Here is a 46772-nt window from a genome sequence, read left to right on the forward strand (position 1 = left end):
AGGGCGCCGGCGCGCGCCTGGCGGGCCAGGAAGTACCGGCCTATGACGACACGGAAAAAACGTTTGCGGAATTGAAAGCCCGCATCACGAAAACCCTGGCGTTCCTCGACACCCTGCCATCGTCGGCCTTCGATGGCGCCGAAACGCGTGAAATCACCACCGGCAGCGGTGAAAAGACCAAGCACTGGGTCGGCAAGAATTACCTGCACCACTATGCGCTGCCGCATTTCTTCTTCCACGTGACGACGGCGTACAACATCCTGCGCCACAACGGCATTGAAATCGGCAAGAAAGACTTTATCGGCACCTTCTGACCGTTCCCACTGAGTCTTTCCCAACTGCACTAAAGGCCAACAGACAGCGGCCTGCGGGACCGGTTAAGGTTGCGGCAATCCCACTGCCGCAACCTGCCCTATGGTCCGACCCTTGACGGCCGCCATGCTGGCCCTGACGTTGGTCCTGTCACCGGCCCTGGCGTACGCCCACGACACCCCGCTTTACCTGACCGACATCTTCCGTTCCGAAACGCCGCTGTGGCTGCGCACCTTCACGGTATTGGGCGCCGGCGCCGTGATGACCACCGCGCTGGGCATGCTGATGAACCGGCGCCTGCAGCGCGAAGCGGCCGAACGGCGCGCCGCCGAAGCGGCCAATATCCGGGCGCTGGGACGCGCCGACTGCATCCAGCAACAACTGCTGGCGATGTCGGATGCGCTGCCGCTGGCCATTTTCCAGCTGGTGCTGCCGCCGCATGCCGACGGCGCTTTCAACTTCATCGGCCAGCCGGCCGAAGCCATCCTTGGCGTCAGCGTGGCCGAGCTGCAGGCCAACGCCACCAGCAGCTTGCGCCACGTGCATCCATCCGACCGCACCCTGCTGAACGAACAGCTGGATTTTGTGCGGCGGCGCGACCGCGCGGCCGGCGGGATTGTGCTGGAAGCGTCGATGCGCCTGCTGCGCAATGGCGCCACGCGCTGGATTCACATCAATGTGCATGCCGACGCGCCAGACGAACACGGCGTGGTGCTGGTCAATGGCTATTACCAGGACATCACGGCGCGCCGCCAGGAGCAAAAGCTGTTGCAGGACGTGGTCGATGAATATCCCGCGCTGGTGCTGATCAAGGATACCGAAGGGCGCCACCTGATGAGCAACCGGGCCTTCGATGCGCTCGTTGGCGCGGACGGCAAGAGCCGCTCCGACCATGACACCCTGCCGCCCGAATACGCCGAGCGGGCGCGGGCCGCCGACCTGGCCGTGCTGGCGGCGGGAACACCGCTGCATTTCGAAGAAGCCATCCCCACGCCGGATGGCTTGCGGCCCTATGACAAGGTCAAATTCCCGCTGCTCGACGATGACGGGCACCCCTATGCGCTGTGCATGATCGCGCACGATGTCTCGGCCCGCAAGGCGGCGGACCTGGCGCTGCGCCAGGCCAAGGAACTGGCGGAACAGGCCACCCGCATGAAATCGGACTTCCTGGCCAACACCAGCCATGAAATCCGCACGCCGATGAACGCCATCATCGGCATGAGCCACCTTGCCCTGGCCGGTGACGGCGGCGACAAGCTGCCGCCGCGCCAGCGCGGCTATGTGGAAAAAATCCTGCAATCGTCGAAGCACTTGCTGCGCATCCTGAACGACATCCTGGACTTTTCCCGCATCGAAGCGGGCCGCCTGCACCTGGAAACCATCCCCTTCTCCCTGTCCGCCACGCTCGATGAAGTCCTGGCGCTGGTGGGCGAGCGGGCCGGCAGCAAGGGCTTGCCATTGCGCCTGCAGGTGGCGCCCGATGTGCCGCCCTGGCTGTGCGGCGACCCGCTGCGGCTGGCGCAAGTCTTGCTGAACTATGCGTTCAACGCCGTCAAGTTCACCGAACAGGGCGCGATCGATATCGCCGTCGACGTGCAGGAACAGGGCGCGGACGACGTGTTGCTGCGGTTTGCCGTGCGCGACACCGGGATCGGCCTGACGCCGCAGCAGCAAGCGCTGCTGTTCCAATCCTTCCAGCAAGCCGATGGCTCGACCACCCGCAAATATGGCGGCACGGGGCTGGGCCTGGCTATTTCCAAGCAACTGGCGGAACTGATGCGCGGAACGGTCGGGGTGGACAGCGTGCATGGCGCGGGCAGCACGTTCTGGTTCACTTGCCGGCTGGGCGTGGCGCAGGCCGGGGATGCCGCGCCGCCGCGCGCGATGTCCGTGCCGCAGGCGCCGGCCACCTTGCGCGGCGCACGCATCCTGCTGGCCGAAGACAATGAACTGAACCAGTTGGTGGCGACCGACTTGCTGCAATTGGCGGGCGCCGAGGTCGACGTGGTGGGCAATGGCGCCGAGGCGCTGGCCGCCATCGCCGCGCGTCCCTACGACCTGGTGCTGATGGACATGCAAATGCCGGAAATGGATGGCATCAGCGCCACCCGCGCCCTGCGCGCCCGTTATGACGCCAACCGCTTGCCGGTGATTGCGATGACGGCCAACGCCATGGCCAGCGACCGCCAGCGCTGCCTGGCGGCGGGCATGAATGACTTTTTGACGAAGCCGGTCGATCCGGCAGACCTGTGGGGCAAGCTGTCGCAGTGGCTGCCGGCGCACCGCCAGCCTGGCGCCGCCGCCGCGCCGCCCCCCGACGATCCAACGGCGGGTGCGGCGCCGGCAGACATTGGCGGCGGTTTTGCACCGGCCGCGCCCGGCGCCGCATCCACACCTGCCGCCTCTGTGACTGCCGCCTCGATGCCTGCCGCCCCTGCGCCAGACGCCTCTATCCTTGCCACGGCCCTGTCAACCACCCGCGCGCCCGCCCCGGCCGCCGTGCCGTGGCCGGCCATTCCCGGCCTGGACGTGGAAGCGGCCCTGTTGCGCGCATTGGGCCGACATGATGTGTACATTAAACTGCTGCGCCGCTTTACAGGCAGCCAGCGCGCCACCGTGGAACGCCTGCGCGCGGGCCTGGAACAGGACCAGGGCCGCCCGGCTGAAATGCTGGCGCACCAGCTGTGCGGCACCGCGGCGCAGGTGGGCGCCGATGCGCTGGCCAGGGCTGCGCGCCAGCTGGAACTGGCCATCCGGCACGGCGAACCGCGCGCCATGTGGCGCGCGCGCCTGGCCGATGTGGCGGCGCTGCTGCCGGCGCAACTGGACGCCATCGATGCCGCCCTGCCGGCGCTGGAAGCCGCCACCGCGCCACGGCCGGGCTCCGCCCCCGCCACTGCGGCGGACGCCACATTTGCCACGGTATCCACCGCCGCCCAGCTCCCCGCCGTGCTGGCGCAACTGGAACGCCTGCTGGCCAGCGACGACAGCCGCGCCGAACGCGTACTGGAACAGCATGCCGCCCTGCTGCAGGCGGCGCTGCCGCAGGCCTATGCCAGGCTGGCGGCCGCCATCGACGACCTTGACCTGGAGCGCGCACTGTCGATCCTGCAGGCGCACACGCTTCTTCCACAGGACGACCCATGCTAGGAAATCCCGTCACAATGCAACAACTGCAATTTCTGGTGGTGGATGACTTGCCCGTGATGAGCAAAGTCAATGCCGACACCCTGCGCGCGCTGGGCGCGAAAAGCGTTCATGTGGCGGCCAACGGCGAAGAAGCGCTGGAGATATTGCGCCACCAACGCATCGATTTCATTTTGTCGGACTGGAATATGCCGGTCATGGACGGCTTGTCCCTGCTGCGCACCGTGCGCGGGAAGGATCAACTGGCGGCGCTGCCGTTCCTGATGATTACCGCCGAGGCGGAACGCTCGCGCATTGCCGAAGCGATTGCCTGCGGCGTCTCCGACCTGCTGGTCAAACCGTATACGGCTCAGCGCCTGCACGAAAAAATCATCACCATCCTGGCGCGCGAAGAACGTCGCAGGATGCAGCAGGCGGCCGCGGCGGACATGGCGGCGCGCGCCGCCGCCGATATGCGCGCCGCTGTCGACAGGCGCGCTGCAGTCGAGGGGCGCCTTACCGCCGACAGGCGCGCTGCCGCCACGATGTCCGGCGCGGCCCTGGCGCGCCCCCACGCTGGCGCCGCCGCAAGCGCGCCGGTACCGGCGCGCGCCCCGGACCGCCCGCCTGCCACCCCGCGCGCAGCCCTCGCCGCGGGGCTGGACAGTGTATTGCCGCCGGACGGACGTGAAGCGGTGCGCGGCACCATCCTGGCGGTGGACGACACCGCCGACAACCTGCGCCTGATTTGCCACCAGTTCGAACAACATTACCGCGTGCGCATCGCCCACAACGGCGAAAAAGCGCTGGCGATCTGCCAGTCCGACGATCCGCCCGACCTGGTGCTGCTGGACGTCATGATGCCTGGCATGAGCGGCTTCGAAGTGGCGCGGCACATGCGCGACCATCCCGCCAGCGCGGGCATTCCCGTGATTTTCGTGACCACCCTCGACAACCACGATGCGCGCCGCCATGGCTTGCAGCTGGGCGCGATGGACTTCATCAGCAAGCCGATCGACCCGGAATTGCTGGCCCTGCGCGTGCACAACTTCATGCGTCTGGTGGAAATGAACAAGCAGCGCCAGGCCGATTACGACGCCATGCTGGAAGCGGCCCGCATGCGCGAAGATATCGACCGCATGCTGCGCCACGATTTAAAAGGACCGCTGGCGGGCGTGCTGGGGCTGGCCCAATTGATGCGCGCCGATCCCGCCATGACCAAGCGCCAGGAAGACCAGGCGGCAATGATCGAGTCGTCCGTGCAGCAGGTACTGGACATCATCGCGCTGACCACCGTGGTATTTCAAATGGAAACAGGCCGTTACCAGCCGCTGCTGGAACCGGTCGAGATGGGGGACTTGCTGCACCAGGTGGCCCACCTGGCGCGCTTGGCGCATGGCCCTAAAAACCTGACGTTTTCTGTCGATACCGATGTTGCCGTGGGCGAAGAATCCCCCGTGGCGTGCGGTGAAATCACGTTATGCCACTCGGCCTTTCACAATTTGGTGAAAAACGCCGCCGAAGCCGCTCCGGCCGGCAGCACCGTCACCATCCGCCTGCACAACCGGTCGCCACTGCTGGTCACCATAGAAAACCGTGGCACGGTGCCGGAAGACATGCGCGAGCAACTGTTTACCCGCTACGCCACCAGCAAGCGCGGCGGCAGCGGCCTCGGCACCTATTCCGCCCGTCTGATGATCGAGGCGCAGGAAGGGACGATCAGTTTTGATACCAGCGACGTGGAAAACCGGACGCGGGTGTATGTGACGTTACCGCGATGGGATATGTTTGATGGGGCGTTCGGGTAGCCAGTTACCAGCTCAAAAATCAGGATCAATGGAATATTTCAGCTTAGCGGCAAAAGCTCTGTCGTTAGCAGTCATTTGGACAGTATAAGACACCACTTCGGAACATCTACTGATTGTCCATTGCTCACTTTTCGTTCCTGTCTCATCTTCCAGAAACGGCCCATCGATATCCAGAAGCTTGAATGTTGTGCATTCACTTTTCTCCTCTGGATTACTTCTAGCAAATTGATATTGCGCCGAGAATGCATCCAGCGCTGTGCGCATCAATATCTGACGCCTTTCCATAGCGGTAAATGAAGATTTTTTAAATATCTTCGGATCCGTGCTTCCCCATTGCTTCCTTATCTCTTCATCAATTCTGTCTTTTGTTATGGTGAACAAGGGCTTGGGCAAGCTATCTACTCGTTCTGCAACAGTGCTTTTAGTAGTTGAGCAGCCACTCGTCAACAGTAAGACAAGCGGAAATATCACCGCGCAAAAAGTTCCGTTCTTCATTTCTCTTCTCACAGATAAAGCCCACCGGATCGCCGGCAACACTCAAGTATTGCGCCTTGGATACCCCTGCGCCGTGATGCGCTCCCACACCACTTCCTTTTGCTCGTCCGACATAGCCACCCAGTGCGCCACCTCTATATAAGTACGGCCACAGCCGCGGCAGATTTCATCGAACGTGGTCGAGCACACGGCGACACAGGGCGTGTCGGGGCGCAGCACTGGCTTGGCGGCCGGCGTGGTGGCGTCATGCACGGCTGACGCCATGCGCTTGATTTCCAGCCCCGTCATTATTTATCCGCCTGCAAGCCCAGTTGATCCCAGCCGTCGTGGCCCAGCTTTTCCAGGGTCTCGATATTCTTGTCGAAAATCGCCTCCGCTTCCGGGAACGCTTCCACCGCGCGGTCGATACTGTCTTCGCGCAGCAAGTGCAGGGTCGGATATGGCGAACGGTTGGTGTAGTTGCTGATATCGTTTTTATCCGTATCGGCAAACTGGTAATCCGGGTGGAAACTCGCCACCTGCAGTTCACCGTCGAGCTGCATGTCTTCCAGCGCGGCATCGGCCACGTCGAGGAATTCGTTGTAATCCTCGAAATCCTGCAACACATTCGGGTGCATGATCAGGGTCGTGTCGACCTGGGCCGGATCGGTGTCGGACAGCAATTGCAGTTCATCCATCAACAGTTCCAGCAATTCCTCGGGCGTGGACGCATCGCACACCACGTAACGGATCTGGTTCTTGATGTGCACGGCCTTGGCGAACGGACACAGGTTCAAGCCAATCACCGCCTTTTCCAGCCATTTCTGGGTGGTGGCAATGATCGCGTCGTGGTCGGGAGCCTGGTTAGTCATAATGTTCCTCCTGCAATTCCTTATAAGTGGGCGCCATTGTACGCATTCCGATGGGGTTCTCCTATTTGCTGCCAATTTGCTTGCTACTCCTGCCAACTCACCTGCAATAAACACCATGATTTCTGAAATGCAACTGTCATCGGGATGACATATTTCTTGACCCAGCCGTATAAACGCCCGTACACTGCCCCCTTGATCATGGTCAGTCCGATGTTTCTTATCGACAACGCGACAAAGAATACTATGCAACGATTTAAATTGATTCTGACGGGAAGCGCGATGGCGCTGCTAAGCCTGGCGCCGGGCATTTCCCGAGCGCTCGATAGCGGCCCCGCAGCCGCTACCGCCTCCGCCGCGCTGATCTCGCAGTCCGCCTCGCAGTCCGCCCTTCTTGCAGCAAAACCCGCCCTAGCAACTCCAGCCAAGCCAGCCATCAACGAAGACGCTTTCCGCGAAACGGATGTCTGGGGCCGCATCCGCACCGGTTATGCCATTCCTGACTTGAGCAATTCGCTGGTCAGCAAGCACGTGACTTACTATAGCGCCCACCCGGAACACATGTCCCGCACCGGTGAGCGCGCGTCGCGCTACTTGTTCCACGTGGTCACCGAACTGGAAAAGCGCGGCATGCCGACCGAACTGGCGCTGCTGCCGTTTATCGAGTCCGCCTTCAATCCGCAAGCGCTATCGAGCGCCAACGCGGCCGGTTTGTGGCAATTCGTGCCGGGCACCGGGCGCGACTACAACCTCAAGCAGACCGCCTTCAAGGATGACCGCCGCAGCGTGCTGTCGTCGACCGACGCCGCGTTAAGCTACCTGCAGCGCCTGTACGATATGTTTGGCGACTGGCAACTGGCCCTGGCCGCCTATAACTGGGGCGAAGGCAACGTACAAAAAGCCATCAAGCGCAACCAGGCCGCCGGCAAAGCCATCGACTTCGAAAGCCTGGCCGAGCACATGCCGGCGGAAACCCGCAACTATGTCCCGCGCCTGCAAGCCGTGAAAAACATTGTGGCCAATCCGGCGCAATACAGCCTGCACCTGCCGCACATCGATAACCAGCCGTATTTCACGGCCATCGAAAAAACCAGCGACATCGATATGAAGGTCGCCGCGGAACTGGCGGAGCTGCCGATGGAAGAATTCAAGGCGCTCAATCCGCAATTCAACAAGCCGGTCATCACCGGCGATGAAACGCAGATTCTGTTGCCAAAGGCCAATGCTGAAAAGTTCGCCGCCAACCTGGCGCAATGGGGCCGCAACCTGTCGAGCTGGACCACCCACAAGATCACCAGCGCCCGCGAGCGCATTGAAACCCTGGCATCGAAATTCCACACCACGCCAGACGTGATCCGCCAGGCCAACAACATCCCGCAAAAAACCGTGCTCAAAGCCGGTTCCACCATCCTGGTGCCGAAGACGTCGGCTTCGCTGGATGTGGACATTGCGCCGGAAGTCGCCGACAGCGCCATGATGGCGCTGGAAGCCGACCGGGGCCAGGCCAAGGCCAGCCGCTACAAACAAGCCACCGGCGAAACCAACAGCAAGAATGCTCCGGTTTCGCTGGTCAAGGCCCGCGTCTCGCGCGATGCCGCCGGCAAGAAGAAATCCCGTAACAACTAAACTGTTACCGGCGTCTGTTATTAGCACGGACGTGCTGCCGCTTTGCCACTGAAAAGTTGCAGATGCGGCAGCCAGCCCCTACAATCTCGCACTTGCGAACCAATCAACCCTTACTGTCGTTGACGCCGCCCCGGTGTGCGTGCCATCGCAGCAGTAGTAATCGGAGTCACTATGGCATTCCTGCAAGGTAAAAAAATCCTCATCACGGGCCTCCTGTCCAACCGTTCCATCGCTTACGGTATCGCCAAGGCGTGCCACCGCGAAGGCGCCGAACTGGCCTTCACCTATGTGGGCGAACGCTTCAAGGACCGCATCACGGAATTCGCCGCTGAATTCGGCAGCAACCTGGTGTTCGATTGCGACGTGTCCAGCGATGAACAAATCGACGCGCTGTTCCGCGACCTGAACCAGAGCTGGGAATTCCTCGACGGTTTCGTGCACGCGATCGGCTTTGCGCCGCGCGAAGCGATTGCCGGTGAATTCCTCGATGGCCTGACCCGCGAAAACTACCGCATCGCCCACGACATTTCCGCCTACTCGTTCCCGGCCATGGCGAAAGCCGCGCTGCCGATGCTGCGCGAAGGTTCGTCGCTGCTGACGCTGTCGTACCTGGGCGCGGTGCGCGCGATCCCTTACTACAACACCATGGGCCTGGCCAAAGCATCGCTGGAAGCATCGGTGCGCTACCTGGCTGAAAACCTGGGTCAGAAAGGCATCCGCGCCAACGGCATTTCCGCCGGTCCGATCAAGACCCTGGCCGCTTCCGGCATCAAGGACTTCGGCAAGCTGCTGGGCTTTGCCTCGTCGCACGCCCCGCTGCGCCGCAACGTGACGATTGAAGAAGTCGGCAACACCGCCGCCTTCCTGCTGTCCGACCTGTCGTCCGGCATGACCGGCGACATCCTGTACGTCGACGGCGGCTTCTCGCACGTGATGGGCCTGAACGCCTCCGACTACCAGTAATCCCCGCTCTCGAATGGGGCCAGGTCCGTTTTACAATGGGACCTGGCCCCTTTTTATTTGACCCATGCACAACGGACTGTCTGACGAAGCGCTGATGCTCCGTTACAAGGAAGGCGATTTGCCAGCTTTCCAGGAACTGTACCGCCGCCACAGCCGCGGCTTGTACCGCTTCCTGTCGTGGCATGCGCCGCGCCGTGAATGGGCCGATGAAATCGCCCAGGACAGCTGGATCAACCTGCACCAGGCACGGCTGCACTATGAGCCACTGGCCAGCTTCCGCACGTATTTGTACCAGATCGCCCGCAACCGCTTGCTGGATCTGCTGCGCCAGCCGCAGGCGCAACTGGTCAATGACGAGACGCTGTTCGATCATTTGAACGACAGCGGCGGCGCCGCCTTGGGTGCGGCAGGTGCTGCGCTGGGCGCCGACGCCGCGCTGGAAGCGCGCCAGCGCACCCGCGCCCTGCACGCGGCCATCCACGCGCTGCCCGGCGAACAAAAGGAAGCGCTTATACTGCAACAATTCAGCGGCATGAGCCTGGACGAAATTGCTGAACTGGTGGCGGTTCCGGTGGAAACCGTGAAAAGCCGCCTGCGCTATGCGATGAAGAAACTGCGCCAGCACTATGCCGCCGACGCGGACAAGGAACCGGTATGACGGGCCAGCCCTACGACGATGACGATGCGGAATTCGACGCCTTTTTGCAAGGCAAGGGACCGCTCGCGCAGGGGTTGGCGGAATTGACGCAACCGGAGCCTTCGGCCGCGCTGGATGCGGCGATTTTGGCGCGGGTGGCGGCGGACCTGGGGCAAGGCAGCACAGCCGCAGCCAATGATGACCAAGGTCCCGCCGACTTCCAGCCACGCCGTTGGCGGGAACGGTGGCGCATGCCGGTGGCATTGGCCGCCGGGGTCACCGCGATTTCCATTGCGTTGCCGCTGTGGCAGGACGATCTGGCGCAGCAGCAAGCCATCCAGGCATCGATGCAGGAGATGCAAATCCCGGCCATGCCAGCGCCGATGGCGGAACCACACGCGCCGCCGGAAGCGGCTGCGCCAGTACCGGACAGTGCCGCGCCAGCCAAAGATGCCGCCGCTCCAGCAGCCACAGGCACTGGCCGCGCGGCGGCACGCCCGCCCGCAATCATGGCCACACCGTCCGGCCCGGCAGCCAAAGCGGAGGCCGCACGCAACGATGCTGCAGCGGAAAAGCGCAAGGCCGATGATGCCGGTGTGGAACGCAAAGCCGTGGAACGCGAACTGGCGGAGGCCCGTTCACAGCGTGCGTCGCAGGCGGCACCGGTTGCAGAAGTCGCAGCGCCAAAAATACAGGTGCCGGCCCCCACCGCAGCGCCGTCATCAGCCGCATCCCCGCCACCGCCCGCGCCAGTCCCGGCATACGCACGCACGCCGGCGCCGATCGTTGCGCCGGCACCAGTGCTACCACCACAAGCTGACTACCGCGCCGGCGCTCCCGCGCAATCGGCGCCGCCGGCGGCCATGCCCGCGCTGGCCAAACAACTGGCGGACGACGCGGCCAGCCAGCCCGTCTACCCTGCCGCCATCGTGACCCGCATCGAGCAATTGCTGAAGGAAGGCAAGCGCGATGAAGCGCTGGCGGAGTGGGACCGCTTGCGCGCAACCTATCCGGACTATCCGGTTCCGGACAAATTGCGCGAAGCACTGGGGCGCAGCCGTTAAGGCTTACTTGACTTCAAATTCCCCCACCATCACCGTACTGCCGCCCTCTTTCAGCCGCAGCGTCACCATCTCATCCCTGGCGCGCGCCATGCCAAAGCCGGTGGTCAGTTTCAGCTGCAAGGTGGTGGCGCCGGCCACCAGTTGCTGGCGGTCGCCAAAGTAATTGGCATAGACCCGGTATTTGCCCGGTTTGGCCCGGCGCAGCGAGAACTCTTCCGGCCCATAGCCACCCGTAAAATCGCGCGACAGGCGGCCGCCCAGTTGCGTGTTCTGGTTGCCGTAGTAGCACTTCTCGCCTTCCGGATCGACCACCCACAAATCCATGTCGCTGTTGTCAGCATCCCAGGTCAGCACGGCCCGCACGTCCAGCGGCAGGTTGCGCAGCAGGCGGCTGTCGATGTGGCTGGTATCCAGCCGGGAACCGGCCGGCGCGGTGGCGATAATCGCATTCATTTCCGCCAGCGCAATCAGTTCGACTTCCGCGAAACGGCCATCCCAGGGACGCAGCACCACTTCATACAAGTGCTCGATGGCTTCCTGCCGCTTGCCCGCCGCCGCATAGGCCAGACCCAGGTCACGGAACGATTGCGGCTCTTCCTCCGCCAATTGCTTTACCTGTTCAAACACGGGAATCGCCAGTTGCGGCGCGCCCGCCTGCAGCAGACGGTAACCCAGCACGCGCAGCACATGCCGGTTTTCCAGGTCCATTTCCGCCAGATTCGACAAGACCCGCAGCGCCAGGTCGCGCTTGCCCTTTTGCAGCAGCATGTCCGCCACATCGACATAAAACGCGCTGCTGCTTTCCCACGACGGTTTTTCATCGAGATAAATCGCATACAGCGCATCCGGCGCGGCCGCTTTCATGCGGGCGATATACGGCGCATTGGCATTCCATTTCTTCAGCGCGATACCGATCGAAGGCGCCTGCACCCCGTCCTTCTGCGCCATGCCCGCCTTGGCTTCGGCCATCGGCGGCATCGCCATATCGGCACGCGTATCCGCACGCATACCGGCGGCAACCGGTGCGGCGGCGGGTGCCGGTGCCTGCGGCGGCGCAGGCGGCGCGAGGCTCAGCACCGGCGCAGGCATCCGCGCATCGTCCATCTGGCGCGGATCCATGTGTTCGCGCCGCTCCTTCCGCGTCAGGGATTCATTCCGGACGCGGGCCTGCTCCGCCCGGCGCAGTTCCTGCATTTGCCGCTGGCTCAATTGCACCGCCTCCTCGTCCTTGTACAGCCAGCGTTTCTTTTGGGGCGGGTTTTCCCACCACGCGATCTTTTGCTCGAACTGGCGCATCACGGAATCGAGCTGCTTGTCGCGCCGCTGTGCGGTGCTGCGGGTACGCTGCGCACGCAGCTTGTCGAACGCCGCCAGCATTGACGGCGGCGGCGTCACGTCATGGCGCACATAATCTTCCAGCCGCTCCAGCACCAGCAGCGACGTTTGCCGGGTCGGCATGCCGAATTGCGCGCCGAGGCGGCGGATCGCGCCACGGTTGGCCTCATGATCGATATCGAGCGCCCGCAATTGATAACTGGCCCACAGCCACGCGGCCAGCGGATGCGTTGCGGCGCCGCTGTCAATGTGGACCGTCACCGGCACGGCTTTGCCTTGCCGCGCCAGCGACAGTTGCACTTGCGCGCTGGCGCGCGTCAGTTTGCCCGCGATGCGCAGCAGCCCCTGGCCCATGGCGCCGGCATCGGCCAGCAGTTCGGTGGCGCCGTCGGCGCGCAATTGCTCGATGCGGGGGCCGTCCGTCAGCAGCATCGTGGCGGCGGCATCGATCGCCTGCCCCGCCGCCACGCTGACCAGTGCGCCGCCGCTGCGTTCCGCCAGCGCGGCCAGCCGCACCGTGTCCGCCCCTGGCGAGGAATGGATGGCATACAGCCGCTGCCCGGCCGCCAGCAGCGGGAAGCGGCGCGCGCCATAATTTTGCAAGCCATCGGACACCAGCAGGTATTCCTGCACGCCGGACTCCGGCTGCCAGTCCGCCAGTGCGCTGGCGCCGTCATATTTCACGGCTTGCAATACCTTGCGCAACGCGTCCCAGTTGCCATCGCGGATGCGGAAGGTTTGTGGCGCCTCGGCGCGGTCGCGCAACAGCACCAGCTTGACGTCGCCATTGCCCAGCGCGCGGAAATAACGCTCCAGCAGCGCCAGTTCGTCATCGATGGCGCGCCGCGCGCCGGAACCGGAGGCGTCCCACAGCAGGCCGACCGTGCGCGGCAAGGGACGCGGGGTGCGCTGCGCGTTGACCGGCACTTCCGCCACAAAATACGTGTCATTGCCAAAGCGTTCGACATAGGCTTGCACGCGCTGTGCGGCGGGAATATGCACCGTCACGGCTTGCGCCGCCGGGCGGTCCAGGCGCGCCTGCCAGCCCTGCGCGGTATCAACCGCCACGTTCTCGGCGCGGCGCGCCGCCTCGCTGTCCGGCTCACCCGGGGGCTGGTTACGGACTGCGTTCCTGCCGCTGAATACCGGCGCGTCGGCCACCCCGCTGAAACGGGGCGCCGCGGCCGCCCCCTGCACGTCCACATTCAGCACGAAATCCTTGACGCCATTGGCATACGCCAGCGGCAGCCGGTAAATCCAGCCCTCGCTGTCGCGCGCCAGCGGTTCCGCCACCGTCAGTTCCACGGTACGGGTTCCTTGCGCGGGGATTGGATACACGCGCAACCGGAACTGGTTGCCTTGCGTGTGCTCGAGCAGCGCGGGGTCGACGCCGCGACGCTCTTCCATTTCAATGATTTGGCGCCCCCGGCTTTTCTCCACCGGCACCGCCGGACGCATGGCGCCATCAATATCAAGCGCAAAGCCTGTCACTTGCTGGCTGTCCGCCAGCGGGAATTGCAAATTCCCCTCCAGCACGCGGCTGTTCGGGTTAAAAAACACCATGCGCACCCGCGTCTCGGCCATGCCGCCACTGATGGCGCTGTGAATGTCGAGACGCTGCAGGCGCACGGGACGCTCCCCGCGCAAGGTCTCCATCAACGGCTGCGCCGCCAGCCATGGCGCGGCGCACAACAGTAAAAACAACGTATATATACGCAACAGGCGCATCGGGCGCGTTGACATGGCATCCTCCTTGAATCCGGACCATCCGGCACTACCATGTAACGGTGCGGGTTACAGAACGGGGTTAAATCGCTGAAAAAATTGTTTGCGCGAAAGCTACGTTTTTGATTGCCACAGGCTGGCCCATGTAACAACTTTGTAGCGTGTAAGCTTGGTGTAAGAATTTATCTATGCACTGTCTGGCGAAATGATGTATTATTCTCGCTTGTGCATTGCAACACCGCAGGCACCTGAATAATAACGAGCAGCTACGCAGCCTGGGCGCATCAACCGGATGTCGCCCGATATAAAGCCCCCCGCCCTAAGTGCCGCATATGGCACTGTCCCGGCGCAAAGCTTTTGTGCCGAAATTTCTAATACACCCGTTTAGAGTCATTTCGCTTTGGTTCGCGTTGCTATTTTGCGTATTGCTTTTGGCAAGACGCTGATTTTTACGAAAGATACTGAATGACTTTTGAAGCACTTGGCCTCCACACGTCCATCCTTAAAGCGCTGACCGATTCCGGCTACACCAAGCCGACCCCGGTACAGGAGCAGGCAGTGCCTGCCGCGATCGAAGGCAAGGACTTGCTGGTGTCCTCCCAGACCGGTTCCGGCAAGACCGCAGCCTTCATGCTGCCGTCGCTGCACCGCCTGGCTCTGGCGCACGATGAATCGGCCCCTACCGGCCGCACCCCGGCGCAAGAAGCCCAATCGGCCAAAGCCCGCGGCGAGCGCCCGCGTTTCAAGCCAGCCCAGCCAAAAATGCTGGTGCTGACGCCGACCCGCGAACTGGCCCTGCAGGTCACCACCAATACCGACAAATACTGCGCCAACCTGCGCCGTATTAAAGCCGTTGCCATCCTGGGCGGCATGCCATACCCGAAACAGATGCAACTGCTGTCGCGTAACCCGGAAATCCTGGTTGCCACGCCTGGCCGTCTGATCGACCACATGGAGTCGGGCAAGATCGACTTCTCGCAACTGCAAATCCTGGTGCTGGACGAAGCGGACCGCATGCTGGACATGGGCTTCATCGACGACATCGAAAAAATCGTCGAAGCCACCCCGGCCACCCGCCAGACCATGCTGTTCTCCGCCACGCTGGACGGCGTGGTGGGCAACATGGCGCGCCGCATCACCAAGGATCCAATGGTGATCCAGATTAACAGCGCCGCCAACAAGCATGAAAACATCACGCAGCGCGTGCACTTCGTGGACGACCTGTCCCACAAGAACCGCCTGCTGGACCATCTGCTGCGCGACGAAACGCTGGACCAGGCCGTGGTCTTCACCGCCACCAAGCGTGACGCCGACACCATCGCCGACCGCCTGAACATCGCCGGTTTCTCGGCCGCCGCACTGCATGGCGACATGCACCAGGGCGCCCGTAACCGCACGCTGGAAAGCATGCGCCGTGGCCAGGTCAAAGTACTGGTGGCGACCGACGTGGCGGCACGCGGTATCGACGTGCCAACGATCACCCACGTGTTCAACTACGACTTGCCGAAATTCGCGGAAGACTACGTGCACCGTATCGGCCGCACCGGCCGCGCCGGCCGCAACGGCCTGGCCGTGTCGCTGGTGAACCACTCGGAAAACATGAACGTGCGCCGCATCGAGCGTCTGACGAAGCAAAGCATTCCAGTGACCGTGGTGGAAGGCTACGAGCCGAAGCGCTCCGCCGCCCCGCGTCCGGCCCGTCCAGGCTGGAAACCAGGCGAAGGCCGCAAGCCGGGCCAGCGCAGCTTCAGCAAGCCGGGCGCACCGCGCGAAGGCGGCTACAACCGTGAAGGTGGTGGCTTCAACCGCGAAGGCGGCGGTCACTCCAACTTCAGCCGCGAAGGCTCGACCTTCAACCGCGAAGCCGCGTCGCCAACCCGTGAAGGTGGCTACAACCGCGAAAGCCGTTACAGCCGCGAAAGCACCCCGGCGCCACGCGAAGGCGGCTACAACCGTGATAACCGCGGCAGCCGCGAAGGCAACTTCAGCACCCGCCGCTACGGCGACCGTTAATCGGTTAGCCTAAGCTCGACGAAAGCCACCGATCAACCATCGGTGGCTTTTTTATGGCTACGCCACCAGGAACCGTGGAAGTGAAGCAGCCGGGTGCGGAACCGCCTGTATATTTGGACTTTTCTATTTTTTGCGCATATACTTGCTTACTCAAGTATATTTCAAGGATTAATCATGAATGAGTTAAGCACTGTACCTGAACCGGCCGACGATACCGCACTGGATTTTTGCCTGCGGCTGGCGCGTGCCCAGGCAGCGGTCGTGCGCCGCCTCGATGCGGCGCTGGGCGGCCATTTCGGCATCAGCTTTGGCGACTTCCAGCTGTTGCACCACCTGGCCCGTGCGCCGGGCGGCCGCCTGCGCCGGGTCGACCTGGCCGAGCGCCAGGGCTTGACGGCGTCGGGCGTCACGCGCAGCCTGCTGCCCTTGGAAAAAACAGGATTGGTGGGCCGCCAGCCCGATCCGCGCGATGCCCGCGTCGGCTACGCCGTGATTACGCCGGCCGGCCACACGACATTGGATAACGCCATGGTGACGGCGCGCGACGTGGCAGCCGACTTGCTGCGCCACGCGCCGCCGGACCAGTTGCAGGCGGTATCGGCAGTCCTGGGCCAGGTGGCCGGCGCCACCTATATCTGAGGGCAACATGAGCAAGGCTTTGCTACAAGACGCGAACTTCCGCTGGCTGACGGGCGGCGCTGTGCTGTCCGGCCTGGGCGACCAGTTCACGATGATCGCCCTGCCCTGGCTGGTCTTGAAAATGACTGGCGATCCGCTGGCGCTGGGCCTTGTGATCGCCATCATGAGCGTGCCGCGCGCCGTGTTCATGCTGATAGGCGGCGCATTGGTCGACCGCTATTCGCCGAAGTCGGTGCTGATGGTGACCAAATTTGCCAATGCCCTGGTGATCGGCACATTGGCCGTGCTGGTGCTGGGGGCGCCCGCACTGCTGACACTGCCACTGCTGTATGCACTGGCGCTGGCATTGGGGCTGGCGCAGGCATTTGCCGTCCCCGCCGGCACGTCGATCCTGCCGACGATGGTGGCGCGCGAACACTTGCAGGCCGCCAACGGCATCATGATGGGGTTGCGCCAGTTGCTGATGCTGGCCGGGCCGTTGCTGGGCGCCTTGCTGATGGTGCTCGGTGGCGACAATATCCACGCCGCCTCCCAACAGGGTCAACGCGCAGGCCACGCCAACGGCATCGGCTACGCATTCGCCTACGATTGCGCCAGCTTTTTAATTTCCGCATGGACGCTAGCCAAAGTGCGCGCACAGCCTGGCGCCCAAACCGCGCCGGCGCCGGGCCAGAGCGTATTACACGCGGTTGCGGAAGGCATGCGCACCTTGTGGCAAAACGTGGCGGTGCGTACCTGCTTTATTTACTGGTCACTGGTGGCGATCGTCGTCGGCGGCACCATGCAGGTGGCGCTGCCGCTGCTGGCCTCGCGCAACCTCGATGGCGCCGCATCGCTGGGCATCCTGATGGGTGCGCACGGGGCGGGTACCCTGGCCGGCATGGCGCTGTCGCGCACAAAGCTGCGCGCCATCACTTTCGGCGCCACCATCCTTGCCGTCGATGCACTGGTCGGCTTATTGATGTCGCCATTGGGCGCGATCACGGCCGCGTGGCAGGGCATGGTGCTACTGGGGGCCATCGGCGTGCTGGGCGGCTATATGCAGATTGCCGTTTTCACGTGGATACAGCAAAGCGTGCCGCCGCACATGCTGGGCCGCGCCATGAGCATTTTCATGTGCATCTTCATGGGCGTGGCGCCGTTGTCGGCCACGGTCATCGGCGCGCTGCTGCAGTGGATCACGCTGGCGCAATTGTTTGCCGGCGGCGGCGCCCTGTTGCTGTCGTTGGCGGCCTTTGCGTGGGTCGCAACGCCGATGCGGCATATACAGGCTCATTAGGAAGCCGCATCGGCGTTGGCAGACGACGTCAGTCCGCCCTGAAGTTCTGCCCCAGCGACATCGGCTTGTTCAGCAAGATGGTCTTGGGATCGCGGCAGATGTAGACCAGCACGACGATGGTGGCGAGGTAAGGCAGCATGGACAGGAATTCGGACGGGATTTCCAGACCGAAGCCCTGTCCATGGAATTGCAGCATCGTGACGCCGCCAAACAGATACGCCCCCAGCACCACGCCGCGCGGTTTCCAGGTGGCGAACACCACCAGCGCCAGCGCAATCCAGCCGCGCCCCGCCGTCATGCCTTCCACCCACATCGGCGTCAGCGCCATCGACATGTACGCGCCGGCCAGCCCCGCCATCGCGCCGCCAAACACCACGGCGGCATAGCGCAGCAGGATCACGTGGAAGCCGATCGCGTGCGCGCTGTGCGGCGACTCGCCCACCGCGCGGATCAGCAATCCCAGGCGGGTACGGGCCAGCATCCAGCCGATTGCCACCGCCAGTGCGATCGACGCGTACACCATGATGTCGAAGCGGAACAGCAACGGCCCGATCAGCGGGATGTCCGACAGCAAGGGGATCGGCAGCTTGGCCAGCGGCTCGACCGTCTGTCCCGCCAGCCCGCGCCCGAGGAAGGCCGACAGGCCCACGCCAAACAAGGTCAATGCCAGCCCGGTCGCCACCTGGTTGGTTTGCAGGGTCAGTACCAGGAAGGCAAACAGCAGCGCCAGCGCCATGCCGGCCAGCGCGGCCGCGCCCAATCCCAGGCCGGCGCTGCCGGTGGACAGGGTGACGGCAAAGCCCATCACCGCGCCCGTCAGCATCATCCCCTCCAGCCCCAGGTTCAACACGCCGGCCCGTTCCGCCACCAGTTCTCCCAGCGAAGCGAAGATCACGGGCGTGGCCGCGCCGGCCGTACTGGCGAGGAAGGCAATCAGGTATTCGGTATTCATGCGGCACCTCCTTGGGCAGCCACCGCCGGTGCTGGACGCATGCGCGGCTTGAAGCGGTAATGGATGAACAGGTCGGCGGCCAGCAGGTAAAACAGCAGCAGACCCTGGAACAGCCCGGTGATCGCGTTCGGCAAGCCCAGTTCGATCTGCGCCGATTCACCGCCGATGTACAGCAGCGACATCAGCAACGATGCCAGCACCACACCGAGCGGATGCAGCCGTCCCACATAAGCCACGATGATGGCGGCAAAGCCGTAGCCGGGCGACACGGAGGGCTGCAACTGCCCGATTGGACCGCACACTTCACCGACGCCGGCAATGCCCGCCAGCGCGCCGCTGATAAGGAAAGCCGCCCACACGTTGCGGCGCTCGGAAAAGCCCGCATACGCCGCCGCCATCGGCGCCATGCCCGACACCTGCATGCGGTAGCCGGCAAAGGTGCGCGCGCAAAAGAACCACGCGCCACCGGCGGCCGCCAGCGCCAGCAGCAAGGCCGCATTGGTGCGCAACCCTTCGACCAGCAGCGGCAACATGGCCGCGTCGTGGAACATCTTCGATTGCGGGAAATTGAACCCTGCGGGATCGCGCAGCGGCCCGTGCGTCAGGTAGCTGAGCAACAGGTATGCGACATACACCAGCATCAGGCTCGTTAAGATTTCACTGGTGTTGAAGCGCGTACGCAGCAGCGCGGGAATCGCCGCCCACAGCATGCCGCCCACGGCGCCGGCCAGGATCACCACCGGCAACACCCAGCCCGCGTCCACATCATCAAGATACAGCGCCACGGCGCCGGCCGTCACCGCGCCGATGGTCAATTGGCCATCGGCGCCGATGTTGGCGACGTTGGCGCGGAACCCCAGCGCCAGGCCGATGCCGCACAGGATCAGCGGCGTGGCTTTCAACAGCAATTCGCCGATGCCATACGCGGTGGTCGCGGGTTTGACGAAGTACACATAAAACGCGTGCATCGGGTCCTGTCCCAAGCCATAGAACAGGATCGAACCGGTCACCAGCATGGCCAAGGCCGCAATGAGCGGCGACGCCAGCATCATGGTTTTTGACGGCTCCGGTCGAGCTTCAAGCCTGGACATAATGTTCTCCTTCCTGCTGTGCCGCAGGGCTTGCGGTTTCCACGTGATCGAAATCGCCGCTCATCCACACGCCCACTTGGTTGATCGACGTATCCGACGTTTTCACGGCGCGCGACAGGCGGCCTTTCGCGATCACGGCAATGCGGTCGCTCATCATGAACAATTCTTCGATTTCTTCCGACAGCACCAGCACCGCGACACCCTGGTCGCGCATGTCGATGATGGCTTGCCGGATCAGCATGGCCGCGCCAATATCGACGCCCCAGGTCGGTTGCGCCAGCACCAGCACTTTCGGCGCCAGCGTGATTTCGCGCCCGACGATGAACTTTTGCAGGTTGCCCCCGGACAGGCTGGACGCGGCGGATTTCTCGCCGCCGCATTTCACGTTGAAGCGGGCAATAACGTCGCGCGCAAAGGCGGCAATGGTCTTATGCTGCACCAGGCCGTTTTTCACCATGCCGGTTTTGCCTTCGGGGACATACCCGGTCAGCAGCGCGTTATCGGCCAGCGACAAATCCGGCACCGCGCCCCGCCCCAGCCGCTCTTCCGGCACGAAGCACAAGCCGCGTTCGCGGCGCTGCGCGGGATTCAGGCCGCCCACCGCTTGCCCCAGCAGTTTTAGCGAGGCGGCATCGGCCAGCAGGCATTCGCCGGAAATCGCTTTCAACAGCTCTTGCTGGCCATTGCCGGACACGCCGGCAATGCCGACGATTTCGCCGCTGCGCAATTGCAGGGAGACGTCCTTGAGGGACGTGCCAAACGGATCGAGCGGCGTGAAATTCAGTTTATCGAGCGCCAGCCGCACGTCGCCGGCCTCGTGTGGCGTCAGGCGGCAGCTCGGCAACTCGCGGCCGATCATCAATTCCGCCAGCGAGCGCGCTGTCTCGTTGCGCGGAATCGCGGTGCCGGACACGCGGCCGCTGCGCAGCACCGTGGCCTTGTCGCACAAGGCCTGGATTTCATCGAGTTTGTGGCTGATATACAGGATGGAACAGCCTTCGCTGGCCAGCCGGCGCAGCGACTCGAACAGCTTTAATACCGCTTCCGGCGTCAGCACCGAAGTCGGTTCATCCATGATCAACAGCTTGGGATTTTGCAGCAGGCAGCGCACGATTTCCACGCGCTGCCGCTCGCCCACCGACATGCTGTGCACCAGCCGGTGCGGATCGAGCGGCAAGCCGTAGTCTTCCGACACTTGCTTGATGCGGGGCGCGAGTTTTTCCGGCGAGATTTTGTCGTCGAGCGCCAGCGCAATGTTTTGCGCCACGGTCAGGGTTTCAAACAGCGCGAAGTGCTGGAACACCATGCCGATGCCCAGCTTGCGCGCGGCCGACGGCGATGGAATGCGGACCGGATCGCCTTCCCAGAAGATGTCGCCCGCGTCGGGATGCGTGACCCCGTAAATCATTTTCATCAGCGTGCTTTTGCCCGCGCCGTTTTCACCCAGCACGGCATGGATTTCACCGGGCATGACGGTCAGGTCAACTGAATCATTGGCGACAACGGAAGGATAGATCTTGGAAATCCCGCGCAGCTTGAGCCTCGGTTCAACCAGGGGCTGCAGCGCGGAAGGATCTGCTGCTGGATTCATTGGTGGATACTCCTTGCGGCGGTTGTATACAACTGAAATACAACTGAAACAACTGAATTTCTCGCGTCTCGCTATGCCGGCATGAGCGCCAAAACGGTGCAGCCGGCCCCGTCCTGGTGCGGTCCTGCACCGATTGTATACAGTGCTTGGTAACCACCGGCGCGTGGCGCTTTCGCCACGCTTAATTCTTACTGTATACAAATTTTCGTTGAATTGCGCACTATTTCGTACACAATGAACCCATCGACTGAGCGAGTGTCTTTTTTCATCACACCCAAGTGATTACCTTCAAACGAGTGACCAACATGAGCAACGCATCCCGCATCGTCGAACCGGCCAGCGTCATTGAAATGAGCGCGGGCAGCCGCCGCAAGACAGGCGGCACGAAGGGTGGCCATGGCGGCGAAGGCGGCGCCGGTACGGGCGACAGCGCGGCCGCCGGCGGCACGGCGTCGTCCACCGTCAAACCCGCCAAGCGCGGCACCACGGCAGTGGACTTACGCATATATCGTGCCGTGGTCAATGCCGTGATGAGCCACAAGCTGCCGCCCGGCACCCACCTGGGCGAATCGGATTTCTGTGAACTGTACAAGGTCAGCCGCACCACGGTGCGCAAGGCGCTGCAACGCCTCGCGCATGACCACATCATTGAATTGCGCCCCAACCGCGGCGCAGTGATCGCGTCCCCCACCCCTGAGGAAGCGCGTGAAATCTTTGCCGCGCGGCGCGCGATCGAACGGGAAATCGTGCCGCTGGCGATCCGCAACGCCAGCATCAATGCCGCCTCGCTGCAACGCATCCATGAAGCGATGGCCGAAGAAGAAGCGGCGCGCCGCAGCGGCGACCGCGCCAACTGGATCCGCATGGGCGGCGAATTCCACCTGCTGCTGGCGGAGCTGGCCGGCAACCGGGTATTGCAGCGCTACATGGGCGAGCTGGTGTCGCGCTGCTCGCTGATCATCGCGCTGTATGAAAGTCCCGGCTCCCACATGTGTGAAAACGATGAGCACCGCCACTTGGTCGCGCTGATCGAACAAAAGAAATGCGAACAGGCTGTCGCGCTGATCGAACACCACTTGCTGGAAATCGAAGGCCGCCTGCGCCTGGGCGTGGTCACCCGCAAAGTCAAACTGGCCGATGCACTGGCCGGGCTGTAACCCGCTGTATCCCAAACGCAGGACCCGATGCGGGCCCAGGCCCGCTATTTGCTAAGCATCACAACGATAACAACTATCCTTGGAGTTCGACATGATCCAGCAATTCAGGAAAAGCACTGCCGCTGCCGCCATCCTTGCCGCCTGCATGGGCGTTGCCCACGCCGCCGACTGGAGCGACACGTCGATCAGCTACCGCTACGGCACCGATTTCGCCGAACCGTACAATCCGGTCGACATCAAGAAGAACATCGTCAACCTGAGCCACGCCAGCGGCTACAAGTACGGCACGAATTTCTTCAGCGCCGACATGCTGTTCTCCGACAAGAACGATCCCTCGTCAGCCGGTTCAAAGAATGGCGCGCATGAAGTGTATGTGCTGTATCGCCACACGCTGGACCTGGGCAAGGTCAGCGGCAGCGACTTGAAAGGCCCGGGCATCCGCGGCTGGGGCCTGACGGCGGGCTTCGACATGAACACCAAGACCGACGCCGGCTACAACTCCAAAAAACGCATGGTGGTGGCGGGCCCCACGGTGATGTTCGATGTGCCGGGCTTCCTCAACGTCAGCCTGCTGGCGCTGTGGGAAAGCAATGCGCCTTACAGCACGTTTTCCGGCACCGGCGTCAACCGCTATGACTACAAAGTGCACCCGATGCTGAACGCCGTGTGGCTGATCCCGCTGTCGAACAGCGTGCCACTGACGTTCGAAGGCTTTGCCAATTTCATCGGCAAAAAGGGCAATGACGAATTCGGCGGCAAGACCGCCCGAGAAACCAACATCGACATGCAGATCATGTACGACATGAGCAGCGTGGTGGGAGCCGGCAAGAATACCTTCAAGGTCGGCGTCGAGTACCAGTACTGGAAAAACAAGTTCGGCAACAACTCCAACGGCTTTGCCGGCTCGGGTGCTTTCGCCAAGACCCCGATGATCCGTGCCGAGTACCACTTCTGAACCGGAAAGGAAGATGATGATGAATCGCCGCAAACTGCTGACCACCTACACCCTGGCCGCACTGGCCGCCACCGTGCCTTACGCTGCAACGGTGCAGGCCGCCGAAGAACCATTGAAAGTCGGGTTTGTTTATGTAGGTCCGGTGGGCGACGCCGGCTGGACATATGCGCATGACCAGGGCCGCCTGGAAATGGAAAAACAACTGGGCGCCAAAGTCAAAAGCACGTACGTGGAAAGTGTGCCGGAAGGCGCCGACTCCGAGCGCGTGATCCGCAAGCTGGCGACCGACGGCAACAAGCTGATTTTCACGACATCGTTCGGCTACATGAACCCGACCGAAAAAGTCGCGAAAGCCTTCCCCAATATCGTGTTCCAGCATGCCACCGGTTTTAAAACCGGCAAGAACATGGGTACCTACGAAACCCGCTTGTACGAGGGTGCCTACCTGCTGGGCGTCATTGCCGGCAAGATGACGAAGTCGAATACCTTGGGCTTTGTCGCCTCGTTCCCGATTCCCGAAGTGATCCGCAACGTCAATGCCTTCACCCTCGGTGCGCAAAGCGTGAACCCGAACATCAAGACCAAGGTGATCTGGGTGAACTCGTGGTACGACCCGGCCAAGGAACGCCAGGCGGCGGAAACCATGATTGCGCAAGGCGCCGATGTGCTGAGCCAGAACACCGACTCCCCCGCCACCCTGCAAGCCGCGCAAGAGAAAGGCGTGTATGCGTTCGGCTGGGATTCGGACATGGCCAAGTTCGCGCCGAAAGCCCACCTGACGGCCGCCACCAACAACTGGGGCGGCTACTATGCGGACACGGTGAAAGCCGTGATGGCGGGCACCTGGAAACCGACCGACATCCACGGCGGCATCAAGGAAGGCATGGTGAAAATGTCGCCACTCAATCCGGTCGTGCCGCCCGATGCCGCGAAAGCGTATGACGCCAAGCTGAAGGTGCTGTCCGATGGGTCGTTCCATCCGTTCCAGGGTCCGATCAAGGATCAATCGGGCAAGGTGCGCGTGGCGGCGGGTGCGGTGATGCCGATGAAGGAACTGCTGTCGATTAACTACTATGTGCAGGGTGTCGAGGGCGCGATTCCCAAGTAACCCGCAGGCTGGTTTGGCGGGCTTTGCCCGCCAAACCACGCGCATTACCAGACCATCACGTCACCGTGAAATTCACCGGTCCCGCCAACACCGTGTAACTGTCGTTATGGAACAGCCACGCGGCATAATTCCCCACCGCCAGCTTGCTGGTGTCCACCGTGGCCTTGCCGCTGGCGCGGGTCACATACTGCCATGACGCCCAGGTGCCGCTTGCAGGCGTCACACCGGCTTTCCAGATACCGATCCAGTTCTTGGCGGCGACTTTCGACGCTGGCACCGCGTAATCGAACACCAGGCTCGCGCCGCGCGCCACGCTGGTGGCCGATGGCGTCAATTGCGACACGCTGAACGGCACCGGTCCGCCCAGCACAGTATACCCGTTCTGGTACAGGTACCAGGCGTTGTAGTCGCCCGCCGCCAGGTTGGCGGTGCCGATCGGGATCGAACCCGTGGGATTCGGCGCATAGGCCCACAGCGGCGAGTTGCTGCCACTGCCCGGCGTCACGCCATCGGCGTAAATGCCGATCCAGTTCTTCGCATCGAGCTTGCCGGCCGGCGCCGCATAGGTCAACGTCAGCAGCGCGCCCTTGGTGACATAGCGTGATGCGCTGGTCAGGGCGGCGGCCGGCGTGCGCACCACGCCGATCATCGGGTCGGTGCGGCTGGCCGAGCCGGATTCCACGTGGCCCGCGATTTTGCGCGACCATTGCGCATTGGTGTCGCAAGTGATCGACAGCTCGTACCAGCCATAGCTCGCGCCCAGCGGCAAGTCCAGCGTGGCCGACTGCCCGGCCGCCACCGTGTGGCGGGTGGCCGTGGCGCCGTAGGTGGCATCGGTGACGGTGAAGGTGCAGCTTGCGGTGCCGCCCGCATTCGACAGCACCAGTTGCAGTGAACCGTGCACGCCGTTATGGGTGGCGGCGATTTCCGGTTTCGCGCCGGCGGCAGCGGCCGTGGCGCCTTTGAAGTGGCGCAGGAAGCCGTTGGCGCCGTGCACCCGCAAGTCATACGCCGCGCCGGTGAAGTTCCAGGCCTCGTTGGCGATCGACTTGCCCGCCTCCACCGTGTAATACCACGGGCCATCCGTGCGCACGCTGGAATACACGATGAACGCGGCGCCCGCCGCGCCGGTGTTGTTGAAGGTCAGTTCCACTTTGCCGCCGGTGGCGCGGCCATGCACCGCCAGCTCATAAGGCAGCGCGCAGGCTTCGCGCGTGTTGGTGCTGTCGGTGCACAATTCCTGGCGCGGCAGCGTTTGCACGGCGGGCGGCGTCGGCGCCGGTTTGCCGGACACTTTGACATACGACGCCGTGGCCGGCACCGACGAAGGCCAGGTGGCGTCCGGATCCGTGAAGTTGAAGGCCGACGTCAGGTCGCCGCAGATGGCGCGGCGCCATGGTGAAATCAGGTCGCACGTGACACCAGTGCGGGCCTTGCCCTTGACCACCAGCCACTCTTCCAGGAAGCGCAGCTTGGAGGTGTGATCGAACAGTTGCGAACAGACGCGGCCACCCTTGGTCCAAGGGGAAATCACCATCATCGGCACGCGCGGTCCCAGGCCAACCGGTTCATTCTGGTAGGTTTCGTAGGCGCCCAGCGATGGCAAGGTGGCCTTGCCCAGGGTTCCGTTGATCGGCGCCTGGTGCGGCGGCACGTGATCGAAGAAACCGTCGTTTTCATCGTAGGTCAGCAGGAACACGGTTTTCGACCAGACTGCGGGATTGGCCACCAGCGCGGCCAGCAGGCGCGCGGTCAGGTTTTCGCCGGCGTTCGGGGAATTCGGCGAATGTTCGGTGTAATCGTTCGGCGCGCAGATCCACGACACTTGCGGCAGGCGGTCGTTGCGCACGTCGTCGGCAAACGACGCCACCAGCCAGTCGCCCTTGGTGCCGGCCGAATTGGCTTCGGTGGAACCGGCCGCCAGCTGGCGGCCTTTCTGGTACAGCGGCGAGCTGGCGGACAGGCGCGAGCCATCCGCGTTGACGCGGAAGTTCTTGAAGTACGCCAGGTAGTTGTCGCCGTAGTTATCCCATTCCTGGTACACCTTCCAGCTGACCTGGTTCGCCTCCAGGGTTTCCGCATAGGTGCGCCAGTTCGGCGCGCTGGCGGTGACGGAGGCGCTGATATTGTCCTTGGCGGGATCGTTGTTGTAATAGCCGGTGGGGCTGATGTTGTACAGGCTGCCCATGCTGCTTTGCCAGCCCTGGTTGGTGCCCGTCAGCGAATACATGCGGTTCGGATCGGTGGCGCCGAAGATCGAGCAGTGATAGTCGTCGCAAATGGTGAAGGCGTCGGCCAGCGCGTGATAGAACGGCAGGTCGCCACGATCGAAATATCCCATCGATTGCGCGGTCTTTTGCTTGACCCACGCGTCCCACGCCTGCCACGTCGCCTGCGATCCTTTCCAGTGATGGTCGGTGCCGACCGACAGCGCGCTGGTGTTCTTCGCATCGAAGTGGAACGGCAGCACATAGCTGCCCGCGCCATCGGGCTGGTACCACACCGGTTTGCCGCCCGGCAGTTCGATCGCGCGCGGATCGCCAAAACCGCGCACGCCGGACAGGGTGCCGAAGTAATGGTCGAACGCGCGGTTTTCCTGCATGAAGATGACGACGTGCTCGACGTCGGCCAGGGTGCCGGTGGTGTTATTGGCCGGTACCGCCAGCGCCGTGCGGATCAAATCCGGAAACAGCGAGACCGCCGACGTCGCGGCAAAAGCATTCAAGAACCTGCGCCTGCTGGGTGAAACCATGTGCCCTCCTCCTCATGTGAAAGTGATGTGGGCATGGATGGTATGGGGGAAATATGACAGTGCGATTGCATATCGTGCAATGTGCCGATTTAGTCGGGATCGGACTGGGAAGGTGCACAAGTGTTGTCGCGTATTTTTTCATTTATTTTTCATCCGATTAATGTAATCGCTCGAATGTACAAAGTGTCAGACAAATTTACACTTAAGCGCCAAGTAGAATGGCGGCTATCTGCATAAATCAAAAACACCATGGAAACCAAATGGCTGGAAGACTTCATCTCCCTCGTTGAGACCAACAACTTTTCCCGCTCGGCGGCGCTGCGCCATGTGACGCAACCGGCGTTTTCGCGCCGCATCCAGTCGCTGGAAAACTGGCTGGGGACGGACTTGATCGACCGCACCTCGTATCCAACCCGCCTGACCCCGGCCGGCCATGTGTTTTACGAACAGGCGCTGGAAATGCTGGGACAGATCAATGGCGTGCGCGAACTGCTGCGCAACAAGCGCGCCGCCATGCAAACCACGATCGACCTGGCCGTGCCGCACACCTTGTCGCTAACCTTCATCCCGAAGTGGATCACGCAGCTGCAGGACGATTTCGGTCCCATCAACAGCCGCCTGATGGCGCTGAACGTGCACGACGCCGTGCTGCAGCTGGTGGAAGGCGGCTGCGACCTGCTACTGTGCTACCACCACCCGCGCCAGCCGGTGCAGCTGGACCCGGGCCGCTACGACATGCTGGTGCTGGGCCGCGAAGCGCTGCGCGCCTACGCCCGCTGCGACAAGAATAAAAAACCGGAACTCACGCTGCCCGGCACGAAAGCGGATCCTTTGCCCTTCCTGTCCTATACCAATAACGCCTACCTGGGCCGCATGGTGGAGCTGATCCTGGCCGACACGAAAACCCCGCTGCACCTGGAAAACCACTACGAAACCGATATGGCCGAGGGCTTGAAGATGATGGCGCTGGAGGGACGCGGGATTGCCTTCCTGCCGGAATCGGCCGTCACGCGCGAACTGAAATCGAAGCTGCTGGCGCGCGCCGACGGCGGCGGCGCGGACTGGGAAATCGAAATGGAAATCCGGCTGTACCGGGAAAAACCGTCGCCGACCCGGCCCGGCAAGCCGATCGTGTCGCGCCTGTGGGAGCACCTGGGCGGCAAGCAAAACGCGTCGAAGCGGCGCAGTATTCCGGACTCCGAGCGCTGATTTTGATAAAAATCAACGATTTGACGTTATGCCGCAGCCTATGCATTTTTTGCATAACGTGACGAAATGTCGATATGGGATTATGCAAAAAATGCATAGTTGGATGCGCACTCAGCATTGGCACCATTTTGGTGCATTGGCCTAAGATTCGCCTCACTGAATACCGCGTATTAACGCAAGCGCATAAACGCCACAAGCCGCGCATATAAATAACCTCAGGAGCGAATCGAATGACTACTCAGCACGCACTGCCTTCCTACCTCAATGCAGAAGACCTGGGCCCATGGGGCCAATACCTGAAACAGATCGACCGTGTGACCCCGCACCTGGGTTCGCTGTCGCGCTGGGTCGAAACGCTGAAGCGTCCAAAGCGCATCCTGGTGGTCGATGTGCCGATCGAGCGCGATGACGGCTCCATCGCCCACTACGAGGGCTACCGCGTGCAGCACAACATGTCGCGCGGCCCTGGCAAAGGCGGCGTGCGCTTCCACCAGGACGTGACCCTGTCCGAAGTGATGGCCCTGTCGGCCTGGATGACCGTGAAAAACGCCGCCGTCAACGTGCCATACGGTGGCGCCAAGGGTGGTATCCGGGTTGACCCGAAAACCCTGTCGAAAGGCGAACTGCAGCGCCTGACCCGCCGCTACACCAGCGAAATCGCGCTGATCATCGGCCCAACCAAGGATATCCCGGCGCCGGACGTCAACACCAATGAGCAGGTGATGGCCTGGATGATGGACTCCTACGCGATGATCGAAGGTAACCTGTCGACCGGCGTGGTGACCGGCAAGCCGATCTCGATGGGTGGCTCGCTGGGCCGCCGCGAAGCAACCGGCCGTGGCGTGTTCGTCGCCGGCCAGGAAGCCGCCGCCAAGCGCGGCGTGAAGATCGAAGGCGCCCGTATCGCGATCCAGGGCTTCGGCAATGTGGGCGGCGTGGCCGCAACCATGTTCGCCAATGCCGGCGCCAAAGTCATTGCAGTACAAGACCACACCGGCACCGTGGTACACTCCGGCGGCCTGGACATCGTACAACTGCACAAACATGTGGCGGAAGTGGGCGGCGTCAAAGGTTTCCCGGGTGTCGAACAGTTCATGGACCGTGACGCATTCTGGGGCATCGAATCGGACATCCTGATTCCTGCCGCGCTGGAACAGCAAATTACCGCTGCTGTCGCCCAGCAACTCCGCACCAAAATTATCCTTGAAGGTGCAAACGGCCCGACCACGCCCGAAGCCGACGACATCCTGGCCGACAAAGACGTGCTGGTGGTGCCGGACGTACTGGCCAATGCCGGTGGCGTGACGGTGTCGTATTTTGAGTGGGTACAAGACTTCTCGTCGTTCTTCTGGAGCGAAGATGAAATCAACGCCCGCCTGACTCGCATCATGCAAGACGCATTCAAGTCCGTGTGGGAAGTCGCCCAGGAAAAGAATGTCACCCTGCGTACCGCCACCTTTATTCTGGCGTGCACCCGGGTGCTGCAAGCGCGGGAAGTGCGCGGCCTGTATCCTTGAGGCATACAACGTAAGTGAAATCCACAAGCTGCAAGGGTCCAGTCTGCGCCAATACTATTGGTAATATGAGATATAGGACGTAATCAGTCACCACCACGCCTGCCCAGGTTATGCTCGGGCAGGCGTTTTTCGCATTTGATAAAGGAACACCGGAATGAGCACTTTGGAACAGAAAGCCCTTGAGTACCACAAAGCCGGTTCCGCCGGCAAGATCGCCACCGCCGTCACCAAGAGCGTGGCCACCCAGGATGACCTGGCGCTGGCCTACTCGCCTGGCGTGGCCGTCCCGTGCCTGGAAATCCAGCGCGATCCGTCGCTGGCTTACACCTACACGGCCAAGGGCAATCTGGTAGCGGTCATCACCAACGGCACCGCCGTGCTGGGCCTGGGTAATATCGGCGCGCTGGCCGGCAAGCCCGTCATGGAAGGCAAAGTCGTGCTGTTCAAGAAGTTCGCCGGCATCGATTCGTTCGACATTGAAATCGACGAAACCGACCCGGACAAGCTGGTCGAGATCATCGCCTCGCTGCACCCGACCTTCGGCGGCATCAACCTGGAAGACATCAAGGCGCCGGAATGCTTCTACATCGAGCGCAAGCTGCGTGAACGCCTGTCGATCCCGGTGTTCCACGACGACCAGCACGGCACCGCCATCGTGGTCGGCTCCGGCCTGCTGGGCGCGCTGGACCTGACCGGCCGCAAGATCGAAGACCTGAAGATCGTCTGCTCGGGCGCCGGCGCCGCCGCCATCGCCTGCCTGGAACTGATTGTCTCGCTGGGCGCCAAGCGTGAAAACATCTTCGTGTGCGATTCCAAAGGCGTGCTGAGCACCGCGCGCGACCTCGATGGCGAGAAAAAAGCCTGGGCGCGCGACACCATCGCGACCAAAATGAGCGAAGTGATCGAAGGCGCGGACATGTTCCTGGGCCTGTCGGGCCCCGGCCTGCTGTCGCAGGACGACGTGAAGCGCATGGCGAAGCAGCCGATCGTCTTCACCCTGGCCAACCCTGATCCTGAACTGCGTCCGGAACTGGTGCGCGAAGTGGCACCCGACGCCATCATCGCCACCGGCCGCTCGGATTACCCGAACCAGATCAACAACGCGCTGTGCTTCCCCTACCTGTTCCGCGCCGCGCTGGACTCCGGCGCCACCACCATTAACCAGGAAATGAAGATCGCCTGCGTCCATGCGCTGGCCGGCATGGCCCGTTCGGACGAGCGTTTCGGCAAGGATTACGTGGTGCCAGGCTTGCTGGATTCGCGCTTGCTGTCGGGCGTGACGCCGAAGATCGCGCAAGCGGCATTTGCCAGCGGCGTGGCGAGGAAGGAACTGGACCTGGATGCGTATGCGCAGCATCTGGTCAAATTGGGCGAGACACTGCTGTAAATTATGCAGGCCACACCATCCCTTTCAGTGGGGATGGTGAACCCATAGGGCGGTTTTGCCGGAGGCAAAGCCGCCATGCATGTGCCGCCATCAATGCATGCGCTGGTGACAACGCCAGCATGGCGGCAATCCTCCGGATTACCGCCCTACGCAGCCACCGCTGCGTGAATCAAGCGCCGTACAGGGCCGCCGGCATTACACCGGCCGGCCACCCAGCGCCAGCAACCACGCCGGCGCATCCTGCATCGCCACCGGCCGCAGGAACCGCTCCAGCGCAGCATAGCCCACCGACGTTGCCGCCGGCTGCGTCGACGATGGCCACGGTCCGCCATGCACCTGGCTGCCCGCCACCGCGACACCGGTCGGCACACCGCTGAACAGCACCCGTCCCGAGATTTGTTGCGCCGCGCGCACCATGCGCGCCACGTCGGGCGACGCCTCTTGCGCCCCCCACACGGTCACCGTCAGGCTCCCGCCCACCGCATTCAGCACCGCCACCACCTCGTCAGCGGACGCCACCCGCACCAGTATGCAGGCCGGGCCAAACACTTCTTCCTGCAACGCGTGCCGCGCGATGAAATTGGCCGCCGTGGTGCGCGCCACCAGCGGTTGCGGCGGCGCCGTATCGCTGCCCGCCTCCGCCCCCGCCAGCACGGTGGTCACGCCCGGCGTGCCCACCACCCGCGCCACGCCCGCATCAAAATTACGCTTCATGCCCGCCGTCAGCATCGGATGCAGGGTCTTGGAAGCCAGCGCATCGCGCAATGCCACTTCAAACGCATCGGCATCCGCGCCGTCGAACAGCACGATCACACCGGGACTGGTGCACACCTGGCCGCTGGAAAACGCCATCGAATCGGCCAGCGCGGCCGCCTTGTCCGCCACCTGCCCGGCCAGCGCGGCCGGCAAGATCACCACTGGATTGGTCGAACCGAGTTCGCCATAAAACGGAATCGGCCGTGGACGCGCATTCGCCTGCTGCCACAGCGCATGACCGCCCTTATAGGAACCGGTAAACGCGACCGCAGCAATATCAGGATGCTGTACCAGCGAAACGCCCACGTCGATGCCCGCCCCTTCCACCATGCCGATCAGCCCTGCCGGCAAATCCTGCTGCGCCAGCACCGCCTGCGCCAGTTCATGCACGGCGCGTGAGAGGGCCGGGTGGCCCGGGTGCGCTTTCACCACGACCGGGCAACCGGCCGCCAGCGCGGACACGGTATCGCCGCCCAGCACGGAAAACGCAAACGGGAAATTACTGGCCGAGAACATGGCGACCGGACCCAGCGGCACTTGCACGCGCGCCAGGTGCGGGCGGCCTTGCGGCGGCGCACCGGCCACGGCGGCATCTTCCGTCACGACGAATGGACGGCCCGCCACCACCTGGTCGGCAAAGGCGCGCAACTGGAAAATCGTGCGGTCCATTTCCCCGTTCAGGCGCGGCAGCGGCAGCGACGTTTCCGCATTGGCGATGGCAATCAGCGCGTCGCGCTGGCCGTGCAAGGCGTCGGCCAGCCCTTGGAACAGCGCGGCACGGCGTGCGGCAGGCGATTGCGCCCAGTCGCCTGCGGTTCGGGAAGCGGCGATAACGGCCCCGTTGATCTGGGCCGGGGTGGATTCATGAATACTCACAAGCTCTCCTAAAGTAATTGACGACTGCGATGATGACTGTGCAGACATGGTAGCCACGGCGTACCATGGCGGGAATTGAAAACAATTCATCCCCCGATAACCATGTCCGATCCCGCTGCCGCCTACGTGCCCCGCTCCGCCCTGTCCTCCTTGCGGATCAAGCAATTCATGCTGTTGCTGGCGCTGGGCAACCACGGCTCGCTGCGCAAGGCCGCCGATGAATTGGCCGTGTCGCAACCGGCCGCCAGCAAATCGCTGCTGGAACTGGAAGGGGCGCTCGGCACGCAATTGTTCGAGCGCACCCACAGCGGCCTGACGCCGACGGCGGCGGGCCGTTGCGCCATCAACCATGCGCAAAGCATCATCGGTTCCGTACGGCGCATGAAATATGAACTCGATGCGATCGAACACCAGCGCCAGGAAATCCTGCGCATCGGCCTGATCATGGGCGCCGTGACCGGCGCATTTTGCGGGGTGGTGAGCCGCGCCTGCGCGGCGCGGGAAAACCTGCTGGTGGAGGCGCAGGAAGGGACTTCCGCGGAATTGATGCTGAAATTGCAGTCCGGCGAACTGGACCTGGTGTTTGCCCGCTCCGGCCTGGCGGCCGGCCAGCCGGAACTCGATTGCCTGGAACTGGCGACGGAACCGATTTGCATCGCGGCCGGGGCGCAGCATCCACTGGCGTCAAACCAGCAATACCAGTGCGCCGACCTGGCCGGCTACCCGTGGATCAGCTACGAACCGAAAGCCCCGCTGGCCGCGCTGCTGTCCGGCTGGTTCGCCGACAGCGGCTGCGCGCAGCCCGTCATCAAGCTGCGCACCACGTCAGCCCTGGTGACGGTGGCCACCTTGTGCAACACGGATTGCCTGGCGATGCTGCCCAGCTCGGTCTTCAAGCACGTGGTGGCGGACGACCGCATCAAGAAAATCCACACCACGTCCACCCTGTCGCTGGGCGATTACAGCGCGTACTGGCACCGCCATTCGCTGCGCTTGGGGACGATCCGCGCCGTACTCCAATCAACTGTGTGAGCAAAACACAGGGTGATTTGGTGTAAAACATACACTCGGATCATCGTCCTGATTGTTTGCCATCAGGGCAACACAGTCGCCGACCAACTTCATACACTGTCTCCCGAAACCGCCCCCTGACAAACACACGGACCTGCCCTGGCAGCGCCCGCAGGGAGCGCTTTTGCCCAAAAAAACCGCAACAAGGGAGACAGACCGTGAATGGAGTGAACAAGCAATGGGAGCAGGAGCGGATGAAATTGCGTCCGCTCTGCTACGCCGTATCGATGGCGCTGGCGTCGCTGATGGCAAGCCATGGCGCCATGGCGCAGGCCACGCAAGACAGCGCGAAACCGGAAATCAAGACTGAAACCAAAGTCATGGTGGTCGGCACCCGCGCGTCGCAGCAATCGGCCAATGAACGCAAGAAGAATGCCGCAACCGCCATGGATTCCATTGTCGCGGAAGATGTGGGAGCGCTACCAGATCGCAACGTGGGCGAAGCGATTTCGCGCCTGTCCGGGATTGCGCTGGAACGCGGCGATTTCGGTGAAGGCGTCAACGTGGCCGTGCGCGGCAACTCGGCGGACCTGACCCGCGTCGAACTCGACGGCCAGGGCTTGCAAGCCGGCGGCGGCACCGACTTGAATGGCGGCGGCAGCGGACGCGGCGTGGAATTGCGCGAACTGTCGTCCGACCTGATCAAAAGCGTCGACGTGGTCAAAGGGTCCACCGCCGACATGACCGAAGGGTCGCTGGGCGGCGGCATCATCATCAAGACCCGCACCGGCCTGGATTTCAAGAAACCGTTTTATTCGATCCGCGTGGCCGCCTCGCAAGGTTCGCTGAACAAGGAATGGTCGCCGGACACCAACGTGATCCTGGCCAACAAGTTCCTCGACAACCGCCTCGGCGTGCTGCTCAACGTGTCGACCTCGCAAATGCACAACGAAGGCCACTCGTCGCAGGTCGCGACTTCCGCCAACCAGGGCTATGCGCGCGCGCTGGACTTCGACAATTCGCCCAATAAAACCTTTGCCTTCAACCCGGCCACGGTGTCCACCACGGATTCCACCGCCACCGCGCCGCTGCTGTCCACGCCGCTGCTGGCCGGCGGCTTCCTCAACGCCGCCTCGCCGCTGGAACTGATCACGAAGTCCGCCGCCGCCCAGACCAAGGCGGATTGCTACGCGATGTTCCCGAACCTGACCACGCAACAGCAAAACGCCATCGCGGCGGGCAATACCCGCAACGGCGCCATCAACCAGCGCGGCAACGAATTGATGACGTGCCTGAACCAGTGGAACGATTACACGCCGTCGCTGGTGCGCTACCTGATGAAAAAGCAGATCGACAAGCGCCGTTCCGGCGACTTGCGCCTGGACTTCAAGGTCAACAATGAATTCACGGTCTACGCCAAAGGCAGCATCCAGCGTCGCCGCGTGGATGACAATTTCCTGACCTATGGCCTGGGTGGCCTGAGCGTCAATACCAACACCGCCAGCCCGGCCTATTCCGGCATCACCTTCACCGACAACGCCGCCGGCGTGCGTTCGGCCGTGCCGGGTTCCGGCTACTACCTGTACGACTCGCCCAGCTTCCGCACCAACGCCTTCCCGGCGATGGGCGCGGTGGCCAACGTCAATCCCGCTCAAGTGGTGGTGGACGCCAACCACCACGTGACCAAGTTCACCATCAGCGACGGCAGCGCGGGTGTGGACCAGATCCACAACATCATTGAAACCAGCAGCCGCTACCTGCAAACCGGCGGCACCTATAAAGACGGCCCGCTGCTGGTGGAGTACTTTGTCGGCGACGCGCGTTCCGACTTCACGCGCGGCGACAAGCGCACCAGCTGGAGCTACAACTATGGCCCGGCCACCATGCAAGTGCTGCCCAACGGCTTGTGGGGCTACAGCTTCCCGTCCGGCAGTACGTTCGACCAGTCCAACGCCGCCAACTATGCGATTGCCCGGCCGGCCGCGGTCGCCACCACGGCAGTGCCGGCTTCGGCCACCGTGCCGGTGGCGATCCCCGCCTACACCATCAACCAGCAACCTTTGATGACGCAGGCGCCGCAATTGACGTACACGCCGCGCGCGGCGGAAACCAGGGAGCGCACCGCCAAGCTCGACGTGGCGTACGCGCTGTCGGACAAGGTGCCGTTCCTGTCGCGCCTGAAAACGGGTTTCAATTTGCGCGACACCTCCGGCAACAGCTGGAACCCGAACGGCGGCTATACGGTGCAGGCGCCGGTCGGCACCTTCGGCGCGGCCGGCTATGTGCCGGGCATCTATGTGCCGCAATCGATCGTGCGCAGCTCGTTCGTCGGCTGTACCGATACCGCCGGTTCGCTGGGCGCGGGCGGCGCGCCGTGCAAATACGGCTACAACCCCAGCACCAACCCGGCCACGGCGCTGTCCGGCCAGGTCGTGATGACGCCGGCGCAGCTGCAAGACATCATCGCGCAATCGATGACGCAGCAGACCTCGCAATTCTTTGCCGGCGCCAAGGACCGTCCGGCCGGCCTGATCAACGGCTGGACCCAGATCGACGTCGAAAAAGTGTTCCAGCTGGCAGGCGTCCCGAACGTCAACTTCGACTGCCTGAAGGAATGCACCGGCAGCGACGGCAAGAAATATGCGCAGCCGGTCGGCACCTTCAGCGAGCGGGTCCGCTCCGGCTACCTGATGACCGATTACAACATCGATCACCTGCCCTTCACCGACCACGCCTTGCCGTTCGGCTGGGAAGTGGATGGCAACTTCGGCTACCGCATCGTCAATACCAAGGTCGAAGGCACCGGCATCATGAGTTTCACGTCGATCCAGAAGACGGCGGCGTACAACCCGAGCAACCCGAATCAGGCCGGTGGCACCGTCACCAACACGCTGTCCACCCCGACCGTGATGTCAGCCAGCACCACCGATTACCTGCCATCCTTTAACGCGGCGGTATGGACCATTCCCGACCAGCTGGTATGGCGTTACAACCGTGCCAAGACCGTGGCCCGTCCACCGGTGTCGTCGCTGCTGCCGGCCGGCACCTGCACCTATGACGAACGCAAGGTCGGCGCCATCGACAGCAACGGCAATGAACCGGACCAGACCTGTTCCGGCACTGTGGGCAACCCGGCGCTGCGTCCGCAAACCAATTGGAACCAGAACTTCAGCGTCGAGTGGTATCCGAACCGCGACACCATGTTCTCGCTGGCCTCGTTCAATCAGCGTGGCCTGATCGGCCCGGCCATCGTGCAGGGCAAGAGCAACGTCAAGGTGTTCTCCGGTTCGCAGTTGACCGACCCGCAAACCGGCGTGGCGCTGGGCGACGTGGACTTCAACTACAACACGTGGGAAAACGGCGCCGCCACCACCCGCAAAGGCATCGAGTTCGGTTCCAAGACCGCCTTCACATTCCTGCCATGGGCGTTGAAGTACACCGGCTTCGACGCCAACTACACCAAGCTGCGCTCGGCCACTTCGGCGGTCAATGTCGTGGACCTGATCACGGGCACCCCGCTGCCGCCGGCGCGCGAATCGAAGTATTCGTACAACCTGGCGCTGTGGTATGACGATGGCGCGCTGTCGGCCCGCGTCGCGGTGCAGGCGGTGGCGTCGTACTTCACCTGTATCGCCGCCTGCGGCGCCAACTCGGTGAACAATTACCCAAGCTCGCCGGGCGTCACCCGCATCACGGTCACGCCATACAATCCGGGTTCGCCGAACTTCCGCGACGGCACGCGCTACATCGACGCCAAGATCGCGTACCGCTTCAAGAACGGTATCGAAATCTTCGCCGAAGGCCGCAACCTGGGCCGCGCCACCACGTCGAACAGCCAGGGTCCGTTCTCGCCGTTCGCCGATGGCACGCCGAACCTGCTGGACTATTCGTACGCCGGCCGCCGCATCATGGTCGGGATGAATATCCGCAGCTTGTAAGGCCACTTCCCTGGCATTCGCCGGGGACGCCAATCCTGTAGGGCGGCTTTTGCAAAGCCGCCTGCTTGCGCCGCGTTGACGCATGCATGGCGGCTTCCGCGAGGCGGAAACCGCCCTACGCAATCACCGCAGCTTGCATGCAAGCCAGCGGGGCATTTATGAATCGCCGCGCTTCTTGTGCGCGATCCAGTCGTTGACCTGGCGTTCCAGCACCGTCAGCGGCAGCGCGCCGTGCGACAGCACTTCATTGTGGAACTGCTTCAAGTCGAATTTCACGCCCAGTTCTTCGCGCGCCTGTTCCCGCAGCGCCAGGATTTTCAGCATGCCGACCTTGTAGGCCAGCGCCTGGCCCGGATCGACAAAATACCGCTCCACTTCCGCCACCACGTCGCCTTCGGCCATGCCCGTGTTATCCATCATGTAGGCAATCGCCTGTTCCCTCGTCCAGTGCTTGTAGTGGATGCCCGAATCGACCACCAGCCGCGTGGCGCGCAGCATTTCATCGCGCAGGCGGCCCAGGTTGTCCATCGGGGTTTTCTGGAAACCCAGCTCGCTGGCCAGCCGCTCCGCGTACAGCGCCCAGCCTTCCTGGTAAGCGGTGAAGGGAATCACCTTGCGGAAGAACGGCACGCCCTGCAATTCCTGCGCGATCTGGATCTGGAAATGGTGGCCGGGGATGCCTTCGTGGTAAGCCAGCGTGCGCATGGCGAACTTCGGCGTCTCACCCGGCGTGCGCATGTTCGCGTAAAAGATGCCGGGACGGGAACCGTCGAACGCGCCCGGCATGTAATACGCGCCCGGCGCCGCCTCCTGCGATTCCGGCGGCACCTGCCGCACTTCCACGCCCAGTTTCGGACGCAGTTCGAACGCCGCCGCCACCCCGTCATTGATTTCATCGAGGATGCGCTGATATTGCGCCAGCATGGCTTTCTTGCCTTCTTCCGTGGCGGGGTATTTCTGTTCCGGATTCGACGCCAGTTGCTGCACGCGCTGGCCAATGCTGCCTTCGGTCAGCCCCTGCAGCTTCAGGATGGCTTCCATTTCCTCGCCCACCCGCGCCACTTCCGACAAGCCCAAGGCGTGCACCTGCTGCGGTGTCAGGCGCGTGGTGGTGTGCATGCGCACGGCCCACGCGTAATAGTTGTCGCCATCGGGCAGGCTCCAGGCGCCATGGTTGTCCCTGGCCTTGCCCTGCAATTCCTTGAAGTGGGCAATCAGTTTGCCATAGGCCGGGTAGACCCGGTTGGCCAGCACATCGGCGGTGCGCGACAGCAGTTTCTGGCGGCTGGCGTCATCCATGGCGCCGGCAGGGATCTTCGCCAGTTTTTCCCGCATGTTCACATACAAGGTGTTTTGCTGCGGCGGCACGCCGACAAAGTCGCCCATCTGCTTCAACACCTTATCGACCATGAAGCGCGGCGGCAAAATGCCCTTGCTTTCACTGTGGCGGGCCTTTTCCAACAATTGCGTGAATTTGCGGGGGAATTGTTCGAGGCGCGCGACATAATCTTCCGCTTCGCCGCGCGTGCTGATTTCATGCACCTGCACCATGAATTCCGGCAGCGTCACTTGCACGCCCGCCATCTGGTTCAGCGGGAACGCATGGTACAAATAGGGTTCGCCCTCGGCCTGGATCCGCATGGAGTAATGCAGCGTGTCATAGGACAGCTTGCCGTCGCGGTCCAGGCCGGTGCGGTCATAGCTGTCCAGCATGACCAGGTCTTCTTTCAGGCGCCGCATCATTTTCGCGTCATGTTCGACCGACGCCTCGTCGAGCCGGCCGCCATAGAAATCCAGCCACGATGGCAGCAGCCGCATCGACGACAGCATTTCCGGGCTGTCCAGCACTTGCTTGGCAAAGGTGCGGGTATAAAACCAGTCCAGCCGCAACGGCTTGAAATGCGATGTGTGGGTGATCAGGAGCACAGCCAGCAGCAACAGGCCCATCAACACCGTCAACAGCCATTTCAACGCACTCTTCATGGGCTTTCCTTTTCAGTAAGCGCAGGTGCGCAAGCCGACAAAAATATCATCGCGCGCCGGCAACTGGAAATGGCGGAATTTCGCGGACACCAGCCGCGCCTGGGTGGCAAACGATGCGCCGCGCAAGACCTGGCAGGCGGCAAAGTGCGGCGCCGAATATTCGCGCCACGGGCCCGGCGCAAAACCGGGATACGGTTCAAACGGTGTCGCGGTCCACTCCCACAGCCGCCCCCAGCGGAACCCCGGATGGCCGGACAGCGCCGCCAGTTCCCATTCCGCTTCGGTCGGCAGGCGCCGCTCCGCCCACATGCAATACGCTTGCGCTTCGAACAACGACACGTGGCGCACCGGTTCCGCGCCATTCAGGGTGCACAGGCGGCCAAAGCGCAGGTTGCGCCAATAGCCGCCGTCGCGCTGCCAGTAGCGCGGCGCTACACGCTCCTGTCGCAGCAGCCAGTCGCGGCCCGCCGGGCTCCAGTAACGGCTGTTGTCATAACCGCCATCGGTAACGAAATCGCTGAACTGGGCATTGGTCACCAGCGCCGCATCCATGGAAAACCCCGGCACATAGCATTCGTAGGCGTGCAATTCATTGTCGAACACAAAGCTGCCATCCTGGCGGCTGCCCAGTTGTATCGAGCAGCCGGCGAAACGCAGTTCCGAAGGCTGGACCCAGGCCGATTCATCGCGCGCCAGTCCGGGGGGCGCGGGCAAGCCCAGGGTTTGCAGCGCGGCCAGCAGCGCTTCGCCGCGCATGTCTTCATAGGCCAGCGCCAGCCGGTACGGATACAGCGCCGCATCGTGCGCCATGCCATCAGCCGCGGCATTCAACAACTGGTCGAGCACGCGGTCGAGCACTTCATGGCAATACATTTTCGTGGCCCCCGCACTGGGCAAATCCAGGTTCCAGCGCATCGCGTGCGGCACGGTGCCGGCATCGAACCAGTCGTCGCCCTTGCGCAGCAGCGGACCTTTGCGGGCATCGGCCGGGTGGCTGGAGGCGGCGTGGCGCAGCACGAACCATTCGGCAAACCAGGCAATATGGCCGAGTTCCCACAGCGGCGGATTCACACACAGCAGTTGGGGCACGCGCGCCGGGGCGTCATAGCCGGCTTGCACGAAACAGTCGAACAGCGCGAGCGTATAATCGCGCGCATGTTGCAGGGCATCCGCCAGTTGTCCTGCGTTGGCGGTGCGGAATGACATGAACGATGGAATTTGCATAGCCCCCCGCATCGATGAACCTCACTTGATTTTAACCGGAACTTTCGCGACCATGAGCAACGAACCTGTGAAACTGACGTCCTTTTCCCACGGCGGCGGCTGCGGCTGCAAAATCGCGCCCGGCGTGCTGTCGGAAATCCTCAAAAACACCCACGGTTTCCCAGTACCGAAGGAACTGATGGTCGGGATTGAAACCGCCGATGACGCGGCGGTCTACAAGCTCAATGACGAGCAGGCGCTGATCGCCACCACGGATTTCTTCATGCCGATCGTCGACGACCCGTTCGACTTTGGCCGGATCGCCGCCACCAACGCGATTTCCGACGTGTACGCCATGGGCGGCACCCCGATCATGGCGCTGGCCCTGGTCGGCATGCCGATCAACAAGCTGCCGCTGGATACCATCGGCCAGATCCTCAAGGGCGGCGAATCGATTTGCGCGGAAGCGGGCATTCCGATTGCCGGCGGCCACACCATCGATTCGGTGGAACCGATCTACGGCCTGGTGGTGATGGGCCTGGTACATCCGGACAAGGTCAAGCGCAACTCGGCGGCGCGTGCCGGCGACGTGCTGGTGCTGGGTAAACCGCTGGGCGTGGGCGTGCTGTCGGCCGCGCTGAAGAAAGGCAAGCTCGATGCGGACGGCTATGCCGCCATGATCGCCTCGACCACGAAACTGAACAAACCGGGCAAGGCGCTGGCCGAACTGCCGGGTGTGCACGCGTTGACCGACGTGACCGGCTTTGGCTTGCTGGGCCACTTGCTGGAACTGGCGCGCGGCGCGGGCCTGTCGGCGCAGCTCGACATGCCGGCCATCCCCCTGCTGCACGGCGTCGAACAACTGGCGCGCGACGGTTACTTTACCGGCGCGTCAGGCCGCAACTGGGAGGCCTATGGCAAGGACGTGGTGCTGCCCGCCGGCCTGCCGGCCGAACACCACGCGCTGCTGACGGACCCGCAAACGTCGGGTGGCTTGCTGGTGGCGTGTGATCCGGGTTCGGTTGACGAGGTGCTTGAACTGTTCCGCCGCGAGGGGTTTGATGGTGCGGCGGTGGTCGGCCGCATGGCGGACGGGCCTGCGCAGGTGTCGGTCGCGCTGTAAATTGGGAGACAGTGCACGCCTTCGCGCCTTACGTTGGCAGCGGGCCTTGCGGCACTTGGCCTCGCTGCCAAAGCAGCATAATTCCCAAAAATTTATTTTCTATGAACCCGCTGAGGTCCAGGGGCCGGGCTCGTCCAACCATCGGTTCAGATCGTGGCTTCGCACGATCTATCCTTAATCGTTGGGCCTATTCCAAAGTGCACGCGAGCTCAAATGCTCCTCCTCGATTTGTCGGCTTCCAGCCTTTAGTCAGCGCCTGCCGAATCGCCCGTTCGACCACTACTGGGGTGATGGAAATGAAATCTTCATTCATCCAATTGTCTGGGCGAAGTACATTCAGCTTCACCAACAGCGTAGCCAGCCCACCGTTTTCAAGATCAACTGCGAAAGACATTCCGGCCTGCGCAAGAGCTTGATCATAAGTGGGGCGTGGCCGAATCGTCCATCGGTAAGGGATGGAATCAACGACAATGCGGCGACTGCCTTTTCTTGCGATTGCCATAGAGTTAGGTGGCCCAACGTGAGAATTCACCGGACCGCGCGGTTTTAGCGCAGGTCCGGTGGAATGTGAGGTTGGGCCTGCTGTGCATGATCTATGCGAAAAACTATGGACGGCTACTGATTGTCTTGCCATGTTCTACGAACTCCACATAAAGCGTTTCCTCTTTCTCCTGTTCCGGCGATAGGTAGCCTTCCTTTCCAGGAATGCTACTGCGATCTGCCTCGCCAAGCGGTGAAGCGAATAAGAGTTTGGGATACGGCCGATGCTTGAGAAATAAGTGGATTACACGCGACTCGCGATCTGCATAAAATCCGACGAAGAGGTACAAAAACAGGAAAACGCACAGTCCAAGAACTCCGACAATCGATTTTTGATTCATTGTTACGACCGTGCCCAACGTAAAAAGTAACTGGCTGCCGGAACGCGCAGCGTGGAGGCAGTCCAGTTGACTGCCGGGTTGGACAACTCTCTTCACTGGTACTTGCGAAGCTTGAACGCGCGTACGTCAGAAGCATCAAGCTCAAAGAATTCAGTGTTACGTACCCGCTTACTTCGAAAGCGGCTGTGCCAGTATGCCTCTATTCCAGTTGGATCGTCGGTAGGTATTGAATGTACCTGAACAGTCTCCTCCGGGAGCTCCAACTTGACCTCCCGGAAACGCCGAGATGGATCTTGCGACTTTCCGATCTTGTAACGCCGACCAGAGCGAAGAAGGTACACATATCCCCGTACTCGTTCCCCAGGTGCTTGCAACGCATCTTGCTCATCCGTCGTTGGTCTTAAAGCTGCGGTTATTTCAGGAAGCAAGTCCGGGCGCCGTTGCTCTAGCCCAGTTCGCACTCATTCAAGGTCACCCGTACGTCGCATCCTCCTGACAAAATGAGGACTCGGGACAGAAGGGTTTGTGACCCGTTCACGTTTTAACTGGTCTTCTGTAGGCCATCGGCCATATCGAATAACAAGTTCGACCAACACCGCCGCGGTGTCACCGATATCTCGTGTTGGTGGGGAAAAGTGACGGGTTTCGAGTCCGACTTCTTCCAAGAGTGCATTCCACCCTTGGAACCAAGGTTGCGCTCGCAACCAATGTTCGCTCTTCCCAATTTCTTCGAGAAAGGCGCGGAAACCGATATGACCGCCACGCTCTCTTGCAAGGTCGTTAAGGCGTTTTAAGATGGCATCGCGCTGCATGAATTGATGGTCCAACGTAAAAATTCACCGGACTGCGCGATTTTGCGCAGGTCCGGTGGAATGCATGGTTGGGACAAAGAATTTTTACCTTTGATAACCAGGGTATCGAGAAAATAATCCTTCGTAAAAATCTGCATATACTAAGTCGATTTGAAATTCATACCCTGCCGATTTAACTTCTTCAATATTTGCAAGAGTCCAACCGCCTCTCAGATCTCGCGCAGTCTCATCCATCTCTAGAATCTCACTGAGCTCTTTGGGAGGTGCAAATCTTGTTGCACTGCAGGCCCCACAGACGAAAAATAATTCATTTCTGCATAATTCAAATGCAAATACTACATCTAGTGCCGTGCAAGCGCCGCATGTCCATTTAGACACAACAGCCATATCCCCCCCAACGTGCGTGCTCACCGGCGCCGCCAGGCGTCCGGTGGAGCAAAAGGTTAGCCCATAGATTCCGGGTAGAATTCAAGACATTCACTCGTACTCATCCAGAATCGTCGGGCATCCTGCGCGAATGACTAGACAGTTAAAGCGAATATGCCAATCAGGATCAAATTCTTTGTGCGGATGAATTTGCAGTCCACCGGTAACGATGTCAATTGTCAACGGAAGAAGATCCTCGGTCGGCTTGGCCATTAGCTCGACAGAATGCCCAGGAGATAAAACAACTTCGTTCGGCACCATTTCTAGGAACAGCCTCATAGGGTCCGAGGTATCGTTTCGAAAAATACCGACGACTGGATAGTTTTCAGGTTGCATTAGAAAAAGGCTCACGTGCCGAATTCAGCCGCGCCGCAGGCGTCGGCTGGAATGCTGGGTTGGACTTCATATTTGATCCTTTACCGGCGGTGGCTCATGCAACTCAAGCTCCCAGTCTTCAAATGGCGGGACTACTTGGAATGACGAGTCGCAATAGGACTTCAAATAGTCGGTAGCCCTTTTCTGTGCGTACGTTCCATTCTGGACTTGACCATTTTCGTCGAGTTCGAGGACATTGGCGAAAATTGCGTAAGTCCGCTCGATTGCGCTTGGCTCATTCCCGTACAGGCTCAGGTAATCCACTCCTTTAAGCATGTAGTGCGTTCCGCTCGACATGAAGTACGAGAAAGTCCTCAGCGCACCGCTGAAGCTGTTACCCAATTTCACTGCAAAGCCTCCATACCGTCCAACGTTGGAATTCAGCGGGCGCCGTAGGCGATCCGCTGGAATGAAATGATGGGCACAGCGCCCGAACTGGCCGCGAATGACCGGCCACCAGCTTGCCCGCGCCAGCGCCCACACGGACACCAGCATACCGGACCAGCCGGCGCTTGCCACAAGACGCCGCGCCGCCAGCGGCGCAAACGCCAGCACTCGCCGCGCTGGCGAAACAGCCTGCGACCAAAGAGCGGAGCGAAGTTGTCAACGCGTGATTCATTAACAGGATCAAGGCTGGGCCCATCGTTTCAAGCTAACCGGCGCTGCGCGGCTTTATCGCGCAGCGTCCAGCGACCAAAGGGAGCGAGGTTGAGCGCATTGTTGGGCGACAGCGTCATTGTCGCACTACCTGTGAAGACTGGACGACAAAACGTGAAATACCCTCGGTGGATTCGATAGACCATGGACGCTCGGTGTTAACCGTCGAAAGCTTCCGGCCGTCGGCGTCATCCGATTCCAATTCGACCTCGCACGCTATTGTACCGACCTGGGGATATGGACTATCCGACCAAAGGTTTGCCGTCGTCACGACGGGAACCTTTTCGATGAAAAGATGAGACCTTCCATTCGCGTCAATCAGGCGGCATTCGACGAAGCCGGGGTGATGATCATCGATGAACCTCTCAATTTGAACAGAGATGGCAATCATGGGTTCAAGCGGCCCAACGTCGGAATTCAGCGGCGCCGTACGGCGTCCGCTGGAATGAAATGTTAGAGCGCTTCACGATGCAAGCCCCAGCTGGCGCAAGGCAATTGCGCACCAACTTCTGACTGTTTCGTCCGGATCTGCGGCAAGGCCTCGCACACTATCGATTTCCAGATCTGTCAGCGCTTGAAGGGCAGCGATTGATTGGAGTGCTTCTCTCCGGACAAATGGATTGCTGTCGTGCAGCGCTTGAAAGGTAGCCGACCGGGAGGGCGAATCGTTCTGCGAGATTTGGCGAAGTGAGCTGATCGCTGCTTGGCGAATGCCAAATGCTGCGTGAGTAAGCGCAAGGGAAGCAAGTGCCGACAAGGCTGGCTTACCTTGCGACTTAATTCGACCGAGACCGATTATCGACCAAAAAACGATCTTCTCTTCGGTGGAAGACAACCCTGTCAAGAATGCATCGACGTCAATTGGCTCATCATACGACAGACTCCCAATGGCCAGGATCGCACGGTGGCGCCTTTCATCGTCGCCGTGTGCAAGATCATGCAGCCAAATTGCGGGATTACGGATGGATGACATAAATTTGCGCTCTAACGTTGGAATTCAGCGGGCGCCGTAGGCGATCCGCTGGAATGAAATGATGGGCACAGCACCCGAACTGGCCGCGAATAACCGGCCACCAGCTTGCCCGCGCCAGCGCCCACACGGACACCAGCATACCGGACCAGCCGGCGCTTGCCACAAGACG

37 protein-coding genes (1 of these 37 only partly in view) are annotated in these 46772 nt (G+C 62.1%); 19 read left to right on the top strand and 18 right to left on the bottom strand.

All coding sequences use genetic code 11. The features are described 5' to 3' along the window. The 3 genes from AC1RRC_RS28305 to AC1RRC_RS28315 all read left to right on the top strand — a co-directional run. Positions 1–314 carry the 3' portion of a DUF1993 domain-containing protein gene (locus AC1RRC_RS28305; RefSeq protein WP_493058983.1) on the top strand. Its footprint begins 193 nt before the window's first position, so the window shows 314 of its 507 coding nt (coding positions 194–507); the start codon falls outside the window, past its left edge; its stop codon occupies positions 312–314. A 100-nt stretch (positions 315–414) separates the two neighbouring features. Then, on the top strand, positions 415–3462 hold the full coding sequence (locus tag AC1RRC_RS28310; RefSeq protein ID WP_493058984.1) for a hybrid sensor histidine kinase/response regulator: 3048 nt from the start codon (positions 415–417) through the stop codon (positions 3460–3462). A gap of 14 nt (positions 3463–3476) precedes the next feature. After that, positions 3477–5246, top strand: a complete 1770-nt coding sequence (locus AC1RRC_RS28315; RefSeq protein WP_493058985.1) for an ATP-binding response regulator — start codon at positions 3477–3479, stop codon at positions 5244–5246. Between the two features lie 12 nt (positions 5247–5258). On the opposite strand, the gene AC1RRC_RS28320 is transcribed toward AC1RRC_RS28315, so the two are convergent. Genes AC1RRC_RS28320 through AC1RRC_RS28330 form a run of 3 tightly spaced genes read right to left on the bottom strand, consistent with a single transcriptional unit; the run spans position 5259 to position 6592 of the window. Next, positions 5259–5741 carry a hypothetical protein gene (locus AC1RRC_RS28320; protein WP_493058986.1) on the bottom strand — a complete coding sequence of 161 codons (483 nt, stop codon included), beginning with the start codon at positions 5739–5741 and terminating at the stop codon, positions 5259–5261. A 42-nt stretch (positions 5742–5783) separates the two neighbouring features. Further along, positions 5784–6005: a DUF1289 domain-containing protein gene (locus AC1RRC_RS28325; RefSeq protein WP_493059029.1), complete on the bottom strand. Its 222-nt coding sequence runs from the start codon at positions 6003–6005 to the stop codon at positions 5784–5786. Between the two features lie 23 nt (positions 6006–6028). Then, positions 6029–6592: a DUF1415 domain-containing protein gene (locus tag AC1RRC_RS28330; RefSeq protein WP_493058987.1), complete on the bottom strand. Its 564-nt coding sequence runs from the start codon at positions 6590–6592 to the stop codon at positions 6029–6031. A 243-nt stretch (positions 6593–6835) separates the two neighbouring features. Between AC1RRC_RS28330 and AC1RRC_RS28335 the strand changes: the two genes are divergently transcribed. From AC1RRC_RS28335 to AC1RRC_RS28350, 4 genes are all read left to right on the top strand, one after another. Beyond that, positions 6836–8215, top strand: a complete 1380-nt coding sequence (locus tag AC1RRC_RS28335) for a transglycosylase SLT domain-containing protein (protein WP_493058988.1) — start codon at positions 6836–6838, stop codon at positions 8213–8215. A 171-nt stretch (positions 8216–8386) separates the two neighbouring features. Next, positions 8387–9178, top strand: coding sequence for an enoyl-ACP reductase FabI (gene fabI / locus AC1RRC_RS28340; protein WP_493058990.1), 792 nt, complete (start codon positions 8387–8389; stop codon positions 9176–9178). Positions 9179–9272: 94 nt separating this feature from the next. Then, positions 9273–9836 carry a sigma-70 family RNA polymerase sigma factor gene (locus AC1RRC_RS28345; RefSeq protein WP_493058992.1) on the top strand — a complete coding sequence of 188 codons (564 nt, stop codon included), beginning with the start codon at positions 9273–9275 and terminating at the stop codon, positions 9834–9836. Then, entirely contained in the window at positions 9833–10879 is a 1047-nt protein-coding gene (locus tag AC1RRC_RS28350; RefSeq protein WP_493058993.1) for a hypothetical protein, read from the top strand. The genes AC1RRC_RS28345 and AC1RRC_RS28350 overlap by 4 nt, the downstream gene beginning before the upstream one ends. Positions 10880–10882: 3 nt before the next feature. Here the strand turns inward: AC1RRC_RS28350 and AC1RRC_RS28355 are convergent, their stop codons facing one another. Next, complete coding sequence (locus AC1RRC_RS28355; protein WP_493058994.1) at positions 10883–13957, bottom strand: DUF2135 domain-containing protein; 3075 nt, start codon at positions 13955–13957, stop codon at positions 10883–10885. Positions 13958–14404: 447 nt separating this feature from the next. Between AC1RRC_RS28355 and AC1RRC_RS28360 the strand changes: the two genes are divergently transcribed. From AC1RRC_RS28360 to AC1RRC_RS28370, 3 genes are all read left to right on the top strand, one after another. Continuing rightward, positions 14405–15952: a DEAD/DEAH box helicase gene (locus AC1RRC_RS28360; protein WP_493058995.1), complete on the top strand. Its 1548-nt coding sequence runs from the start codon at positions 14405–14407 to the stop codon at positions 15950–15952. A 174-nt stretch (positions 15953–16126) separates the two neighbouring features. Next, positions 16127–16591, top strand: coding sequence for a MarR family winged helix-turn-helix transcriptional regulator (locus tag AC1RRC_RS28365; protein ID WP_493058997.1), 465 nt, complete (start codon positions 16127–16129; stop codon positions 16589–16591). Between the two features lie 7 nt (positions 16592–16598). Beyond that, complete coding sequence (locus tag AC1RRC_RS28370; protein ID WP_493058998.1) at positions 16599–17870, top strand: MFS transporter; 1272 nt, start codon at positions 16599–16601, stop codon at positions 17868–17870. Positions 17871–17898: 28 nt separating this feature from the next. On the opposite strand, the gene AC1RRC_RS28375 is transcribed toward AC1RRC_RS28370, so the two are convergent. Genes AC1RRC_RS28375 through AC1RRC_RS28385 form a run of 3 tightly spaced genes read right to left on the bottom strand, consistent with a single transcriptional unit; the run spans position 17899 to position 21504 of the window. Continuing rightward, positions 17899–18822, bottom strand: a complete 924-nt coding sequence (locus AC1RRC_RS28375) for an ABC transporter permease (RefSeq protein WP_493058999.1) — start codon at positions 18820–18822, stop codon at positions 17899–17901. Further along, positions 18819–19913: an ABC transporter permease gene (locus tag AC1RRC_RS28380; RefSeq protein ID WP_493059000.1), complete on the bottom strand. Its 1095-nt coding sequence runs from the start codon at positions 19911–19913 to the stop codon at positions 18819–18821. The genes AC1RRC_RS28375 and AC1RRC_RS28380 overlap by 4 nt, the downstream gene beginning before the upstream one ends. Further along, positions 19900–21504: an ABC transporter ATP-binding protein gene (locus AC1RRC_RS28385; RefSeq protein ID WP_493059001.1), complete on the bottom strand. Its 1605-nt coding sequence runs from the start codon at positions 21502–21504 to the stop codon at positions 19900–19902. Before AC1RRC_RS28385 ends, AC1RRC_RS28380 begins: the two co-directional genes overlap by 14 nt. 305 nt (positions 21505–21809) lie before the next feature. On the opposite strand from AC1RRC_RS28385, the gene AC1RRC_RS28390 reads away from it, so the two are divergent. The 3 genes from AC1RRC_RS28390 to AC1RRC_RS28400 all read left to right on the top strand — a co-directional run bounded on the left by AC1RRC_RS28390 (position 21810) and on the right by AC1RRC_RS28400 (position 24724). Further along, a complete protein-coding gene (locus AC1RRC_RS28390) occupies positions 21810–22661 on the top strand; it encodes a GntR family transcriptional regulator (RefSeq protein WP_493059002.1) in 852 nt (283 codons plus the stop codon). A 91-nt stretch (positions 22662–22752) separates the two neighbouring features. Further along, positions 22753–23616 (top strand): outer envelope protein, encoded by an 864-nt coding sequence (locus AC1RRC_RS28395; RefSeq protein ID WP_493059003.1) that lies wholly within the window; start codon positions 22753–22755, stop codon positions 23614–23616. Positions 23617–23629: 13 nt separating this feature from the next. Next, a complete protein-coding gene (locus AC1RRC_RS28400; protein WP_493059004.1) occupies positions 23630–24724 on the top strand; it encodes a BMP family ABC transporter substrate-binding protein in 1095 nt (364 codons plus the stop codon). A 55-nt stretch (positions 24725–24779) separates the two neighbouring features. Here the strand turns inward: AC1RRC_RS28400 and AC1RRC_RS28405 are convergent, their stop codons facing one another. Further along, complete coding sequence (locus AC1RRC_RS28405) at positions 24780–27476, bottom strand: phosphocholine-specific phospholipase C (protein ID WP_493059005.1); 2697 nt, start codon at positions 27474–27476, stop codon at positions 24780–24782. A gap of 249 nt (positions 27477–27725) precedes the next feature. On the opposite strand from AC1RRC_RS28405, the gene AC1RRC_RS28410 reads away from it, so the two are divergent. The 3 genes from AC1RRC_RS28410 (at position 27726) to AC1RRC_RS28420 (ending at position 31589) form a co-directional block, all read left to right on the top strand. Beyond that, entirely contained in the window at positions 27726–28685 is a 960-nt protein-coding gene (locus tag AC1RRC_RS28410) for a LysR family transcriptional regulator (protein WP_493059006.1), read from the top strand. A 230-nt stretch (positions 28686–28915) separates the two neighbouring features. Beyond that, positions 28916–30202 (top strand): Glu/Leu/Phe/Val family dehydrogenase, encoded by a 1287-nt coding sequence (locus tag AC1RRC_RS28415; protein WP_493059007.1) that lies wholly within the window; start codon positions 28916–28918, stop codon positions 30200–30202. Between the two features lie 154 nt (positions 30203–30356). Next, on the top strand, positions 30357–31589 hold the full coding sequence (locus AC1RRC_RS28420; RefSeq protein WP_493059008.1) for a malic enzyme-like NAD(P)-binding protein: 1233 nt from the start codon (positions 30357–30359) through the stop codon (positions 31587–31589). 195 nt (positions 31590–31784) lie between these two features. Here the strand turns inward: AC1RRC_RS28420 and AC1RRC_RS28425 are convergent, their stop codons facing one another. Then, entirely contained in the window at positions 31785–33311 is a 1527-nt protein-coding gene (locus AC1RRC_RS28425; RefSeq protein ID WP_493059009.1) for an aldehyde dehydrogenase (NADP(+)), read from the bottom strand. A 12-nt stretch (positions 33312–33323) separates the two neighbouring features. On the opposite strand from AC1RRC_RS28425, the gene AC1RRC_RS28430 reads away from it, so the two are divergent. Both AC1RRC_RS28430 and AC1RRC_RS28435 read left to right on the top strand, forming a co-directional pair. After that, on the top strand, positions 33324–34253 hold the full coding sequence (locus tag AC1RRC_RS28430; protein ID WP_493059010.1) for a LysR family transcriptional regulator: 930 nt from the start codon (positions 33324–33326) through the stop codon (positions 34251–34253). Positions 34254–34450: 197 nt separating this feature from the next. Continuing rightward, positions 34451–38170, top strand: coding sequence for a TonB-dependent receptor (locus AC1RRC_RS28435; protein ID WP_493059011.1), 3720 nt, complete (start codon positions 34451–34453; stop codon positions 38168–38170). A gap of 156 nt (positions 38171–38326) precedes the next feature. Here the strand turns inward: AC1RRC_RS28435 and AC1RRC_RS28440 are convergent, their stop codons facing one another. Both AC1RRC_RS28440 and senA read right to left on the bottom strand, forming a co-directional pair. Continuing rightward, the gene (locus tag AC1RRC_RS28440) at positions 38327–40153 is read right to left on the bottom strand and encodes a DUF885 domain-containing protein (RefSeq protein WP_493059012.1); all 1827 of its coding nucleotides are present in this window, start codon (positions 40151–40153) and stop codon (positions 38327–38329) included. 12 nt (positions 40154–40165) lie between these two features. After that, complete coding sequence (gene senA, locus AC1RRC_RS28445) at positions 40166–41359, bottom strand: selenoneine synthase SenA (RefSeq protein WP_493059013.1); 1194 nt, start codon at positions 41357–41359, stop codon at positions 40166–40168. 70 nt (positions 41360–41429) lie between these two features. Between senA and selD the strand changes: the two genes are divergently transcribed. Beyond that, positions 41430–42479: a selenide, water dikinase SelD gene (gene selD, locus AC1RRC_RS28450; protein ID WP_493059015.1), complete on the top strand. Its 1050-nt coding sequence runs from the start codon at positions 41430–41432 to the stop codon at positions 42477–42479. A gap of 187 nt (positions 42480–42666) precedes the next feature. On the opposite strand, the gene AC1RRC_RS28455 is transcribed toward selD, so the two are convergent. The 7 genes from AC1RRC_RS28455 to AC1RRC_RS28485 all read right to left on the bottom strand — a co-directional run. Beyond that, positions 42667–42981, bottom strand: a complete 315-nt coding sequence (locus tag AC1RRC_RS28455) for a hypothetical protein (RefSeq protein WP_493059016.1) — start codon at positions 42979–42981, stop codon at positions 42667–42669. Between the two features lie 471 nt (positions 42982–43452). Continuing rightward, positions 43453–43821, bottom strand: coding sequence for a GIY-YIG nuclease family protein (locus AC1RRC_RS28460; RefSeq protein ID WP_493059018.1), 369 nt, complete (start codon positions 43819–43821; stop codon positions 43453–43455). Further along, the gene (locus AC1RRC_RS28465) at positions 43822–44172 is read right to left on the bottom strand and encodes a hypothetical protein (RefSeq protein ID WP_493059019.1); all 351 of its coding nucleotides are present in this window, start codon (positions 44170–44172) and stop codon (positions 43822–43824) included. It abuts the gene before it with no gap. A gap of 477 nt (positions 44173–44649) precedes the next feature. Continuing rightward, positions 44650–44934 (bottom strand): hypothetical protein, encoded by a 285-nt coding sequence (locus AC1RRC_RS28470; RefSeq protein WP_493059021.1) that lies wholly within the window; start codon positions 44932–44934, stop codon positions 44650–44652. Between the two features lie 66 nt (positions 44935–45000). After that, positions 45001–45528, bottom strand: coding sequence for a DUF7677 family protein (locus AC1RRC_RS28475; RefSeq protein WP_493059022.1), 528 nt, complete (start codon positions 45526–45528; stop codon positions 45001–45003). Positions 45529–46093: 565 nt separating this feature from the next. Beyond that, complete coding sequence (locus AC1RRC_RS28480) at positions 46094–46603, bottom strand: HEAT repeat domain-containing protein (protein ID WP_493059023.1); 510 nt, start codon at positions 46601–46603, stop codon at positions 46094–46096. Then, positions 46587–46772, bottom strand: a 186-nt coding sequence (locus tag AC1RRC_RS28485; protein ID WP_493059024.1) for a hypothetical protein, incomplete at its 5' end; no start/stop codon positions are given. The genes AC1RRC_RS28485 and AC1RRC_RS28480, both read right to left, overlap by 17 nt.

This window comes from Pseudoduganella sp. GW821-FHT12E03 (assembly GCF_058807115.1).

What these genes read in the sequence shown, in the direction of transcription:
- AC1RRC_RS28310 (WP_493058984.1), top strand. Translation starts at nt 415, where the DNA reads ATGGTCCGACCCTTGACGGCCGCCATGCTGGCCCTGACGTTGGTCCTG.
- AC1RRC_RS28315 (WP_493058985.1), top strand. Translation starts at nt 3,477, where the DNA reads ATGCAACAACTGCAATTTCTGGTGGTGGATGACTTGCCCGTGATGAGC.
- AC1RRC_RS28320 (WP_493058986.1), bottom strand. Translation starts at nt 5,741, where the DNA reads ATGAAGAACGGAACTTTTTGCGCGGTGATATTTCCGCTTGTCTTACTG.
- AC1RRC_RS28325 (WP_493059029.1), bottom strand. Translation starts at nt 6,005, where the DNA reads ATGGCGTCAGCCGTGCATGACGCCACCACGCCGGCCGCCAAGCCAGTG.
- AC1RRC_RS28330 (WP_493058987.1), bottom strand. Translation starts at nt 6,592, where the DNA reads ATGACTAACCAGGCTCCCGACCACGACGCGATCATTGCCACCACCCAG.
- AC1RRC_RS28335 (WP_493058988.1), top strand. Translation starts at nt 6,836, where the DNA reads ATGCAACGATTTAAATTGATTCTGACGGGAAGCGCGATGGCGCTGCTA.
- fabI (WP_493058990.1), top strand. Translation starts at nt 8,387, where the DNA reads ATGGCATTCCTGCAAGGTAAAAAAATCCTCATCACGGGCCTCCTGTCC.
- AC1RRC_RS28345 (WP_493058992.1), top strand. Translation starts at nt 9,273, where the DNA reads ATGCTCCGTTACAAGGAAGGCGATTTGCCAGCTTTCCAGGAACTGTAC.
- AC1RRC_RS28350 (WP_493058993.1), top strand. Translation starts at nt 9,833, where the DNA reads ATGACGGGCCAGCCCTACGACGATGACGATGCGGAATTCGACGCCTTT.
- AC1RRC_RS28355 (WP_493058994.1), bottom strand. Translation starts at nt 13,957, where the DNA reads ATGTCAACGCGCCCGATGCGCCTGTTGCGTATATATACGTTGTTTTTA.
- AC1RRC_RS28360 (WP_493058995.1), top strand. Translation starts at nt 14,405, where the DNA reads ATGACTTTTGAAGCACTTGGCCTCCACACGTCCATCCTTAAAGCGCTG.
- AC1RRC_RS28365 (WP_493058997.1), top strand. Translation starts at nt 16,127, where the DNA reads ATGAATGAGTTAAGCACTGTACCTGAACCGGCCGACGATACCGCACTG.
- AC1RRC_RS28370 (WP_493058998.1), top strand. Translation starts at nt 16,599, where the DNA reads ATGAGCAAGGCTTTGCTACAAGACGCGAACTTCCGCTGGCTGACGGGC.
- AC1RRC_RS28375 (WP_493058999.1), bottom strand. Translation starts at nt 18,822, where the DNA reads ATGAATACCGAATACCTGATTGCCTTCCTCGCCAGTACGGCCGGCGCG.
- AC1RRC_RS28380 (WP_493059000.1), bottom strand. Translation starts at nt 19,913, where the DNA reads ATGTCCAGGCTTGAAGCTCGACCGGAGCCGTCAAAAACCATGATGCTG.
- AC1RRC_RS28385 (WP_493059001.1), bottom strand. Translation starts at nt 21,504, where the DNA reads ATGAATCCAGCAGCAGATCCTTCCGCGCTGCAGCCCCTGGTTGAACCG.
- AC1RRC_RS28390 (WP_493059002.1), top strand. Translation starts at nt 21,810, where the DNA reads ATGAGCAACGCATCCCGCATCGTCGAACCGGCCAGCGTCATTGAAATG.
- AC1RRC_RS28395 (WP_493059003.1), top strand. Translation starts at nt 22,753, where the DNA reads ATGATCCAGCAATTCAGGAAAAGCACTGCCGCTGCCGCCATCCTTGCC.
- AC1RRC_RS28400 (WP_493059004.1), top strand. Translation starts at nt 23,630, where the DNA reads ATGATGATGAATCGCCGCAAACTGCTGACCACCTACACCCTGGCCGCA.
- AC1RRC_RS28405 (WP_493059005.1), bottom strand. Translation starts at nt 27,476, where the DNA reads ATGGTTTCACCCAGCAGGCGCAGGTTCTTGAATGCTTTTGCCGCGACG.
- AC1RRC_RS28410 (WP_493059006.1), top strand. Translation starts at nt 27,726, where the DNA reads ATGGAAACCAAATGGCTGGAAGACTTCATCTCCCTCGTTGAGACCAAC.
- AC1RRC_RS28415 (WP_493059007.1), top strand. Translation starts at nt 28,916, where the DNA reads ATGACTACTCAGCACGCACTGCCTTCCTACCTCAATGCAGAAGACCTG.
- AC1RRC_RS28420 (WP_493059008.1), top strand. Translation starts at nt 30,357, where the DNA reads ATGAGCACTTTGGAACAGAAAGCCCTTGAGTACCACAAAGCCGGTTCC.
- AC1RRC_RS28425 (WP_493059009.1), bottom strand. Translation starts at nt 33,311, where the DNA reads ATGAATTGTTTTCAATTCCCGCCATGGTACGCCGTGGCTACCATGTCT.
- AC1RRC_RS28430 (WP_493059010.1), top strand. Translation starts at nt 33,324, where the DNA reads ATGTCCGATCCCGCTGCCGCCTACGTGCCCCGCTCCGCCCTGTCCTCC.
- AC1RRC_RS28440 (WP_493059012.1), bottom strand. Translation starts at nt 40,153, where the DNA reads ATGAAGAGTGCGTTGAAATGGCTGTTGACGGTGTTGATGGGCCTGTTG.
- senA (WP_493059013.1), bottom strand. Translation starts at nt 41,359, where the DNA reads ATGTCATTCCGCACCGCCAACGCAGGACAACTGGCGGATGCCCTGCAA.
- selD (WP_493059015.1), top strand. Translation starts at nt 41,430, where the DNA reads ATGAGCAACGAACCTGTGAAACTGACGTCCTTTTCCCACGGCGGCGGC.
- AC1RRC_RS28455 (WP_493059016.1), bottom strand. Translation starts at nt 42,981, where the DNA reads ATGGCAATCGCAAGAAAAGGCAGTCGCCGCATTGTCGTTGATTCCATC.
- AC1RRC_RS28465 (WP_493059019.1), bottom strand. Translation starts at nt 44,172, where the DNA reads ATGCAGCGCGATGCCATCTTAAAACGCCTTAACGACCTTGCAAGAGAG.
- AC1RRC_RS28470 (WP_493059021.1), bottom strand. Translation starts at nt 44,934, where the DNA reads ATGCAACCTGAAAACTATCCAGTCGTCGGTATTTTTCGAAACGATACC.
- AC1RRC_RS28480 (WP_493059023.1), bottom strand. Translation starts at nt 46,603, where the DNA reads ATGTCATCCATCCGTAATCCCGCAATTTGGCTGCATGATCTTGCACAC.